Here is a 57671-nt window from a genome sequence, read left to right on the forward strand (position 1 = left end):
CGCGCACGCCGGAATGGGCCCATGACCTGCTGCGCCGCCAGCGTGCCGGCACCCTGCTGGACATGGATGACGGCATCGAGTTCGGGGACGACGGCATCGATGCCGGCCTTGTCCTGCATGATCTGCTGCGCCATCCCGGCGCCTGAACCAGCCGCCGGCCCCTGCGCTACATTCCGTCACAGGGATGGTGACGATGCTCACACTCTGTAATCGGCGCTGACAGCCATTCGGGAGTAGGCTGAATTGAGGCTTGCGACCAAACCAACAGGGAGGTTTGGCAATGGTAATGTCCGGCGGCTACCACGCCCAGTCCTCTCATACCCTGATGCGGGTAGGACTGGGCTGTATCGTCCTGCTGCTGGTTCTGGCATTCGGGGCCGCCATGGCCCTGATCGAGTTCAAGACCGGGGTGCGCGCCTACGCGACCGGAGAAAGCCTCTGGTCCAAGGGGCGACAGGCCGCCGTCTACCACCTGAACCGCTATACAGAGACCAGCGACCCGGCACACCTGAAGCATGCCCGCGAAGGCCTGGTGACGCCGCTTGCCTACCGCGAAGCACGCCGGGCGATGACAGCGACGCCCATGGAGGCCCAGCGCGCTGCCACGAAGTTCCGCGAAGGAGGCAGCCATGCCGATGACGTTCCACGCCTGATCAGCGTGTACCGCTACATGGGCTACTCCAGCCTGTTCCATTCCCCCCTGCAGATCTGGCGCGATGCGGACCCGCATATCCTGCGCCTCGAGGAAATCCTTCAGTTGCTGTCCAACAACGAGCTCGACAGCGGCGAATACCCGAACCTCCGGGAAGAGATTGACCGCATCAACCAGGAACTGGTGGCCATGGAGTCCGATTTCTCCGCGGATCTGGGCCGCATCGACCGGACCCTGAACGACCTTCTTCTGCTGACCGTAGCCACGGTTCTGGCGCTGGCCGGCGTGCTGGTGACAACGCTGTTCATCAGCGCCGCAAGACGCATGGCCCGCACCGAGGATGAACTGCGCACCACACTGGAGCATGCCGCCGTGGGCATGGCCCGGCTTTCGCTTTCCGGCATCATCCGCTCGGCCAACCAGCGCTTCGCCCAGACCCTGGGCTACCCCCGGGATGCACTGGAAGGCATGCAGCTGGACCAGCTTCTGCTGCTCAATGAAGGCGAAACCGGCCTGGATATGCCCAGCATGCGCCACAGGGTACTGCGCCACGGCACATGGACTCTGACCCGCGATGAACCCTGGACCCGGGAGGACGGGACGCCGCTCTGGCTGGAGTTCACCTTCAGCGCGGTACGCGACCACCGGGGCCGTATCGCCGATTACATCGTGGTGGTGGACGACATTTCCCACCACCGGAGCCAGGTGGAAAAGCTCAGCTATGAGGCCAGCCACGACCCACTGACAGGGGCCATCAACCGCCGGGAATTCCTCAACCGTCTGGCCATCTGCCTGGAGAACACCGGTTACGAACGCAGTCGTCATGCCCTGTGTTTTGTGGACCTGGACTATTTCAAGGAGATCAATGACACCCACGGCCACCAGGCCGGGGATGACTGTCTCGTCCAGCTGTGCCGGATCATCCGCGCCCAGCTGCGCGAAGGCGATATCCTCGCCCGCCTGGGTGGCGATGAGTTTGCCCTCATCTTCACCTACTGCCCCGTGGATGTGGCCGAACGCCTCGCCGAGGAACTGCGGCAACGGATCGCGGATCATGTCTTCAGTTCCGGCAGTATCACTTTCAGGCTGAGCGCTTCCATCGGCGTTACCGAGATCCGCAGTCATCACGGGGATCCGGAATCCGTCATGGAGGCCGCCGACCGGGCCTGCTACGGCGCCAAGGAGCACGGACGCAATCACGTCTACGTGGTCAGCCTGGATGAATCGGAGGCCGGAAGCGCACACGGCAGCACTTGAACGCCACAGACCAATCAGGGAGAGTGTGCGTCATGACTCTGGACGCACAGCTTGTAGACACAGCCCGGGCAATGAACGCCACGGGCCTCAATCAGGGCCGGTCCGGCAATGTCAGCGCCCGTTGCGGCGATGGCATGCTGATCACGGCCTCCGGATGCCATTTTGACGACATCACGCCCAAACACCTGGTGGAAACCGACCTGGATGGCCACTGGCGCGGCCCTCTCAAACCCTCCAGCGAGGCCTCCTTCCATGCCGCCATCTACCGCCAGCGCCCGGATGCCGGTGCCGTTATCCATGTGCACTCCCCCTGGGCCATGAGCCTGGCCTGTCTGCACCGCCGCATTCCCCCCTTCCATTACATGGTTGCGGTGGCCGGTGGCACGGACATCCCCTGCATCCCCTACGCCACCTTCGGCACAGAAGAGCTGGCGCAGCACGTGGCCCAGGGGCTCGCGGACCGTGATGCCTGCCTGATGGCCAACCATGGGCAGGTGGCACTGGCGGACACACCAGCCGCGGCACTGGAGTTGGCGCAGGAGGTGGAGCACCTGGCCCGCAGCTACGGGCAGCTCCTGCCCATCGGCGAACCGGTGCTTCTGGATGATGATCGGATGGCGGAGGTTCTGGGCCGGTTTAGCAGCTATCGCCGCAACGCCCAGACCACCGGAACCTAAGACGACACAATGTGCTGCAGCCCGCTGCACTCGACCATGGGGTCATCACAGTTCACCACGATGTCCGAGTGCGCCAGCACGTAGCTCTTGCCGGTGATGGTGTTCTCCACCACCTGGTGCGGGCCTTCCTGGTGGACGCCGGTGAAACTGCCGATGAAACCGGTCTCACGCAGGGAGATGGTCTCCAGCCGATCCCCGGGCTGGATGCGGCCTTCGTAGTTCATCAGTGCCAGGCGCGCGGACGTCCCGGTCCCCGTGGTGCTGCGACAGATCACTCCCGGATGCACATAGGTGGTGGAGCGGGAGCGGTAGAAATTGTCCGCCACCTGCTCCACCGGACCCATGAAGTGCAGGAACGGCAACGGTCCCACGTCCCCGAGGGTGTAATGGGAAAAGCCCCGCTCCGCCTGGATGGCCTCGACGATGCGATGGGCGCAGTCCGAGAGGTCATCCTCTTCATCCAGTGTCAGGTCAAAGCCCAGGTCGGTGGCGTCCACCAGCGCATAGAAACCGCCACTGTAGGCCACGCTGTAGGTGACGTCGCCCAGTGACGGCACATGGATGGTATGACGGTAGCTGTCGATGTAGCTGGGCAGCCCCTCACAGGTAATGGCCTCGACCACACCGTTCTCCACCCGGGCTTCCACCTGGACCAGGCCCGCCGGCGCCTCCAGCTGGAACCGCTGGGTGCCCTCCTGCTTGGGAACGATCCCCTGCTCGAGCACGGCGGTGGCGGTGCAGATGGTGTTGGAGCCGGAGTAGATGGGGTAGCCCATTACCTCCATGATGATGTAGCCGGCCGCTGCCTGCGGGTCCGTCGGCGGAACCAGCAGGTCCACGGACATCTCAGGGATCCCGTAGGGCTCGAACAGCAGCAGCTTGCGCAGGCCGTCCGCGTCCCGTTGCAGGTATTCCATCTGCTCGCGCACGGTACTGCCGGGCAGTGGCGCGATACCACCGGTCACGATCCGGCTTACGTCCCCACCGGCATGGGTGTCCATCAACCGCAGGGTCAGGTCATTGCTCATGATTGGGCCTCAATGGCGTAGGGGGCGCCGTGGTCGTCCCACTCGCTGTCGGGAACGATGACGATCTTGCCCAGGTAACCACTGCCGCGATTGACGAAGTATTCCTCCGCCTCACGCAGCGCCGAAAGCCGGAAGGCCCCGTGCAGGACGGGTTTCAGCTGCCCGGACCGGATCCAGGCCACCAGCTGCTCCGCCTCTTCGCGGGTCCCGTGGGACACCCCGAAGATCTGGACCTGGTACAGGTAGATCCGGGTCCAGAGCACCTCACTGACGTTGCCGGCGCTGGCACCGGCAATACTGAGCCGTGGGTAGGTGCTTCGGCGGGTCATGTCCGTGATCATGGTGTCGATGAACCGGTCGGTCATCGTGCCACCAGCCAGGTCCATGACCGCGTCGATGGGCTCGCCACCGGTCTCGGCCATAACCCTGTCCGTGAAGCTCTCCATGTCCGAACGGTCCAGTACCGCCTCGGCACCCAGCTCCTTCAGCACCGGAGCCTTCTCCTGCTGGCTGAGCGCATAGGGAATGGCGCCCATGATGCGACAGAGCTGGATGAGGGCCGTCCCCACACCGCCACTGGCGCCGGTCACAAGGACCCGCTCGCCCGCGGTCACGCCGGCCACGTTCAGCATATGCACCGCCGTCTGATAGGAACACATGCCCAGGGCCGCGAGTTCGGCATCCGCCAGCTCCGGGTTGTCCACCCGGTGGAACTGGTCGGAGGGCACGGCAACGTACTCGGCGAAGCCACCATCAGCACCATGGCCGTAATAGTCCGGCGTCAGGTTGATGTCGCGGCGGTCGTCCGGGTAGAGGTTGAAATCAAGAAGGCCGCGCTCTCCGACGCGGCCTTCATCAACGCCATCTCCCACGGCCACAACACGGCCCGCCACATCGGCCCCCTGGATGCGGGGAAAGGTGAGTGTGGGCTCGCCGCCCATGGCGAACGAGGCCACCTCATCCCTGTCCTTCGTGGGGTAAAGGCCCTCGCGGGCCTTGCGGTCGGTGTTGTTCTTGGCCGTGGCGCTGACCTTCACCAGCACCTCGCCCGGACCCGGGCGGGGTGTGGCCACATCGGTGCGGTACTGCAGCTGGTCCACACCCCCGTGGCCCATCAGCTGCATCGCCGCCATGGTCTCGGGGACGGACGCTTCGCTCATATCAGTCCACGAACTCGTCGATGATGGCGTTCAGCGTCTCGCTGGGCCGCATGGCCTGCTTGATCTTCTGGGCATCCGGATAATAATAGCCGCCGATGTCCACGGACTGACCCTGGATGTCGATAAGTTCCTGCAGGATCTGGTCAGCATTGTCTTCCAGCTTCTTCGACATCTTCTGGAAGTGCTCTTTCAGATCCTTGTCCTCATCCTGGTTCGCCAGTTCCTCGGCCCAGTAGCGTGCCAGCCAGACGTGGCTGCCCCGGTTGTCCAGCTCACCGGACTTGCGCGAGGGCGAGCGGTCTTCCTCCAGGAAGCGGGCCGTGGCCTGGTCCAGGGTCTTCGACAGCACCGCGGCGCGCGGATTGCCCTGCTTGTCGCCCATGTGCTCGAGCGACACCATCATGGCCATGAACTCACCCATGGAGTCCCAGCGCAGGTGATCTTCCTCCAGGAACTGCTGGACGTGGCGCGGCGCGGAACCGCCGGCGCCGGTCTCGAACAGGCCACCGCCCTTGAGCAGCGGAACCACCGAGAGCATCTTGGCGCTGGTGCCCAGCTCGATGATCGGGAACAGGTCCGTGAGGTAGTCACGCAGCACGTTGCCCGTCACAGAGATGGTGTCCTTGCCACGAACCATGCGTTCCATGGTCCAGCGGATGGCCCGGTCATAGCCCATGATGCGGATATCCAGACCCTCGGTATCATGCTCCTTGAGGTAGTGCTCCACCTTCTGGATGAGCTGGGCGTCGTGGGCCCGCTCCGGATCCAGCCAGAACACCGCCGGCATGCCACTGGCGCGGGAACGTTCAACCGCGAGGCGGACCCAGTCACGGATCGGCTCGTCCTTGGTCTGGCACATGCGCCAGATGTCGCCCTTCTCCACTTCGTGCTCAAAGACCGTGTTGCCGTCGTCGTCCACCACGCGGACGATGCCGTCTTCCGGCAGCTCAAAGGTCTTGTCGTGGGAGCCGTACTCCTCGGCCTTCTGGGCCATCAGACCCACGTTGGGCACGGTGCCGATGGTGCTGGGATCGAAGGCATCGTGGTGCTTACAGAAGTTGATCACTTCCTGGTAAATGGTGGCGTAGGTGCTCTCGGGGATGACCGCCTTGGTGTCCTTGAGCTTGCCGTCCGTACCCCACATCTTGCCGCCATCTCGGATCATGGCGGGCATGGAGGCATCCACGATCACGTCACTGGGCGTGTGCAGGTTGGAGATGCCACGGTCGGCGTCGACCATCGCCATCTCCGGGCGGTTGATGAAGCAGTCCCGGATGTCCTCCTCGATCTCCGAACGCTCGGAGAAGGAGAGATCCTGGATCTTCTGGTACAGGTGGCTCATACCGTCGTTCGGGTTCACCCCGATCTTTTCGAACAGTTCCTTGTGCTTCTCGAACACGTCCTTGAAGTAGACGGTCACGGCGTGGCCGAACACGATCGGGTGCGAAACCTTCATCATGGTCGCCTTCACGTGCAGCGAGAACAGAAGGCCGGCACGGCGCGCCCCCTCGATCTCCTCTTCCAGGAACTGGCGCAGCTGAGCCACGCTCATGAACATGCCGTCGATGACCTCACCTTCCAGAACCGGCACGCTGTCCTTGAGAACCGTGGTCTTGCCGGTTTCCTTGCCTTCCAGCTGGATGCGGACATTGCCCGCTTTCTCCATGGTGGTCGACTGTTCACTGTGGTAGAAGTCGCCCTTGCGCATGTGCGCCACGTGGGTGCGCGAGGCCTGGCTCCACTTGCCCATGCGGTGCGGATGCTTCTTGGCGTACTCCTTGACCGCGTTGGACGCACGGCGGTCGGAGTTGCCCTGGCGCAGTACGGGGTTCACGTTGCTTCCCAGCACTTTAGCGTAGCGGTCCTTGAGGGCCTTCTCGTCATCGGTCTGGGGGTTCTCCGGGTACTCCGGCAGCGGGTAGCCTTTTTCCTGCAGCTCCTTGACGGCCGCCCGAAGCTGCGGGACGGAGGCGCTGATGTTGGGCGTCTTGATGATGTTCGCATCCGGGTCCTGGGTCAGCTCCCCGAGCTGCTGCAGGTAATCCGGGACCTGCTTGTCCTTCGGAAGGTAGTCGGGAAACTGGGCAAGAATGCGGGAGGCAAGGGAGATGTCGGAGGATTCGACCTTGATGCCTGCGGGCGAGACAAAGGCCCTGACAATGGGCAGAAAGGAATAGGTGGCCAGCGCAGGTGCTTCGTCGGTCTCGGTATAGGTGATGGTTGGCTGTTTATCGGTCATGAGTGCCTCTGTCCTTCAGCGTTGTGGCGGGAGGGCCTTGCGCGCCTCCCGTTTGTAGATGACACCGGGCGGCGTTACTTCAGCCCGGTGAAGAAAGCCGTTGCGTTGTCCGCCAGCGACTCCAGGTGGTAGCCGCCTTCCTGGACCACGAGCGTGGGCAGGCCCAGCTCGCTGATCAGCCCGCCCATGCGCTCGAAGCCGCTCTGCGAGACGGCCACTTTCGCCTGCGGGTCGTCCTGATAGACGTCAAAGCCGAGCGAGACGACCAGCACGTCCGCATCAAACAGGCGGATGGCGCTGCGCGCTTCTTCCAGACGCTCAAAGAAGGTCGACTCCGGTGAGCCGTGCGGCATGGGCATGTTGATATTGTAACCGAAGCCCGCACCCTCACCGCGCTCGGTCTCATGGCCGCTGACCACCGGATAGAAATTGGTGGTATCGCCATGGATGGAGATATAGAGCACGTCGTCGCGATCGTAGAAGATCTCCTGGATACCCTGACCGTGGTGCATGTCCGGATCCAGAATGGCCACGCGCTGGAAGCGGCTGCGCAGGGCCTGGGCCGCGATGGCCGCGTTGTTCAGGTAGCAGAAGCCCCCGGCCGCGTCACGGCGGGCATGGTGACCCGGCGGGCGGGACATGGCGTAGGCACGCTGCTCGCCATCAAGCAGCTCGTCCGCGCCGGAAAGCGCACTCTGGGCCGACCAGTAGGCCGCCTCCCAGGTTCCCTCGCCGATGGGGCAGCTGCCATCCGCCTGATAGCGGGCACACTCGGCCAGAATGCCGTGCATGTGGTTGGGGGCGCGCACGAAGATGTTGGACATCACTTCCTCGCCCCAGTCTTCCGGCCAGCGCCGGTGCGCGGACTCGAGAAAACGCAGGTAACCCAGGTCATGCACCGCGCCGATGGGCGCCATACCGTGATCCACAGGCTCCGCCACCTGCATGCCCACGTTTTCCAGGCCCGTAAGCAGCTCCGGGGTACGCTCAGGAATCTCCTGCGGCGGGCGCATCTTGCCGCGCGTGAGGTACGTCAGCGGACGGTGCCGGTTCTGCGAGGGATGGAAGAATGCTTTCACGGAGGACTCCTTTGGCAGTGTGCGGTGCTCGGATCAGAACTTGCTCAGCCCCCATCATAATAGACGTCCGGCGAGTCTGCCTTTGCGGATCACCGAAAGACCCGGCTTCGCTCCGGTTTCCGGTGCCCCATTGTACGCTTCCCAGGCCCATTATGCGTCCGACCTTGGTCGAAGATGCCACTGGTGACCCTGGCCGGCAATCCATACGCTTTACATGAGAGTACAACGGAATACGCTGAACGCACACACACCCGCAGGGAGCTTCCCATGCTCAAGGCGCAATACAGCAGTCGCGGCCCCGTCCCCCAGGACGTGATCGAGGCTGTTTCCGAAGAAACCCCGAAGCCCGGCAGCGGCCAGGTGCTGCTCGAGGTGCTGGCGGCACCCATCAACCCGTCCGATGTCCTTACCCTGACCGGCGACTACGGCATCCTGCCAGAGCTGCCGGCGGTCGGCGGCAATGAGGGAGTGGGCCGCGTCGCCGAGACCGGCGAGGGCGTCTCCGGTCTCGACCACGGCCAGACGGTGCTGCTGCCAGTGGGATCCGGGACCTGGTCCACGCATGTCCTCGCGGAAGCGAAGGAGCTGGTGCCGCTGCCCAACGACGCGGACCCGAAGCAGCTCAGCATGATGACCATCAATCCGCCCACCGCCCTGCTCATGCTGCAGGAGTTCGTGGATCTGAAGGAAGGCGACTGGGTCATCCAGAACGCCGCCAATTCGGGCGTGGGCGGCTACCTGATCCGGCTGGCGGCCCAGAAGGGGCTGCACACCGTCAACGTGGTCCGGCGCGAATCCGCCGTGGCCGGTGTTGCGGCCCAGGGCGGCGACGTCACCCTGGTGGACGGACCCGACCTCCACAAACGCGTGAAGGAAGCCACGGGCGGCGCCGACATCCGTCTGGGCATCGATGCCGTGGGCGGTGACGCTACCGACCATCTGGCCAACTGCCTGACCGCCGGCTCCCCAGTAGTCAACTATGGCATGATGAGCGGCCAGCCATGCCAGATGTCTCCGGCGAACGTGGTCTTCCGTGACATCTCGCTGCGCGGCTTCTGGCTGTCACGCTGGTTCAGCCAGGCTGGCCGTGACCAGCAGATGGCCATCTACAGCGAAGTAACCCGCCAGATCGCCAGCGGCGCCCTGAAGGCACCGATCGCGGCCGAATACGATGTCAGCGACATCAAGCAGGCCGTGGCGGCCGCCGCCTCGGCTGAGCGCGACGGCAAGATCCTGGTGGTGCCCCAGCACTGACGTGCGTCACTCCGGCTTCTGGCTGCCCATGATCGCGGGCATCTCCCGGGGCCGGGGTGCACCCTGCTTGGCTGCCAGTTCGTCATTCCCATCCCAGTAGATGGTGGTGGGCGTGGCCCTGGCGCCCAGGTCCCGCATCAGGAAGTTGTTCTCCCGGACCTTGCCCTCTGCTTTCTTCACGATGGATTCGTCCGGCTCAATGCCACCACTCTCATAGGCTTTGCGGTTTTCCGCCAGCGCCGCCCCGGGGTTGTCGCTGCCGAGAATCGTGGCCGCCTTGGGCGTGCTGCTGCGCTTGATGATCCCGACCATGATGTGACGCAGCTGGACCCGGCCAGCCTCGATCCAGGGCGCGGCCTGCTCCCGGAACTGATCGCAGTAGGGGCAGTTGGGGTCGGTGAAGGTGTAGATGATCCTGTCCGCATCATCCGCTCCATCCTGGACCCAGTGACTGTCCTCCAGGGTCTGCCAGATGGCGTCTCCATCCATGCTCTGCTGCTGGGCGTGGGCCGGCAAAGCCAGGGCCAGCAGCAGGACGACGCCGGCGGCAAGCCGGAGGGCTCCGGTGTTGTTGGGACTCATCAGTTGTTGTCTCCTTTGTCGGTTCCGAACTCGGAAAGGTTGTCCGCAAGGGTCGCGCTGGAGAGCTCGCCATGATGGACGGTCACCAGCTGACCGGATGCGTCGTAGAAAAGCGTTGTGGGCAGCCCCTGGCTGCCGGTATTGGAAGCGACCTCCCGCTTGCGGTCCAGGACCACGTTGCGAAGCGTCAGGCCATGCTCATCCAGGAAGCTGTTGACGGTCGGCGGGCCTTCTCCCTGATTGACGAACACAAAGGCGATATCTCCGTGGGTTTCCTGGGCCTCTTCCAGCACCGGCATCTCACGTACACAGGGTGGGCACCAGGAAGCCCAGAGATTGACCACCATGGGGCGGCCGTCGGCCATGGCCTCCAGTGGCCGGTAATCACCATCGGGTGACTCAACGGCCACATCCGGTATCCCCTGCCCCTGGACCTGCATCAGCTTGATCAGCCCCCAGGGCAGGGCCCAGACCAGAACCCCGATGGTCACCGCAATCCCGAGCGCCTGGCGTACCGACGGATGCCGCCAGAGCTGCCATGCGGTTGCGGCCACACAGCCGACGAGGCCGGAGACCAGATGGAAGCCGCCATCGCGGATATCGATCATGCCCAGCAGGTCATCCCGGTAATGATCAAAGTACAGCACCACGAAACCAATCCGGGCACAGACCAGCGACCAGAGCAGGATATCCGTCAGCGGCCCGCCCACGCTCACCTGCTCCCGGCGCCCTGCAACGGCCCCGGCAAACAGGGCGACAGCGAAGGCCACGATCATCAGGACCTGGGCAATCGGAAGGCTCAGTGGCCCCAGAGCGATTGATGACATCCATACCTCCTTCAGAGTGACGACGCGCCCGTAGCGGACAGCCTTTCCAGAAAGGCATCGCTGCTGATCTCTCCAGTGACGCGATAGCCACGACGCTCCTGCCCATCCGGCCCGATCAGCATGATCGTCGGTGGGCCCACTACCTGCAGCTCGTCCATCAGTGCCTGGTCCGTGCGGTCGTTGGCGGTAACATCCGCCTGCAGCAGCTGCACATCCGCCAGCGCCTTCTGGACCTGAGGATCACCGAAGACCTCTTCCTCGATCACCTCGCAGGTGATGCACCAGTCCGCATAGAACTCCAGCAGGGTCCACCGCCCCTGCTCTCCGGCGCGGGCCACCGCCTGATCCAGGTCCGAGGGTGATTTGATCACCTCAAAACCGGCCATCCCGTCATCGGTTTCTCCGGTGCTGGCGGCGGGCTCACTGCTCCCCACAAAGGGTGTCAGCGGGGAGTACAGGGCACTGCCGCCGCCGGCCGCGCCAACCAGCATCAGGCCGCCCCAGAGACCCACCACCAGTGCCAGCGCTGCTGCCAGCGCCCGTGCTGGTTCAGCCAGGGTGGCATGGCGCACCGCATTCAGCGCCAGAGCCGAGACAATGACCGCCAGAATGCCCCAGAGTGCCATGACGACATGGTCAGGCAGGATTCGCTCCAGGAACCAGACAGCGGTACCCAGAAGAATCACCCCGAACACCGCCTTGACGCCGTTCATCCAGGCCCCGGGCTTAGGCAGGAAACTCGCTCCAAGGGTGCCGAATGCCACCAACGGCGCCCCCATGCCCAGCCCCAGGGCGAACAGGCCCAGACCGCCGTTGAGCGCGTCACCGGACTCGGCGATATACAACAGGGCGCCCGCCAGCGGCGCGGTCATACAGGGGCTGGCCAGCAGGGCCGAAAAGAAGCCCATCAGAGCCGCGCCTCCCAGGTGACCGCCCGTCTGGCGACCGTTCATCGCCTCAAGACGCTCCCGGATAAAGGCCGGCAACTGAAGCTCATAAACGCCGAACATCGACAGTGCCAGCAGCACGAAGAGCACCGCCAGGCCACCGATGAACAGCGGCACCTGGAACGCGGCCTGCAGATTGGCACCGATCAGCCCCGCCGCTGCCCCAAGCACCGCATAGGTTGCTGCCATGGTGACCACGAAAATCAGCGACGGCCAGAAGGCCTGGCCGCGCGCCGCCTGGCTGCCCACAATCACCGCGGACAGGATGGGAACCATTGGCAGCACACAGGGCGTGAAGACCAGAAGCAGGCCCAGCCCGAAGAACAGGGCCAGGTTCCAGGCCAGACTGCTGTCCGCGAGGCTGCTGGCCAGGTATTCATCCTCCGCTTGTGGTGCTGCCCCGCCAGCCTGTTCAGCGTTGGGATTCCCGCCATCACCGTCATCGGGACTGGCCGTTTTCCCGTCCAGCGTCACAGTGGCGCTCTGGGGCGGATAGCACAGGCCCTTGTCCGCGCAGCCCTGCCAGCTCAGCTCCAGGGTGCGGGCCTCCCCGGGGTCAATCAGCACCTCCGCCTGACCGTAATAGACCTCGGACTCCCCGAAATACTCGTCGGTGATGATCTCGCCTTCCGGGTAGCTCACGCTCGCGGGCTCAGCGTCCTGTCCGGTCACGGTCATGCGTTTGCGGTAGAGGTAGTAATCATCCGCAATATCCCACGCCAGACGGTACTGATCACCGTCAGGAACCAGCTCGTACTGGAACGCCTCCTCCGGGGATAGAAAATCCGACTGATCAATGGCCGCCTGAACCGGTATCATGCCGGCAAGCATCAGGAACAGGGCTGCCATCACCGTCGCTGCTGACCGGGTGTGTCTCATTCTGTCTCCCTGCTGTTCACGCAATTGGCAGGATTGTGCAGGGAACCGATTAAGTGGGCATTAAGATGCATGTGTTGCTGATTGAGGACGATGATCTGGTGGCCTCCGGTCTGGTCAGCGGCCTGGAGATGGATTCCTTTGTGGTCGACCGGGTCACCAGTGCCAGGAGCGCGGAACACGCCATGGCGACGGTGAACACCGATATAGTGATCCTGGATCTTGGCCTGCCGGATGGGGATGGCCTTGAACTGCTGCGCCAGTGGCGGACGCGGGGCGTCACCGTGCCGGTTCTGGTACTGACGGCCAGGGACGCCATGGATGACCGGGTGACCGGGCTGGAATCCGGAGCGGACGACTACGTTCTCAAGCCCTTTGACCTGGACGAGCTGAGCGCCCGGCTGCGGGCCCTGCTGCGCCGCGCATCCGGCCGCGCCTCGCCCGCGATCGAGCATGGCAGCCTGCGGTTCATGCCGGAACGCGGCGAAGTCACCCTGAACGGGGAGCCGGCCACCCTCCCGCGCAGGGAGCTCCTGCTGCTGGAAAAGTTCCTGCGGTCCAGTGGCAGCATCCTGACAGGGGAGCAGCTCAAGGACGCCCTGTACGGCATGGATACCGAGATCGGCAGCAATGCCCTCAATGTGCACATTCACCACCTGCGCCAGAAACTGGGCCGGGAGCTGATCCAGACGGTCCGCGGCATGGGTTACCGGCTGGGCCCTCCACCCGGCGATGACAGCAGGGAACCGCAATGACGCTGAAACGGCGACTGGTTCTGGGCGTGGGGCTGGCCCTGGGGGTTCTGTGGGCATCCGCCGCTGCCCTGCTGTTCCTCGACCTGCGCAGTCAGGTGTCCGATACCCTGGATGAGCGCCTGGCTGCCTCCGCCCGGATGGTCGCGGGTCTGGTCGCCCGTCAGCCCGGACTCCTGGAAAGCCCCCGAAGTGATACGGAGCTGGTGCAGCCGGAGTCCGAAGGCGTGGCCTGCCAGATCCAGGCCGCCGGCGGTGAGGTGCTGGTGCGCACCGAAGGCGCCAACAGCCAGGCCCTGGACGCCCGCGAGCCCGGCTACCGGAACACCATGATCAACGGAGAGCGCTGGCGTCTCTATACCCTTGAGCACAACGGGCTGCACATCACCACAGCGGACCGCATGACGGAGCGCGGTGAGCTTCGTGAAGGCATTCTCCTGGTTCTGGTTGCCCCCTTTGCGCTGGCACTTGCCGGCGGCATCGGCGTGGTCTGGTTCGGCATAAGCCGGGGTCTGGCGCCCCTTGAGCGACTCAGTCGTGAGGTCTCCCGGCGCCGCCCTTCCATGCTCACCCCCGTGGACATCGGATCAGCACCGGCGGAACTCCAACCGGTGGTCTCAACGCTGAATGATCTGCTGGCGCGGGTGAACGAGGCGATACAGCGCGAGCAGCACTTCGCCAGTCAGGCGGCCCATGAACTGCGCACGCCACTGACCGCCATCAAGACAAATCTGCAGGTAGCGGCACGCCAGGCACCCGAAGCCAGCCGGGCCCTGGACCAGGCGCAAGCCGGCATCCAACGCATGCAGCGCATCATCGAGCAGCTGCTGATGCTTGCCAGGGTTGAACGGGCGGGCGCACACGGCCATGAACGGGCAGCCGTGGAAACAGTGATCCATCAGGCCATTGCGGATCTGCCGGAGCGCGATCGAATCCGCACCGATTCGGAGCCATCACTCCCGGATCTGCCACTTCCCGCGCCACTGGCCTCAACAGCCCTGCGCAACCTGCTGGAGAATGCGCTGCGCCACGGCACCAACGGGGAAACGGTCGAATTGAGGGTCAAGTGCAGCGGCACGGACCTTGTAATGACGGTGACCAATCCAGCCGGGGAGAACGCCACGGGGGACCCCGAGCGCAGCGACGGTCTAGGGCTCACCATCGTGCGTGCGATCACGGAACGATTCGATGCCCGGTTCGAATTCCGGCATCCACGGGAAGGGATGGTGGAGGCTGTTATCACCTGGCCGACTTGACCCGGTACCCCACCCCCAACGATCATAAGCGCCCCTTTCGCAATATGGAAATGAGCGCATGAGTGATTCAGGCGTAAAAACCGACGAGAAAAAACAGCACTTTGACGATATCTACGTGGCGGAAACGCCCGTTCCCTTCAAGGAACGCATCCTCGACGAACTCGACTACGTCTCGGACAACTTCAACCGCCAGACCTTTGATCGACTGATCCTGCCCTGGGCCGAGAAGAAGGCCGCCAGTGGTACCCTCAATGTTGTTGACCTCGCCGGATGCTTCGGCAACACCACCATGGCAACCATTAACGGCATGGATTACGACGGTATCCGCGAGAACTGGAAGGACGCGGAAACCTGCAAGAAAGTGGCCCAGCCGCGCCGCTTCAACGCCAGTGTCACCGGCATCGACATCTCCGCCAATGCCCTGGCCTACGGCCAGTCCGCCGGCATCTACGACAACACCATCCAGGCGGACCTGAACACGCCGGATGCCGCGACCCAGGCGGAACTCGAAAAGACCATGAAGAACGCCAATATCCTGATCTCCACGGCGGCCCTGGTCTATCTCGAGCCCCACGCGGTGGAACGCCTGATGGACGAATTCGCCGCCGGCGATGACGAAGGCTACCTGCTGGTGAACTTCCTCAACCCCTTCGCACTGGAAGCGGCGGATGCCACCAAGCGTATCCTGCTCGAGCGCTTTGAGTTCGTCGGCAGCATGGCCTCACGCCACCGGCTCATGTCCGAGCTGGAACGCTCCAACTACCCGGGCGAGGAATGGGCCCTGCTGGAAATCTGGGCGCTCAAGCGCCGCAAGTAATCCAGGTTACGGCGCCGCCCGAAGCAGTTGCCAGGGGCGGTGCCAGACCGGCACCCAGCCGGTCTGCCCTTCCCCCGCGCGCCACTCCGGCGCCAGCCAGAGATCCGCAATCGCAACCAGCTCCCCGCCACTGAAAACCAGCGGCAGGTGTGCCCGTTCCCAGGGCGGAATGCGCTGTTCCTGCAGCCATTTGCGCAACGGGCGATGGGGCTGGCCGGGACCAGGACGGAAACGCTCACCACCGGCGCGGGGCCGGATCCGGAAACGCTCTCCCGCATTCACGGCCAGGCCGCTTCCCTCAGAGCGCTCGGCGGACAGCCGGGTTCCGAACCACTCGAGATCGTTGCCCACAGACCATTCAACCGCCGCATCCCGGCCCACCACGGGCAGATCCGGAACCAGCCAGAGCTGATCCCGGAAACGGCAGACCCGCCAGTCTTCCCCACGCAGTTCCGGTTGACCGTCATCGGGCGCGTGGAGCAGTGCCTCCAGCCCGGAAGCCAGACGCCGTTCCCCCGGCGGCTGGCAGCCATGCCGGATCAGCAGGTGGCGCAGAAGCTGCTGGCGCCGGGGCCCGCTCAGCTGCCCCAGTGCCAGGACGCTGATGCCCTGCCCGCTGGCCGCGCTCCCGGCATCGATGTCGGCCAGTTCCGAAAGCAGCTCCTCCGCTTCCCGGCAGTGCTCGGCACTGCGGCCCATCCGCCAGGCACTCCGGGGCCAGCGCGCCTCCAGACGCGGCATCACCTCGTGACGCAGGTAGTTGCGGTCAAAGCGGGTATCCCGGTTGGAACTGTCCTCGCACCAGTCCAGCGCCCAGTCACGGGCCAGAGCCTCAATGCGCCGCCGTTCCAGGCCCAGCAGGGGCCGCACCAGGCGACCGCTGCCCAGTTCCCTTTCCGCCGGCATCCCGGCCAGGCCACGCACGCCACTGCCACGCAGCAGCCGCAGCAGCACGGTCTCGGCCTGGTCGTCACCATGGTGTGCCATGAACAGCAGATCCCCGGGTTCCAGCAGGGACTCGAAGCACTCATACCGGGCATTTCTGGCCCGGGCCTCCAGATCCGGCTGTTCCGGATCAAGCGCCAGCCGCTCGCTCACCAGCGGCACACCCAGCGCCTCACAGACCCGCTCACAGTGCTGCTGCCACTGATCGGCGGATGCGTTCAGGCCATGATGGAGATGGATGGCATGCAGATGGGCATTGTGGCGTGGCGCCAGCGCGGCCAGGCAGTAGAGAAGGAAGGTGGAATCGCAGCCGCCGCTGAGGGCAATCCACCAGCGACGGCTTTCCGGCAGGTTGTGAAAGGCCCCGCTCAGATCCTGGGGCCAGGCCTCCGGCGCCGGCGGTTCACTGCTTGCTGGCATCGTAGCGGGTCAGGCGCTCGTAACGCTGCTCGACCAGCTCGGAAATGGAGAGCTGTTCCAGTGCGTCCAGCTCCTCAACCAGGGCCTCCCGCAGGCTTGCGCCCATGGTGGACTGGTCGCGGTGGGCCCCGCCCAGCGGCTCCGGGATGATCCGGTCGGATACACCGAGTGACTTGAGCCGGTCCGCTGTCACTCCCATGGCCGCGGCCGCGTCCGCGGCGTGGTCGGCGCTCTTCCACAGGATGGACGCGCAGCCCTCGGGCGAGATGACGGCATAGGTGGAATACTGGAGCATGCAGAGCCGGTCACCGACACCGATCGCCAGCGCGCCGCCAGAGCCACCCTCGCCGATCACCGTGCAGATGATGGGGGTCTGCAGCCGCGACATCAGTGCCAGGTTGTTGGCAATCGCCTCGCTCTGGCCGCGCTCCTCGGCACCAATGCCGGGATAGGCCCCGGGGGTGTCGATCAGGGTGATCAGTGGCAGCTGGAAGCGTTCGGCCATGCGCATCAGCCGCGCCGCCTTGCGATAGCCCTCGGGTTTGGGCATGCCGAAATTGCGGTGGACCTTGTCCTTGATCTCGCGCCCCTTCTGGTGACCGATGACCATCACCGGCCGGCCATCAAGCCGTGCCAGGCCACCCACAATGGCCGGGTCATCCGCAAAGCTGCGGTCACCGTGGAGTTCATCGAAATCCGTGAACACTTCATCGATGTAGTCGAGGGTGTAGGGACGCTGGGGATGGCGCGCCAGCCGCGCGATGTCCCATGCCTTGAGGTCGCCGAATATGCTCTCGGTCAGGCTGATGCTCTTGTTGCGGAGCCTGTTGATCTCCTCCGAGATGTTGACGTCGGCGTCATTGCCGACCAGACGGAGTTCCTCGATCTTGTCCTCGAGTTCGGCGATGGGCTGTTCGAAATCCAGGTATTGGGGGTTCATGGCGCTCCATCTGTTGTTTCTTGCAACCGTTTATTCATCGTATACCAAAGTCACGCGATCGTCGCCCAGGAGGTGGCGCAGGCTCAACAGCAGTTCGTCGTCCGGCTGTACCTGCCAGTCCTCACCCAGGCGGATCAGCGTGCTCGCATCCGGGCTGTAATAGGCCAGATTAACCGGGCAGCCGTTGCCGCGATAGGGCCGCAGCACTTCCTCCAGATGATCCAGGAAGCCGTTGGCGCACTGGGGGCGGTCCACCGCAAGGCGGATGCCGTGGCTGTACTGGCGGCGGGCGGCATTGATGTCCATCACACCGTCCGCGGTCATCTTGAGCGATCCGCTGTAGTCATCGTAGCTGATCCGCCCTTCCAGGATCAGCACATTGTCCGCCTGCAGAAGATCCTTGTACTCCATGAAGGCGTCCGTGAACAGGGTCGCCTCGATGCGGGCGCTGCGATCGTCCAGGGTGACGAACGCCATGGGCTGGCCACGGCGGTTCTTCATGGTGCGCACCGCCACCACCAGGCCGGCAATCCGCTGGGTGCCTTTGCCCTGCTGCAGGTTGGCGATGGGCGTGGGCACGAAATGGCGGACCTCGCTCTCATAGGCATCGAAGGGATGCCCCGTCAGGTAGAGCCCCAGGGTTTCCTTCTCCGCCTGGAGGCGCTGCTTGTCGCTCCACTCGCGCAGGTGGGCCACATCCGCGAAGGGATTCTCATCCCCGGTGGAGACCAGATCCTCACCGAACAGGTCGCCCATGCCGGCATTGGCATTGCGGCTGAGCTGGCCGGCCTGCTGGATGGCCTTGTCGATACTGGCCATCATCTTCGCCCGGCTCGGGCCCAGGTTATCCAGGGCGCCGGCGCGGATGAGTGCCTCGATGGCGCGCTTGTTGACCTTGCGCATCTCAACGCGCGCGCAGAAATCGAACATGTCACGGAAGGCGCCGTCTTCCTGGCGCGCCGCCGTGATGCTTTCAATGGGCCCTTCACCCAGGCCCTTGATCGCGCCGAGGCCGTAGACCACCTGGCCATCATCATTGACGGTGAAGCTGAACTCACTGGTGTTCACATCCGGCAGCACCAGGTCCAGCCCCATGCGGCGGCATTCCTCGACCAGCGTGACCACCTTGTCGGTGTTCTGCATGTCCGCGGTCAGCACCGCCGCCATGAACTCCGCCGGGTAATGGGCCTTGAGCCACAGGGTCTGGTAGGAGACCAGCGCGTAGGCCGCCGAGTGCGACTTGTTGAAGCCGTAGCCGGCGAATTTCTCCACCAGATCGAAGATGTTGTCCGCCAGTTCCTTGCTGATGCCGTTGTTTTCGCAGCCCTCGAGAAACGCCTTCTTCTGCTTTTCCATCTCGGAGGCTTTCTTCTTGCCCATGGCGCGACGCAGCAGGTCCGCCTGGCCGAGGGAGAAGCCCGCCATGACCTGGGCGATCTGCATCACCTGCTCCTGGTAGAGGATGATGCCATGGGTGGGCTTGAGCACCGGCTTGAGGCCGTCGTACTGGAAATCCGGGTGTGGGTAGGCCTCCGGCTGGCGGCCGTGCTTACGGTCGATGAAGTCGTCCACCATGCCGGACTGCAGCGGGCCGGGGCGGAACAGTGCCACCAGCGCGATCATGTCCTCGAGGCTGGCGGGCTCAAGACGCCGGATCAGGTCCTTCATGCCGCGTGATTCCAGCTGGAAGACCGCCGTGGTCTCGGCCTTCTTGAGCAGCTCAAAGGAGGGCTGATCGTCCAGTGGAATCTCGTCGATGTCGATATCCGCCTCGCCGCGCTCGCGCCGGCGACGGTTCACCATGGCCAGGGCCCAGTCGATGATGGTCAGGGTCCGCAGGCCGAGGAAGTCGAACTTGACCAGTCCGGCCTCCTCCACGTCGTTCTTGTCGAACTGGGTGACGACACTGCCGCCGTCTTCTTCACAGTACAGCGGGGCGAAGTCCGTGAGCTTGGTGGGCGCGATCACCACACCGCCGGCGTGCTTGCCGGCGTTACGGCAGATGCCCTCGAGCTTCTTCGCCATCTCCCAGATTTCCTGGGCTTCCTCGTCCTGCTCCAGGAACTCACGCAGCGGCTCTTCTTCCTCATGGGCCCGTTCCAGGGTCATTCCCGGGTCAAACGGGATGAGCTTGGACATGCGGTCCGCGAGGCCGTAGGACTTGCCCTGGACCCGTGCCACGTCCCGCACCACGGCCTTGGCCGCCATGGTGCCGAAGGTGATGATCTGGGAGACGGCGTTCTTGCCGTAGCGCTCGGACACGTAGTGGATGACCCGGTCGCGGCCTTCCATGCAGAAGTCCACGTCGAAGTCCGGCATGGACACACGCTCCGGATTGAGGAAGCGCTCAAACAGCAGGTCGTACTGCATCGGGTCGATGTTGGTGATCAGCAGCGCGTAGGCCACCAGCGAGCCCGCGCCGGAACCCCGCCCGGGCCCCACGGGCACGCCGTTGTCCTTGGCCCACTGGATGAAGTCCATCACGATCAGGAAGTAGCCCGGGAACCCCATCTGGTTGACGATATTGAGCTCGAAGTCCAGGCGCTCATAGTAGCGCGCCCGCTTCTCCTCATAGTTGGGGTCCGTGCGGTCCAGGATGCGCTCAAGGCGCTTCTCAAGCCCCTCTTCCGAGACCTTGCGGAAGTACTCATCCATGGTCATCCCTTCCGGGATGGGGTACTGGGGCAGCGAGATCTCGCCCAGCTTGACCGGGACCGTGCACCGGCGCGCGATCTCGATGGTATTGTCGATCGCCTCCGGGATGTCCTCGAAGAGCTCGATCATCTCCTCCTGGGAACGGAGGTACTGCTGGTCGCTGAAGCGCCGCTCACGCCGGGGGTCATCCAGGGTCTTGCTCTCGCCGATACAGACCCGGGCCTCATGGGCCTCAAAGTCATCAGCCTCCAGGAAGTGGACATCGTTGGTGGCCACCACCGGCAGTTCCAGCGTCTGGGCCAGAGCCACCTGCCCGTGCACACAGTCCTCGTCATAGGGGCGGCCGGTGCGCTGGAGCTCAAAATAGAAGGCGCCGGGGAACAGGGCGGCCCAGTAGCGGGCCCTTTCCTCGGCCAGCTCCTGCTTGCCGGCCAGTATGGCCCGGCCGATGTCCCCGTCGCGGGCGCCGGAGAGCATGAGCAGGCCCTCCGCACGCTGCTCGATCCACTCCCGCTCCACCACCGGCACCCCGGTCGCCAGGCCATCGGTATAGCCCAGGGAGATGATCTCGGTCAGGTTGCCGAAGCCGGTCTGGTTGCGTGCCAGCAGGGTAATGCGGAAGGGCTTGTGCGGGTCCTCGGGATTACGCAGCCAGATGTCCGCGCCAATGATCGGCTTGATGCCGGCGCTGGTGGTGCCCTCGTAGAACTTCACCAGCGAGCACATGTTGGACTGTTCGGTCAGCCCGATGGCGGGCATGCCCATTTCCGCCGCGCGCTCGATCAGTGGCTTGATCCGGATCAGGCCATCGACCAGCGAATACTCCGAATGGATACGAAGATGAACGAATGCGCGCGACACAGGGCTACTCCATGACCTCGACCAGTTCCTCCTCGGTCTGCTCCCCGAAGCGGGCCTCGACCACGTCCCCTTCCGGGTTGATCACAAAGGTAGCAGGAAGGGAAACCGGGTGCTCCCAGCCGTAATGTGCCTGGGGATCATCGGTGACGACGGTGAACTCGATGCCCATGTCCTCCATGAGGGTGCGAAGAGGCTGACCTTCCACCTGATCGAAGTTCACGCCCAGAACCCGGACCCCGCCGCGCTGATCCAGCGCGTTCAGTTCCGGGATCTCTTCATAGCAGGGTTTGCACCATTCAGCCCAATAGTTGACGAAGACCCACTGGCCCTCCAGCTCGCTGGTTCTGACCACGTCACCTTTGGCGGCGGCAAAATCGGCGCTGCCGCCCAGGCCGTCGGGCATACCGTCACAGCCCGCCAGCGCGAGCATCAGCACGACAACCGTCGCGCGCATGAGATGAATCACCGCCAACCTCCTGATAGAGTAACGGGCAAAGCCGGATCGAACATTGTAACGGCAAAACCGGCCTCCGTAATCCATACCCGCTGAAGTGAATCGCCCGTAATGACCGAGACCGCACGCCGCCACACCGATCTGCCACTGGCCCACTGGATCGGGCTGGCAAGCTTCTTCGCCCTCATGGCCATTCTCGCGCTGACCACTTTCTGGCCGGCCCCGGTGGAAGGCGCTTCCAAAGCCGCCATCCTGGCCATCAAACTCGTGCCTCTGGTCATTTTTGTACCCGGGCTCCTGCGGGGCCGGAACATCACCTACATCTGGGCCTGTTTCATGATGATGATCTACTTCGCGCCCCTGTCGGTCAGCTCCTACCTGTACGGCTGGCCCCTGACGAGCGTTATTCCGCTGATCCTGACGCTGGTCTTTTTCGTGGCGGCCATGTTCAAGCTGCGCCAGGACCCGCGCAATCCCGGCATCACCACGGGCTGATCATCCATGGCGAGAGCATCCTACCCCGAGCGTGACCAGCCACTGAGCCTGCCCCAGGTCTGCGATGCCCTGGTCAGGGATGGGCGTATTTCCGAGGAGGAAGCGCGCGAGGTGCGCAACGCCAACCTGGGCTCGGATGCCCAGAGGCACCCGCTGGAGATGATTGCGGACGCGCAGCTCCAGGATGCCAATACCGGCCGGCTCCTGGACCTGGATACCCTCACACAGTGGCTGGCCCACTGGTCCGGGCTGGAATACGTGCACATCGACCCGCTCAAGGTGGATGTGCCATCGGTGGCGGACGTGATGTCGTACGCCTATGCCCAGCGCAACGGCATCCTGGCCGTGAAAGTCACCCGCGATGAGGTCCAGGTGGCGACCGCCCAGCCGTTCCAGAGGGAGTGGATCAGCAACCTGGAACACATCACCCGGCGGACGGTGACGCCCGTCGTGTCCAACCCGGCGTCCATCCGCCGCTTCACCGTGGAGTTCTACCAGCTCGCCAACTCCGTCAGCAAAGCGGGTGGCGAGGATGCCAGCAAACACGTCCAGAGCTTTGAGCAGCTGCTCGACCTGGGCGAAGGCAAGGCGGACGCCAATGACCAGCACGTGGTCAGCATCGTGGACTGGCTGCTGCACTATGCCTTTGAGCAGCGCGCCAGCGATATCCACATCGAACCCCGCCGGGAAATGTCCCAGGTGCGGTTCCGGATCGACGGCGTCCTGCACACCGTCTACGAATTCCCGATCAACGTGGGCATTGCCGTGCTCAGCCGGCTCAAGATCCTGGGCCGGCTGAACGTGGCCGAAAAGCGTCGCCCCCAGGACGGTCGCATCAAGACACGCAAGCCGGATGAGAGCGAAGTGGAGCTGCGCATCGCGACCATGCCCACTGCGTTCGGGGAAAAGATGGTGCTGCGGATCTTCGACCCGGAGGTGCTGCTCAAGCCCTTCGAGCAGATGGGCTTCTCCCGCGACGACCGCGAGCGCTGGCAGCGCATCACCGAGAACCCGTACGGCATCATCCTGGTCACCGGCCCCACGGGCTCCGGCAAGACCACCACACTCTACTCCACGCTGCGGCAGATGGCATCGGACGACGTGAACATCTGCACCATCGAGGACCCCATCGAGATGGTGGAGCCGGCATTCAACCAGATGCAGGTGCAGCACGGCATCGATCTGACCTTCGCCCATGGCGTGCGTGCGCTGCTGCGACAGGACCCGGACATCATCATGATCGGCGAGATCCGCGACCAGGAGACTGCGGACATGGCGGTTCAGGCCGCGCTGACCGGCCACCTGGTGCTCTCCACCCTGCATACCAACGATGCCCCCAGTGCCCTGACCCGGCTGCTCGAACTGGGACTGCCGAGCTACCTGATCCGGGCCACGGTCATCGGGGTCATGGCCCAGCGCCTGGTAAGGACCCTGTGCACCGGGTGTAAAACGGAAGGCAGCATCGACCCGGAAGCCTGGCGAACCCTTACCCGACCCTGGAAAGCCCCCACGCCGGAACACCCCTGCGAACCGGTCGGCTGCCTGCAGTGCCGCAACACCGGGTACCTGGGCCGGTCGGGGGTCTACGAAATCATGCCCGTGGAAGGTGCGGTTGAGGAACTGATCACGCCTGAATGCGACGTGAACCAGCTGCGCCGGGAAGCCTATAAGCAGGGCATGATGTCACTGCGCCTGTCCGGCGCCCAGAAAGTCGCTGCCGGGCTGACCACCATCGAGGAAGTCATGCGGGTCACCCCGGAAAGCCAGCGGTAGGCGCGGTCACGGCCGCGCCTGCATCAGGCGGTCAGCCGAACAGCTTCACTGCCTGCTCCGCCACATGCTTACCCTGGAACCGGGCGATGGCCTTTTCGCGCTCGTCCGCCTGCCGGGAGCCGTCACCGCCTGCCAGCATGGTAGCGCCGTAGGGAGTGCCGCCTCCGGGCTGGGAGATGTCGAACAGCTCACCGGTACCGTAGCCGATCGGCACGATGGTCATGCCGTGATGCGCCAGGGTCACCCAGAAGGTCGTCAGCGTCTGTTCCTGGCCACCTCCGGTGCCGGTGGAGCCGAATACGCTGGCAAGCTTGCCGAACAGCGCGCCCTTGGCCCAGAGCCCGCCGGTCTGGTCCATGAAGGTCCGCATCTGGCCGGCCATGTTGCCGAACCGGGTGGGGGTGCCGAACAGAATGGCGTCATAATCCGCCAGCTCATTGGGCGTTGCCACCGGCGCCTTCTGGTCAGCCTTGCCGCCGGCATTGGCAAAGGCATCGGAGTCCATCGTCTCCGGAACCCGTTTGACCGTCACCTCGGCCCCATCAACGCTGCCGGCGCCCTCGGCCACGGTGTTTGCAAAGTCTTCCATGTGCCCGTACATCGAATAGTAAAGCACCAGTACTTTCGCCATTGTCCATCTCCTGTGGTGTTGCATGTGATCGGTTAGTGCTGCTCACACTAGCGCCCTGCCCGCCCCGATCAAAGCGGAACATTTCGAGCACCCTGTTCAAAATGACTGATGCCCCGATGCGGACTCCTGTCCGCACAGTAACGGGGATTTCTCAAGTATCGCCATGTGCAGCCGTTAACTGTTGTCACAGCGATATAAACAGGCGGACTCTTGATGATCCCGCCGCTATCATCTGCCGTAGTCGTTATGACCAGTCCTTAAAGAGGAAATGCCTGGATGAGTGAAGATTCCAGTAATGTCGTGGTCCTTGGTGCCCAGGTGGACATCTCCATGGCGGGCATGCTGTATCAGCAGCTCTCCAGTGCCCTGGATGCGGACGGCACTGCGATTCTGGATGGTACCGATACCGAAAGGGTCGATACCGCGGGCGTCCAGCTTCTGCTGGCATTCCGGCGACAGGCCGAAATGCAGGGGCGTGACTGGGAATGGCGTAACCGCCCGCAGTGCCTTGCCGAAGCGGAATCCCTTCTTGGCACCGAAACTGCGTGACTATTCAGAAACGCCGGAAAGCGGCAAGGAGTTGACGATGGCAAACATTCTCGCGGTGGATGATTCCGCCTCGATGCGACAGATGGTTTCCCACACGCTCAAGCAGAACGGCCATACGGTGGTGGATGCCCCCGACGGCAAGGCCGCGCTGGACAAGGCAAAGCAGCAGAAGTTCGACGCGGTCATTACCGACGTGAACATGCCGAACATGGATGGCATCACGCTGATCAAGGAGCTGCGCAAACTGCCCAACTACAAGTTCACGCCGCTTCTATTGCTGACCACCGAGTCGGCTCCGGAAAAGAAACAGGAAGGCAAGGCCGCTGGCGCAACCGGCTGGCTGGTCAAACCCTTTGATCCGGAAAAACTGATGGGCGCCGTCCGCAAGGTTGTGCGGTAAGCACCGAATTCACCGGAATCACAGGCCGGAGTGGCTATGAGCATCGACATGAACCAGTTCCTGCAGACCTTCTTCGAAGAAAGCTTCGAGGGACTGGACGACATGGAAAACGGCCTGCTCAACATGACGGCCGGCGAGCCGGACGTCGAACAGCTCAATGACATCTTCCGCGCGGCCCACTCAATCAAGGGAGGTGCGGGGACCTTCGGCCTGAACTCAGTCACCGATCTGACCCACAAGCTCGAAACCCTGCTGGACCGCCTGCGGGAAGGTGAAAGCGAGGTGACCACCGACGGGATCAACCTGCTTCTGGAGTCCGTGGACTGCCTGCGCTCCCTGCTCCAGGCGGAGCGTGATGGCACTGAAGCGGATCCCCAGCAGGCGGCCGACATCACCACCCGGCTGGCGGCAATGGTCGACGGCGGCGACGGCGACAGCAGCAGCAACGGTAAGGACGGTGATGATGCTGGCAGCACCGCCGCGGCCGACGATGGCTCCGGCCCGGGGGGCGGCTGGCGGATCGGTTTTACGCCTGAACCGCACCTGTTCATGACCGGCAACGACCCGCTGCGGCTGCTGGAGGAACTGAGCGAACTCGGTGAGATCCAGGTGAGCTGCGACAGCAGCAGCCTCCCCGCCCTGCCCGATCTTGACCCGGAACAGTGTGTGCTCAGCTGGACCATTGACCTGTATGGGGATGTCGAGCGGCAAGCCATTGAAGAGGTCTTTGAGTGGGTCGAGGATGACTGCTCCCTGACCATTGCCCCGCTGGAGCTGGCGGCCGGGGATACCACCACGGCCCCGGAAACAGCCTCGGACCCCCAGGCAGCCAGCGCCGGAGAGCCGGCGGGCGACGACACGCCACAGAAGCCGGCCCAGCAGAGCAGCGGCGGCAATGCCAGCACCAGCAGCTCCATCCGGGTGGACACGGGCAAGATCGACAACCTCATCGATATGGTCGGTGAACTGGTCATCACCCAGTCCATGCTCAATGAGCTGGGCGAGAACTTCACCATGGACAAGCTGGAGAAGCTGCAGGACGGCCTGGCGCAGCTTGAGCGCAACACCCGCGAGCTGCAGGAAAACGTCATGCGCATCCGCATGGTGCCGATCAGCTTCGCCTACTCGCGCCTGCCGCGCATGGTCCATGACCTGATGCGCCAGCTGGGCAAGAAGGTGGACCTGCAGCTTAATGGTGAGGAGACCGAGCTGGACAAGACGGTGATGGAGAAGATCATCGACCCGCTTGTTCACCTGGTCCGCAACGCCATGGACCACGGCATCGAGGCGCCGGAAAAGCGGGCCGAACTGGGTAAACAGGAGACCGGTACCCTGGAGATGAACGCCTACCACAAGGGCGGCTACATCGTCATCGAGATCAACGATGACGGTGCCGGCATCAGCCGTGACCGGCTGCTCGGCAAGGCGCGCGAGGCCAGCCTGGTGGACAACGGCGAGGAACTCTCCGACGAACAGGTGTTTGACTTCATATTCCACCCCGGCCTGTCCACCCATGATGAGGCCACCGACGTCTCCGGCCGTGGCGTGGGCATGGACGTGGTCAAGCGCAACATCAAGGCGCTGGGCGGCAACATCACCGTCAATTCAACCCCCGGCAGGGGCACGCGCTTCGCCATCCATCTGCCGCTGACCCTCTCCATTCTGGACGGGCAGCTGTTCCGGGTGGGCGACCAGGTCTATGTGGTACCGCTGATCTCAATCATGGAATCGCTGCAGATGCAGGGCGGCAAGATCAAGCGCATGGCCGGCACCTCCGAGCTCTACGAATGGCGGGACGACTATATCCCGATCATCCGCCTGCGCGAGCTGTTCAACGAGACTGGTGGGGGTGCTCTCGAGAACGAGCTGATGGTGGTGGTGGAAGAAGACGACCGCTACGTCGGGCTGCACGTGGACGAGCTCCTCGGCCAGCAGCAGGTCGTGATCAAGAGCCTCAAGAGTAATTACCGGCCGGTGACCGGCTTTGCCGGGGCAACCATCCTGGGCAATGGCACCGTGGCGCTGATCCTCGACATTGCCGGGCTCCTTGAGCTGGCCCAGGCACGCGACGAAGTGCTCACGAAGGGAGCCAATAACTGATGAGCGAATCCGCAAGCGACAAGACCAACAGCGTCGCCACCACCCAGCAGGATGCCGCACTCCAGGGCACCGTGGGCGACGGCGACCAATATCTCACCTTCACGCTGGGGGATGAGGAATACGGTGTGGACATCCTCAGGGTCCAGGAAATCCGGGCCTGGGATACCGCCACCCCCATTCCCAACACCCCGCCCTACGTGAAGGGGGTCATCAACATGCGAGGCACCATCGTCCCGGTGGTGGATCTGCGCGAGCGTTTCGGCATGGAAACGCTGGAATACACCCAGTTCACCGTGGTGGTGCTGGTCAAGGTCATCCACGGCGACCGGGAGCGGATCATGGGCCTGATCGTGGATGCACTTTCCGAGGTCTATGGCATCAACGAAGACCAGCTCCGGCCACCGCCCGAGTTCGGCACCGTGATCCGGACGGACTTCATCCGCGGCCTGGCCACCATGGAGGACAAGATGGTGATCGTACTGGACGTGGACAGCCTGCTCGGCGAGGACGCCGGGGTGGGCGGGGACGGCGACTGACCCATGCGTGCTGTCGCGGTCCTGAACCAGAAAGGTGGTGTCGGCAAGACGACCACCAGCGTTCACCTCGCCCATGGCATGGCACGGCTGGGTGAACGGGTTCTGGGCATCGACATGGACCCGCAGGGGCACATGGGCACCAGCCTGGGCGCGGACAACCGCCTGCCCGGGCTCGACCGGGTGCTCCTGAACGAGGAGCGCCTGGTGGATCACCGCCAGAACGTTCGCGAACACCTGGATCTGATCTGTGCCGGCCCCGGACTGCGCAGCTTCGAGACCCTGGACGAGGGTGGCCCGGAGCGCGGCTGGTGGCTGAACGAGGCGCTGTACGAACTGGAAACGGAGAGCGCCAGCGAGGCGCCGGAATGGGTGGTCATGGACTGCCCGCCGTCGTCCGGGCTTCTGGCCATGAACGCCCTGCTCGCCGCCGATGACCTGGTGATACCGGTGTCCTGCGATTTCCTGTCATTACAGGGGCTGTCCACGCTGATGCAGACGCTGGCAAAGGTAGAGGAACGGATGCAGGGAGCCAGCCGCAAGTGGCTTGTCCTGACCCGCTTCCAGACCCGGCGGCGACTGTCGCGCGAGGTGCAGGAAACCCTGGTGAACCACTTCCCGGGGCAGCTGCTGCAGACACCGATCCGGGAGAACGTGGCCCTGGCGGAAGCGCCAGGGTTCGGCAGAACGGTTTTTGAATACCAGGCCACCAGTAACGGCGCCGCCGACTACGCGGCCCTGGTGGAGGATCTTAGATTGGGGAGAGTGCGCTGATGGCCGAGAACAACCGCAGTAACCGCAACGGCGGCTCCGGGCGCCGTGGCGGAGGCCGGCGGCAGAAACTGGGCAATGATCCGCTGGCATGGATGGAAGACAGCGACGGAACACCCCCGGAGCCGGAACCTGAACCGGCCACCGGACCCAGAGACGAACAGAAGACACAACAGACCGAGTCACGGGAGAGCAAGACCATGGCCAGCACCAACCAGAGTAACCAGGTCACCATTGACCCGGCGGAATACGAGGCCCTCCAGCGCACGAAGCTGGCCCTGCATACCGCGACCACGGCAATGATGACAACGGACCCAGAGGGCCGTATCGACTACCTCAATGAACGCATGCAGGACCTGCTGCGCGATTACGAGCGCGACCTCGCTGAAGAGAACCGGGGCTTTCGTGCCAAGGGACTGGAGGGCGAGGATCTGGTGGATACCTTTCCCCAGCTGCGCACCATTGCCCGCCAGATGAGCAAGGTCCGCAACGACGCCATCCACGAAACCGTGGACATTGGCCGGCTGCGCTTCGCCATCGCCATCACCGGCGAGGAGAACGAACAGGGCGACTTCCTTGGCAACACCATTGAATGGTTCGATCGCACCGAGGAGCGCGAGCGCGAGGAGAACGAGGAACAGGTCCGCTCGGAACTCAAGGACATGATCAACCAGGTCCGTGAAGGCCGGCTGGACGAGCGGGTCGACACCGACGCCATGACCGAGGGGTTCATCAAGGACCTGAGCGCGGACGTGAACAAAGTGGTGGACGCTGCCCAGCGCCCTACCCAGGAAGTGATCCGCGTCATGAAGAACCTGGCGGACGGCAACCTGCACGACAAGATGCAGGGTGAGTTCGAGGGCGACTTCGGCCGGCTCCAGGAAGCGGTGAACGAAACCGTGGATGTGCTCCGCAACACGGTTGAACAGATCACCGATGCCACCGGCAACATCGACTCCGCGGCCAAGGAGATCGCCCAGGGCAACCAGGACCTCTCCCAGCGCACCGAGGAACAGGCCAGTTCCCTGGAGGAGACCGCCTCATCGATGGAGGAAATCACCTCCACCGTGAAGCAGAACGCGGACAACGCCCAGGAGTCCAACCAGCTCGCCACGGCGGCCCGCGAGAAAGCCGAGCGCGGCGGCGAAATCGCCCGTCAGGTGGTGGATGCCATGGGCGAGATCAAGAGTTCGTCCAGCGAGATCAACGACATCATCACGGTGATCGACGAAATCGCCTTCCAGACCAACCTGCTGGCCCTGAACGCGGCCGTCGAAGCGGCGCGTGCCGGCGAGCACGGGCGCGGTTTTGGCGTGGTGGCCGCCGAGGTCCGCAACCTGGCCCAGCGCAGCGCCTCCGCCGCCAAGGACATCAAGAAGCTGATCAAGGACTCCAGCGAGAAGGTCGAGCACGGCACCAAGCTGGTGGACGAATCCACCGAGACCCTTAACGAGATCATCAACTCGGTCCAGACCGTGACCGACAAGATCGCCGAGATCGCGGCGGCCAGCAACCAGCAGTCCTCCGGCATCGACGAGATCAACAAGGCCGTTTCCCAGCTGGATGAGGTCACCCAGCAGAACGCGGCCCTGGTCGAGGAAGCAGCGGCGGCCTCCGAGTCCCTGGATGAACAGACCACGTCACTGGTGGATCTGATGAGCTTCTTCGGTGACAGCGGCGCAGGCAGCCAGAAGGCGGCCAGCGGGAACCGTTCCGGCGGCGGACAGCGCCAGAACAGCGGTACGGGAAGCCGCAGCCAGGCTCAGCGTTCCACATTGGCCCAGCGCGGCAATAATGGTTCAGGCACGGGGGCCCGGTCCGCCCAGGGCAGTGCGACTGGCGGGGCCAACACCGGCGCGGCGGCCCGGGACACTGGACAGCAGGCAGAAGACGGCAATGATGACAGTGAATGGGAAGAATTCTGAGCGGGAGTAGGCAGTAGTGTCCCGGGAGCGGGAATTCCAGTTCACCCGTGGGGACTTTGAGTGGATCCGCGAGAAGGTGACCGGCGAAACCGGCATCCAGCTCAATCCCTCCAAGGACCAGATGGTGTATTCCCGGCTCGCCCGCCGCCTGAGAGCGCTGGGCCTGCCGGATTTCGCCTCCTACAGGAAGCTGCTGGAACGGGACAATGGCGAAGAAATGGGCCAGTTCGTCAACGCCCTGACCACCAACCTCACGGCCTTCTTCCGGGAATCCCACCACTTCGATCATCTGGCAGAGATCCTGCAGGAGTGGGCCGGCGAGCCCATCAACATCTGGTCCGCAGGCTGTTCCACCGGCGAGGAAGCCTACTCCATCGCCATGACAGTGCTGGAAAATCTCAGCGCACAGGATGCCGAAAGGGTGACCATCACTGCCACTGACCTGGACAGCAGCGTGGTGGAACACGGCCGCCGGGGCATCTACGACGAGGGGCGCCTTTCCGGCGTACCGGCGCTGCTGAAGAAGCGCTACTTCCTAAGGGGAACCGGTCGCAATGCCGGCAAGGCGAAGGTGAAGGAACCGCTCAGGCGCATGGTCACCTTCGACACCCAGAACCTGCTCCACGACTGGCCCTTCAGCGAACGCTTCCGGATCGTGTTCTGCCGCAATACGGTCATCTATTTCAACAAGGAACTGCAGGCGCAACTGTTCGAGCGGCTGCATCGCTACACCGCGCCCGGTGCCTGGCTCTACATCGGCCACTCCGAATCCCTGTGGAAGGTCACTGAACGCTTTGTCTCCCATGGCCGTACCATCTACGAACGAGTGGACTGACCATGGCGGAAGCAGCGATCACAACCCAATCACAACAGCCCCGCGCCCTACCCGGTTTCGAACGGATCCGGCGCTACTGGGACCCGGCAAACCGCGTCTGGGCGGCCAAGCTGCTGCCCGGCGAGTTCTATGTAAACCGGGGCGAAGAGATGATCGTCACCACCCTGGGCTCCTGTGTCGCGGCCTGCATCCGGGATCCGAAGCGCGGCGTGGGCGGCATGAACCACTTCATGCTGCCCACCCGGGGCGGTGACCCTGAAAGCTGGGTGGACGACCCGGTCAACCTGGCCACCCGCTACGGCAACAACGCCATGGAACAGCTGATCAACCGCATCCTGAAACTCGGCGCGCGCCGCCAGGACCTCGAGGTCAAGCTTTTCGGTGGGGGCCGTGTCCTGAAGGGTGTGACTACGGACATCGGGCGGCGCAATATCGAGTTCGCCATGGAATACTGCGCGACCGAGTCCCTGAGACTGATCAGCCGGGACCTGGGAGGCGCCTACCCACGCAAGGTACAGTTCTTCCCGGATACCGGGCGCGCCTTCAGCAAGAAACTCTACCGCACCCGCAACCAGACACTCATCGAACGCGAGGAGCACTACCTCCACGAACTGGAGGAAGAACCGGTGTCCGGCGGCGATGTGGATCTTTTCGAATAACCGATGAACCGGGAGTAGCAGATGATCCGCACCATTGTGGTCGACGATTCGGCGCTGATCCGCCAGATGCTGACGGAAATGCTCAACGATGCCCCGGACATCGAGGTGGTGGACACCGCGCACGATCCGTATGACGCACGCGAGAAAATCAAGGCCCACAATCCGGATGTGATCACGCTGGACGTGGAGATGCCGAAGATGGACGGCATCACCTTCCTGCGTAACATCATGCGGCTGCGGCCCATGCCCGTTCTCATGGTGTCATCACTGACCCAGGACGGCGCCGAGGTCACCCTGGAAGCCCTCGATATAGGCGCCGTCGACTATGTGGCGAAGCCCCAGGTCAACGTCGCCAGCGAATTCCAGGACTACGCGCGGGAGATTCAGGACAAGGTCCGCATGGCCGCCTCCGCCCGGGTCACCAGCAGTTCACGCCCGGCGGGAGAAAAGCGCAGTGCGGGCTCGGTTCTGCCCAAACGCCGCCCCGGTGACCTTAAGAGCACCGAGAGACTCATCGCCCTGGGCGCCTCCACCGGCGGCACCGAGGCCCTGCGCCACGTTCTGGAGCAGCTGCCGCCGGACAGCCCGGGGGTGGTCATCACCCAGCACATTCCCCAGGAGTTCAGCCGGGCCTTTGCCAACCGCATGGATGGCACCTGCGCGGTGACGGTCACCGAGGCCCAGCATGGCCAGCGGATCATTCCCGGCCACGTCTATGTAGCCCCCGGCAACCGCCACCTGACCGTCAAGCGTGACGGTGCCCGCTACACCTGCCAGCTCCATGACGGTGACCCGGTGAACCGCCACCGGCCCTCGGTGGATGTGCTGTTCCGCAGCGTGGCCAATGAGGCCGGTAAGAATGCCGTTGCCGCCCTGCTCACCGGCATGGGCGATGATGGAGCCAGGGGCATGAAGGAGCTGCACGACCTGGGCGCCTACACCGTGGCCCAGAACGAGGAGACCAGCGTGGTCTGGGGGATGCCGGGAACAGCAGTGGAGATGGAGGCGGCCAGCGACATCCTGGCACTGGACCGGATTGCCGAAGCCCTACTGGACCGGGCGCGTCAGTCCGCCTGATCGGGGGTGAGCCGTTCCACGGCGGGCACGTGGTTACCCAGCGCGTCCACCAGGATCCGCTCGATCCCACCTTCCCGCCGCATGGCTTTCAGTGCCCGGTTGAAATCCTCGATGCGCTCGGCATTGCCAGCCACCTCACGGGAGAGAAGCAGGTGAAGCCGGTCCTCACGGACCGGTTCGGGATGCCAGGTCAACGCCTTTGCCTCTTTCTCACTGAAAAGCTCACTGATCATCCGCTGGCCGACCACCCGGTCCATGGGAAACAGGTCAATACGGCCCGCCAGCAGCTTATGGAAATTCAGCTTATCCGATGACACGGTTTCCGTGGTGGCAATCCCCAGGCTCGTCACCCGGTCGATCACGTCGCCATAATCGTAACCGCGGGTCAGTCCAATACGGTAGTCGGCAAGATCGGCTGTGTTTTCCCAGTCAAACGGCATGTCCGCCCGGTGGAAGAACACGTATTCGGTGACGATCACCGGCCGACTGATGAAGAAGTCCTCGCGACGCTCACGGGAAGGCATCCAGACCGCGGTGCCGTCACGCTGGCCCCTGCGGGCAAGATAGAGGGACCGGGCCCAGGGGTGGAATTCATACTCAACCCGGTAGCCGGCGCGCTCGAACGCCCGTGTCACGATCCGGGAGGCAATGCCGTAACCGGGCTCGTCCCTGCCCAGATAGGGTGGCCACTCGCCATTGGTGATGCGCAGCGTGCGGTCCTGAGGGGCCTCTTCGGCCAGCGCTGGGGCTGGCACCATCACAGCCAGCGCCAGAAGCGCTGTTCTCAACCATGTCATGATCCCCTCCACCAGCGGACCCGCCGGACTTTCAGACAAGCACCCCGCAGGGACAAGGGTGGCAATACCCGGAACAGCTGTCCACCGAAACGGTGATTCAGCGTGTAAGCAGTACCAGGACAGGGCCACGGTGGCCGGAGGGGTCGACGGGTATGCGCCACTCATAACCGCTCCCGCTCAGCCATTCGCGGATGGCGTTCCATTCAGCCTCGCCACCATCATGGCCACGGTACACCATCAGCGACAGACAGCCGCCGGAGGCCAGCATTGCCATCGACTGTTCCAGAGCGGGGATGGTCGTGTCCGCCCCGGTGGTGCGGGTGCGGTCACTGCCGGGGAGATAGCCCAGATTGAACATCACGGCATCCAGCTGCCGCTCCCCGTGGGGACTGACCTGCTCCAGGATATTGGCATGGCTTTCACAAAGGAGGGTCACGCGCTCGCCAAGCCCGGCCTCGGCAAGCCGGTTGCGGGTGGCCTCGATGGCAGCAGGCTGGACATCCATGGCCCAGACATGGCCCGTGGCGCCCACCTGCTCCGCCAGGAACCGGGTGTCATGGCCATTCCCGGCCGTGGCGTCCAGCGCCAGGCTGCCCTCGCCCAGGACGCCGGCCACCGCTTCATGAGCCTGACGGGTCAGTCTCACACCACCCACCGCTCCAGGGTGCCGGCGGCGAAGTCCCGCAGGTTGTCGGCGCTCTGCTGCACCATGCGCTGCCGCGCTTCCTGGCTCGCCCAGGCACAGTGTGGCGTCACCAGGAGATTGGGGATATCGTCGGCAAGCAGGGGGTTGCCGTCCACCGGCGGTTCCTGTGTCAGGACGTCCACGCCGGCGCCGGCGATATCGCCCTGTCTGAGGGCATCCGCCAGCGCCTGCTCGTTAACGATACCGCCCCGGGAGGTATTCACCAGCAGTGCGGACTCCTTCATGGTCCTGAGAGCCTGCGCATCGATCAGATCCCGGGTGTCATCGCTCAGGAGGCAGTGCACGGACAGCACATCCGCGACAGGGAGCAGCCTCTCCAGCGACTGCCGGGGGAAACCATCCACTTCCCCTTCCGGCTGCCCGGGTCTGGCCGCGATCCGCACATCCATACCAAAGGCCTGCCCCAGCCGGGCCACGCCCTGCCCCAGATCGCCGTACCCGAGCACCACCAGGGTCCTGCCCTCCAGCTCAATGATGGGATGATCCATGCGACAGAACATGGGGCTCTGCTGCCAACAGCCTGCGCGTACATCCTGGACGTAATCCACCAGGCGGTTGGCCAGGGCCAGGATCAGGGAGAACGTATGCTGGACCAGTACGGGCCGGGCGTAACGGATGGCGTTGACCACGCGGATGCCCCTGGCCCCGGCCGCTTCCAGGTCGATGTTATTGACCCCTGTGGCGGTGACGACCACGACACGGAGATCCGGCGCCGCCGCGAAATGCTCATCCCTGAGAACCACTTTGTTCGTGACCACGGCTTCGGCATCCGCGATGCGCTCGGCCACCTGTTCGGGGGCACTGGTTCCATAAAGGGTCAGGTCCGCGGCGGCCTGCATCGGGCCCAGGTCCACGTCCGAGCCAAGGGTATCGGCATCCAGGAAAACGGCTTTCACGGTGATGATTCCTCCTGATCGGGTACAGCGATGACAGGGCGTTATTGTCACCGCTGGCCCCGGTTGAGGCAATCAGCCGATCACCGCAGCTCACTGGAACTCAATCCCAGAAGGCGCCGGGCAATGATCAGGTTCTGGATCTGCTGGGTGCCTTCAAAGATGTCCAGGATCTTGGAGTCCCGGGCCCATTTCTCCAGCAGCTCCTCCTCGCTGTAGCCCAGGGTGCCCGCCAGCTCGGCGCAGCGCAGGGTGATCCAGTTACCCACGCGCCCGGCCTTGGCCTTGCACATGGAGGCCTGAACCGAATTGGGCTGATGGTTGTCCGCCATCCAGGCGGCACGCACGGTCAGCCAGTAGGCGGACTCCCACTCCGCCTCCATGCGGTAGATCTCGGCCTCAACGGCGGAGCCATTGTCCACGGGCTGGTCGTAATCCAGGTTCACGTGATCGGCGAGGAGTTCCTTCAACCGTTCCAGCGCGGCACGGCCACAACCCACCGCCATGGCCGCCACCAGGGGGCGGGTGTTGTCGAAGGTCTGCATGGCACCGGCAAAGCCCTTGCTGGTGTCGATCTCGGGGCTCCCGAGCAGGTTCTCCGCCGGTACCCGACAATCCTGGAAGTGGATGGCGGCGGTGTCCGAGGCCCGGATGCCCAGCTTTTTCTCAAGCCGGGCCAGTTCCATCCCGGGCGTGCCCCACTCCACCACGAAGGACTTGATGGCCGCCTTGCCCATGGACGGATCCAGGGTGGCCCAGACCACCACGCAGTCCGCGCGTTCACCGGCGGTGACGTAGATCTTTTCGCCGTTGAGGACATACTCGTCGCCCTCGCGGCGGGCCGTGGTGCGGATGGCACCGGAATCCGAGCCACAGCCGGGTTCGGTGATCGCCATGGCCGCCCATTTGCCGTCAAAACGCTGCTTCTGCTCGTCCGTGGCCACAGCGGAAATGGCGGCGTTGCCCAGCCCCTGGCGCGGCAGCGAGAGCATCAGGGCCACATCGCCGTAGCACAGTTCCATGGCGCCCAGGCAGACGCCCATGTTGGAGCCGTTACGCACGCCTTCGGCGCCAGCCTCGCCATTGGCCCCGGTGGTCGCGGCGCCGGCCGAGTTGGAAGGATCACCCTCGTTGAACCCATCCAGGATCGAAGCCAGCATATCCAGCTCCCTCGGGCGCTCATGCTCATGCCGATCGTAATAGCGTGAAATGGGCCGGAAGGTGCCCGCAGCGACCTGGTGGGCATTGTTGACCAGTGAACGGAATTTCTTCGGGATTTCCAGGTTCATGCCATGCCCTCCCTTAAAGATGCAGGCCGCCGAAGGCGATACCGGTGGCCCGCAGGTCCCGGTACCAGCGTTCTACGGGGTATTCGTGGGTGTAACCGTGGCCGCCCAGGACCTGTACACCGTTGGTGCCGATGCCCATGGCCTTATCCTTGACCAGGGTCCGCGCCAGGTGCGCCTCACGCCGGAAGGGCAGGCCCTGCTCGGCGCGGCAGACAGCGCGCCAGGTGAGCATGCGCATGGCATCCAGCTCGATGGCCATGTCCGAGATCAGGAAGGCCACGCCCTGGCGGTGACTGATCGGCTCGCCGAAGGCGGTACGTTCATTCGCGTAGGGGATCACGTAGTCCAGCATCGCCTGACTGGTGCCGATGGCCAGGCTGCACCACGCCAGGGTGCCCAGGTCCACGAAGGCGCGGTAATCGAAGTCGCCGGCACCCAACCGGTTGTCCGCAGGCACCTTCACGCCATCCAGCACCAGGCGCCCCTGACCACTGGCGCGAATGCCCATCGCCGGGTCCGCCGCCACGCTCAGGCCCTCGCTGCCGCCTTCCACAATGAACACGCCGGGCCCGTCATCCGTCATCGCGGCCACCAGGAAGAGCTCCGCCTGCGCCGCCAGCGGCACCAGGCTCTTGGTGCCTTTGAGCACGTAGTGATCGCCCCGGCGGCTGGCGGTGCAGGCCGGGCGCAACGGATCGAACAGGGGGGCGGGTTCGGAAACTGCGATGGTGGCCACCGGCGGGTGGTCGCCGGCGAATTCCACCAGGTAGGTCCCCTGCTGGTGGGCACTCCCCCACTGGGTGAGCGCATTCGCCACGGAAACAGGCGCGAGGATGGCAATGGCCTGCCCCATGTCCCCGTGCGCCAGGTCTTCCGCCACCAGCATTGAGGTGACCGGGGAACGTTCCGTGGCCGCACCCCCCAGCGCCTCCGGCACGGCAAAGAGCGTCAGACCGAGTTCGGAGGCCTGCTCCAGGGTTCCGGCCGCTATGCCCTGCTCCGCGTCCCCGGCTTCCCCGCGCTCCCGGAGCACCTCGCGGGCGAATTCCTGCACGCTTTCACGGATCATGCGCTGCTCGTCCGTGATGTTCAGATCGAACAGGTCACGGGTCTCGCCGGGGGCCTGCAGGCGCTGGGGGCGTTTGAGGGGATTGAGGTTGCGGAACTGGCGGGCGCTGGTGCTGATCGCACTGAAGCTGGAACGACTCAGGTAATAGCTGATGTTCTCAGCAGTGCGCCGTACTCCCAGGCGGTCAAGCACCCCTGAACCAGCCAGATGGTTGAGCGCGCTCAGGGCGTATCCCATTGCATCGCGGGCCATGAGCCTCTCCTCGGATTGTGACTGATAGTCCGATTATGACGAATCTGGCGCCATTGCCATTGACCATAATGCCGGTACGGACTGCTAACGGTGCAGCTATCCAACCGGATTCATACGGTGAAATGTGGATGATTCATCAATTCCAGCCCCGAACTGGATGAGAGGATTGACCGGAAAAACAGGCATGCCATGATCCAGCCTCAATGGAAAACCAATGGGCTTCAGGGACACAACTTCAATGAAACGCATCATTATTTTGGGGGCACTGCTTCTCGTTACTTCTCCGTTTGCCGTAGCCGGGCCGCAACGCCCCATCGATCAGGGTACAACCTTTCTTGGAGCCCAGTACGCCCGCCTGACGTTCTCTTCCGACCGGCTGATCACTTCAGCAACCCCCTCGATGATCACCCTGAGGGGTGGCGTTTTCGTACTGGACTATATTGCCGTTGAAGCCCGCTACGGCACGGGTATTGAGAATGAGAGCGCACTGGCGCCGGATGGTGAGCTGGTCAACACCAAGGTGCAGCATTTTGGTAGCACGTACATGACCGCCCATGCGCCGATAGGCAGCCGATCCTCGTTCTACATCTTCGGCGGGTTCAGTGAGTTCAAGGCCCGCTTTGAGCGCCCGGATTCCACGTTGAATAAAAGCGAATTTTCCGGTTCCTATGGCGCTGGGTTCCAGATCAATTTCAGCCGCGCCGCTGGGCTGAATATCGAATACAATCGTTTTCTGGAAAAACAGGGACACCGGCTGTACGGTTTTTCCATCGGAACCCAGCTCTATTTCTGAGCCAGAGCGCATCCCCTGCTCAGGATTTGAGACGATACCCCGTGCGGAAGATCCACCAGACCAGCGTCAGGCACAGGAGCATGAAGAAGAAGGTCATGCCGAGGCTGACCAGCAACGGGACATCCGAGACTTCATAGAAGCTCCAGCGGAAGCCACTGACGAGGTAGACCACGGGGTTGAACAGCGACACGGTCTGCCAGAACTCCGGCAGCACATCGAGGGAGTAGAAGGTTCCGCCGAGGAAGGTCAGCGGGATGACCAGCAGCAGGGGGACCACCTGGAGCTGCTCAAAATCTTCCGCCCATATCCCGATGATGAAACCGAACAGGCTGAACGTGAAGGAGGTCAGCACCAGGAACGCCAGCATCAGGAAGGGGTGCGCAATGGGAACGTCCACGAACAGCTGGGCGGTGAAGAGGATGATCAGCCCCAGCACCAGGGATTTGGTCGCCGCCGCGCCCACATAGCCGACCACCACTTCCAGATAGGAAACAGGGGCGGACAGCACCTCGTAGATGGTGCCGGTGAAGCGCGGGAAGAAAATACCAAAAGAGGCGTTGGTCACGCTCTGGGTCAGCAGCATGAGCATGATCAGGCCGGGGACGATGAAGGCCCCGTAGGGAACGCCCTCCACCTCCTGCACCCGTGAGCCAATGGCCGCCCCGAACACCACGAAATAGAGCGAGGTGGTCACGATCGGGGAAATGATCGACTGCAGCCAGGTGCGCAGGGCCCGGGCCAGTTCAAAATGGTAGATGGCGTACATGCCGCGCAGATTCATGATCCGTTCACCAGGTCCAGGAAAATGTCCTCCAGCGAGCTCTGGGTCGTGTGCAGGTCCGTGAAGCGGATCCCCGCCTCCCCCAGCGCCTGCATCAGGTCGTCAATGCCGGTCCGGGCGGACTGCGTCTCATAGGTGTAGATCAGCGCGCTGCCGTCCTCGGAGAGCCCCAGATCGTAATCCGCCAGAGCCGCGGGAATGGCCTCCAGCGACTCGCGCAGCTGCAGCACCAGCTGCTTGGTCCCCAGCTTGCGCATGAGCTGCTTCTTGTCTTCCACCAGAACGATCTCGCCCTGATTGATGACGCCGATGCGGTCCGCCATCTCTTCCGCTTCCTCGATGTAATGGGTGGTGAGGATCACGGTGACGCCACTCTGGCGCAGGTACTCCACCGTCTCCCACATGCCCTGGCGCAGTTCAACGTCCACACCGGCCGTGGGCTCATCAAGGAACAGCACTGACGGCTCGTGAGCCAGTGCCTTGGCAATGAGCAGCCGCCGCTTCATGCCCCCGGAGAGCATGCGCAGCTGGCTGTTGCGCTTTTCCCACAGGGAAAGATCGCGCAGCACCTTTTCCAGATAGGCGTCATCGCGCGGCTTGCCGAACAGCATGCGGCTGAAGCTGACCTTGTCCCAGACGGTCTCGAACGCATCCCGGGTCAGCTCCTGGGGGACAAGGCCGATGCGGGAACGCGTCTGGCGATAGTCACGCTGGATGTCGTAACCGTCCACGGTGACCCGGCCGCCGGTGGCGTTGACGATGCCGCAGATGATGCTGATCAGCGTGGTCTTGCCGGCGCCATTGGGGCCAAGGAGCGCGAAAATCTCCCCTTTGTGAATCGCCAGGTTGATGTTTCTGAGTGCCTGGAATCCGTCCGGGTAGGTCTTGTCGAGATTCTCAATGGAGAGGATGGGGCTCACGGGTCACCTCAATTGCTGGCAGCGGGGCAAAGGGTATCACACCCGTGCCGGGGCTGGCCCTTCAGGCGGGTTCATGGCCATTGGTGGGCGCCGCCCAGCGGGGATCGGCCGTAAACACCACATCCAGCACCAGTGACGGAACAATACGACGCAGGCGCCCGTCCAGATCGGTGCGGATACGGTCCTGCTGGCCCAGGGTTCCGTTGTCACTCGCCGCCGGAAGCACCACGTGCACCAGCAGGTAGAGAGTCCGGCCCGGGCGCACCATCCGCAGCGAAAAATCCTGTGCCCCCCATTCCCCCACCACGGCCTCCACCACATCATGCACCGGCTGACGCACATGCTTCGGCGGCGCCCGGTTGAGCAGTTCCTTGATGGCATCCGAAGCCATCCGGAAAGGCGTACTCAGGCAGAACAGCACCACCACCGTGGCCACCATCAGAGGATCCACATAGGGGGTGATCACGGAAAAGCCCACCGCCTCCGCCAGCGGGATCAGGCAGAAGGCCAGCAGCACCGAGGCCGAGATCACCGTGTTGATCCACCAGTTGGCGAAGTCCGCCTCCACCAGTGGACTGGTGGTATGACGCCGGGCACGGCGCAGCAACACAAAGGTCATAATGCTGCTGGTGGTTGCGATCACCGAATAAAGGATGGCCAGACCAGCGACGATCTCCCGGCCACCGGAGAGCAGCACCAGCACGGAATCCCCCAGGGCCAGCAGGGAAATTCCCAGGATGAGCAGGCCTTTGGCAGCATTGACCAGGGACTCGAAGTAGGCATGGCCAAAGGGATATTTCTCATTGTCCGGCATGGCCAGCAAGCGGGCGACCCGAACACTGAGAAAGGCCATAACGCTGTAGATGAGATTGAAGAGCCCATCGAGCAGGATCACCTGGGACCCCGTGATCACGGACAGGACCAGGCCGGTCACCCCGAGAAAGAGGGCCATCCCGGCCGAAAGCATCAATGCGTCTGTCTCGGTTCGCATTCCAGAGCCATTACGGGTACTTGGTCAGTGCATTTTACCCGCTCACGGGCTATTGTAATCGCATGATGCTGAAAAAACTTGGAAATCAGTACGGCAACATCCGTAAGAGGCTGTCGGATGACTTCCGCCTGTCCATCATCATGATGTTCTGTATTCCCGCCGCACTCGCCATCGGCGGCTTCGGCGTCTACCGCTACCTTCAGGGTGACTGGCTGATGACCCTGGTGGACACCCTGCTGGTGGTGTTGCTGCTCAGTATCTCCGGTTTCGCCTGGATCACCGGCAATACAGTGCTCACCGGCATCGTGCTGGTGGTCTTTACCGGCATCGGCGTGCTCAGCGTGCTCTACCTGGCGGGGCTTGTCGGGCTTTTCTGGGCCTATGTGGACACCATTGCCACCTTTTTCCTGTCACCGCCCGCCTTTGCCATCCCCAAGGTCCTGTTCATGGTCGGTGCCAGCGTGGCTCTGGGATCCGCCAGCGGACTGGGGCCACTGGCGCTGATCTCATTCGCGACCACCGTCTTCGTGGTCTCGATATTCGCATTTTCCTTCGCCCGCCGCTCCCGCGCCCAGGCGCGACTGCTGGAGGAACAGGCCATCCGTGATCCACTGACCGGTGCCGGCAACCGGCGGGCCCTGGAAGAGGAGCTTTGCATCGCCATCGCAAGGGTCCAGCGGAGAGAATCCGGTGCTGGCCTTCTGATGCTGGACCTGGACCATTTCAAGGAGATCAACGACCGTTACGGCCATGCCAACGGCGATGAGGTGCTCCAGCGGTTCGCTGAGCTTGTACGCACCCATTCACGGCACGAGGACCGCCTGTTCCGGTTCGGAGGCGAGGAGTTCGTCCTGCTGCTCAATAATGTCCGGGATGAAAGCATGATCCTGGCCGCACGCCATATCCAGCAGACCATACGGGACCAGCTCAGTACCCATGGCCAGCCGGTGACATGCTCCATTGGCGCTGCCCTGGCCGATCCCCAGGACGACTGGGAAAGCTGGCTTCACCGGGCGGACAATGCCGTCTACCAGGCCAAGACCAGCGGTCGGGACACCATTATTGTGGCGGATCATCTACCGGCAGAAAGGCGTTGACCTCGGCCTCGTTCAGGTCCCGGTAATCCCCCGGCTCCAGGTCCGGATCCAGATCGATGGGGCCAACCCGCTCACGATGCAGCCGGACCACTCGGTTACCCACAGCGCCCATCATGCGCTTGATCTGGTGATAGCGCCCCTGGGTCAGGGTCAGCCGCAGTTCGGCCCTGCCAAGGCGCTCAATGTCATGAGCCACGGCGGCGGTATCCTCGCCCCTGAGCATGATGCCTTCTTCCAGGCTTGCCAGGGTTTCATCGTCGATGGGATCGGCAACCCAGACCCTGTAGGTCTTGGGGAACCCGTGGCGCGGCGAGGTGATGCGATGGCTCCACTCGCCGTCAGTGGTGAGCAGCAGCAGACCAGTGGTGTCCTTGTCCAGCCGCCCTACCGGGTGCAGTCCACGACGCAGTTCCGGTTCCAGAAGATCCAGAACAGTGGGGTCGTAGTCGTCCTTCGTGGCACTCACCACGCCGGTTGGCTTGTTCAGCATCAGGTACCGTTCACCGGATTCCCTTTCCAGCTGCTGATCGTCCAGGAAAATCGCTTCCTCAACGCCGATCCGGGACTGGGCTTTCAGCCCCTCGTTTTCACGGCCTTCGACCTCGATCCGACCAGCCTTGATCAGCTGCTTGGCTTCCTTACGGGTCATGCCGGTCAGCCGAGCAATCAGAAAATCGAGCCTGCGGCGCCGGCGTTTCTCAGGCTCCGTCATGGCAGCACTGCCTTCTGGGTTGATGCATGATTACGGGCGCGGAAACGTCATTCTACATGAATGCCCCATCCCCGATGAGGGTTCTGACAGCATTTAAAACACGCTTGGCTAGGGGTATTACGCTATTGTACTACCGCCTGCACACGCTACACTCAGTGTTCGGGCCCATTACCAAGGCCTTTAACGATCACAGAGTCAACAGGTGGGACAGATATGATTGTACGCGATATCAAGGACATCATCGGAACCGAGCGTGAGGTTGAGGGTCCGGGCTGGACCAGCCGCCGGATGCTGCTGAAAAAGGACGGCATGGGCTTCTCGTTCCACGAGACCATCATTCCCGCGGGTGCCGAACTCCACCTGTGGTACAAGTACCATCTGGAAGCGGTCTACTGCGTTGCCGGTAACGGCAGCATCGAGGACCTGGCGACCGGCGAGACGCATCAGATCTACGATGGCGTCATGTACGCCCTGAACAACAACGACCGCCACATCCTGCGCGGCGGCACCGAGGACATGCGCCTGATCTGTTCCTTCAACCCGCCGGTGACCGGCCGCGAAGTGCACGACAAGGATGGTGCCTACCTCCCGGACGATTCCTGAGCCCGGGATCCATCCCGGTACCCATGACCCAGACGGGTACCGGGTTTTGCAAAGATTGACACCTTGAGCTTTAATCAGAGCGCCCCAATTCACCGGCAAGGACAGCTCTGATCATGCCCAGCAGGGGAGATGAAGTTCCCAGCAGTACATCCAGCCTGCCATTCGCGAATCACCCCCTTATCCCCATTCTGCTCCTGATTGCCGTCATGGCTGCAGCAGCCTTTATCCACCATGCGGAGTATTCACCGGGGTTCCAGCACCACGCTTCTGAGAACCGGCACCCGGAATCACTCTCGCTGAGCTACAGAACAGGCTCCATCGCGGAACTCCATCAGGATGATCTGCTGCGTTCCGATAACGGCTGGCGGGCCACCACGTCCTCCCATGCAGCGGTAGGCTTCACCACTCAACCGGTCACTTTCCGGCTGGAACTGAGCAACACATCCGGACGTCCGCTCCAGCAGTGGATCTCTGTGCCAGCTCCCTATATTGACCGGATCCGTGCCGCGAGACTGAACGCCACCACTGGCCCGCTCCTGCCAATGCGAACCCAGGGCAGCCTGTGGCCATTCTCCAGCCGCCTGATTCCCCTGCCTTCTTTCCATTGGCCGGTAATCATTCCGGCCAATAGCGCCGTCATCCTGTTTTTCGAGGTTTCCGATACAGGCCCCACCGTCTTTCCGGTGTCGGTACAGGGCGATGACGGCCTGGTGCACGGCAGCGTCACACGGGCAACCGTCAACGGCATACTCCTGGGGCTTTCTCTTTTCCTGCTCGCGATCAATCTGTTCCTGACCCTGCGATTCCGCACAGTCATGCTGGCCTGGCTGACGGTTCTCACCCTTTCCGTCATACATATCCAGCTGGTTCTCAATGGTTTCGGAGCATGGATTTTCTGGCGTGGGGTACCGGCCCTTGACGCAGCCATCACCACTTCCATGCTGACCACCCTGATCGCATTCGCGCAGCATACGCTGGCCGCCCTGCGGCCACCGCGTCTTTACAGGCATCTGCTGAATGGCCTCTCGCTTGCTGCCCTCATACTCATTCTTCTTGAGTTCACCGGGACTGAGCTTCCCATACAGGCACATACAATCACCCTTGGCCTCATCGGCTGTGTGCTGTCCCTGTTCATTGCAGTCCGCTGTTTCCGGAGTTCGCTCTATGCAAGGTACTTCACGGCGGCGGTACTGGTCCTGACGGCCGGGCTCATCGCCAGCGCACTGCGAACCGTAGGGGTTGTGCCGGTCAACGTGCTGTCGGATTCAGCCTTCTCACTGGGCACCATTCTCTCAGCGGTGGTTCTTCTCGCCGCTGCCGTCCATTTCTTCTGGCGTGAACAGTGGCTGAGACGGATTGCCGCCAGCGAGAGAGCCGCGGAACAGGAGCGCCGCCTTGCTGTCCAGAACCAGCTGGAAAACAGCCTCCGGAAACACAAGGTAACCGGAAGACCCAACCGTTCCGCCCTGGAAGCCTGCCTTTCCGGTCAGACGTCCGGAAAGTTTCAGATCGTGGTTCTCAGACTCAACCGGTTTCACGAGATTGAACATGTCGTCGGCCATCAGACTGCCGAGGGATTCGTGCGGGATTATCTGACGAGCCTTGAAGACCATCTGAGGCGTTTCGGAGCGGATAGCATTCTGGATATCGACAATGCCCCCGTGGTCTCCATCGACACGATGGATGCAGCGTTCGTTCTTGCCCGGGAAATCGACAGGAAGGACCCGTTCTGGCGCAAGCTTATTGAGTTTACAGCGCCGGATTGCCGCTACCAGGGGTACACGTTCAACTGGCGCTGCTCGATTGGTGTCGCCAGCCTGCCTCATCACGGCGACAGCATCCAGGAGGTTCTATCCGCTGCAGGGTATGCCAGCCTCCAGCGGGACCCGATCAATTTCTATGACAACGCGGTTCATGAACACCAGAAACACCAGCAGTTACTGATGCTGGATCTGGAAGATGCCTTCCGATGCGACCAGATCCAGCTTGCCTACCAGGCAAAGGTGGACATCGGTTCCGGGCGCACCGAATCCGTGGAAGCACTGGTGCGCTGGTACCACCCGGAGTTCCGGGTGATACCCCCAGGTGACTGGATTCCACTTGTCGAGGAACTCGGCAGCATCACCCGGGTGACACGCTGGGTACTGGGCCGTGCGGCAACAGACCTTGGGCGGATCCGCGAGCGCTATGGGCAGCGAATCCGCACTGCCATCAACATCTCATCCAGGGATCTTGCGGTCCCGGAACTTGCGGATGATCTGGAGCGGATCGTCCGCGATCAGGGCTGCACACCGGAGGATTTCATCCTTGAAGTAACCGAGACCAGCGTTATCCGGGACCTGGAGGTCACAACCGAGCGCCTGGCTCAGCTCAGACAATGCGGTTTCGGTATTGCATTGGACGACTTCGGTACCGGCACCTCGTCACTGTCCGCCCTGACTGAATTTCCGCTGGATGAGGTTAAGATCGACCGCACTTTCCTGACAGGGATACTCCAGGATCAGAACCGCCAGAAAGTGTTCCGGGCGACGGTGGAACTGGCCCGGTCACTGAACCTGCGTACGGTTATTGAGGGAGTGGAGGATGAGCGGACCGTGCAGTGGCTCAGACAGTTCAGTGGGCTCAGGGGCCAGGGCTACTTCTGGGGATACCCGATCACACTGTCCGTGATGCCTGACGCCTGACCCGCGTATTGAGGACCCGCGCTTCAGGCGGCCTCCCTACTGGCCAGCGCCCTCAACACCACCTGACACTGGTTCTCCCCATAGGCTTTCAGGCACTGCGCAGCCCGTGCCGCATCCCTGGCCAGCACCGCCTCAATGGTTTCACGCATGCAGTCAACGGACTGCGCCAGCTCCGTGGTTTCCTCGCGCAGCGCCATGAACGAGTAACGCTGCAGAAGCGGCAGCAGATCCTCGATGGCATCCGTCAGATACCGGTTGGTGGTCAGCCTCAGTCCTTCCCGCGCCAGTTCGAATGCCAGTTCGTGTACCCGCTCCCGGTCCTGCTCTTCCGCCTGTGCCTCAAATTCCCTGCTGATCGCCAGGAAGGGCTCAAGCTGGCCGGTCTGCCAATTGTGGGCCACGTCGCTGGCCAGACGCCCCAGAAGCAGAAAAAGGAAGTCGTAGAGATCACGCACATCCGCCTCGCCCACGTCGCACACCCGGGCACCACGGCGTGGCTGGATCTCCACCAGATGCCAGCCCTGGAGAAGCCGGAACGCTTCACGCAGGGAATTAGTGCTGACCTCCAGCTCCCGCGCCAGTTCACTCTCGGGTAAGCGCTCCAATGGCTGGCGCTGCCCCCGGATGATCTCCAGTGAAAGGTGATGGGCGATGCGCTCACTGAGACTGAGCTGTTGCGGTAGGGCCATACTCGGATCGTCCTCTGGTGCTGTGCTGACGATTCTACATCAATCCGCCCCCACCCAAAACATGAGTTGTTTGACAATTCATGAGATCAAGGATTAGCCTGAATCCACAATCACACAAACCGCTTACAATAATGACAGGAGGATGCCCCGATGCTTTCCCGAGTCCCCCCGCACGTCATGGTGCGCATCAAGCGCTACGCCTACCTGCTGGTACTGGTAGTACCCGCGATCGCGGCATGGGTCACCTGGCAGTTGACCCAGGGTGGAAACACGCTTTTCTGGGCCTGGTTCCCGGCGCTCTTCATCTTCGGGTTCATTCCCATACTCGATTACATCATTGGCAAGGATCCGGCCAACCCCGACGAGGAGGTTGAGGTTCCGGACATGACGAAGGACTGGTATTACCGGGCTCTCACCCTGGTCTGCGTGCCCATACATCTGGCCGTTGTCATCTATGCCGGCTGGGCATTTGCGACGGTGGAGATGGGGCTGGCCGCCCAGATTGGCTGGTTGGTATCAATCGGGGTGGTCGGTGGCATCATGGCCATCAACATCGGCCATGAACTGATCCACAAGGATACGAAGCTGGAGACATGGACCGGCGGGCTTGCCCTTGCCAGCGTGACCTATGCGGGTTTCAAGGTGGAACACATCATGGGTCACCATGTGCACGTATCCACCCCCGACGACGCCAGCTCCTCGCGCTACAACCAGGGCGTCTACGCCTTCCTGCTGCAGGCCTTCCCACGCAACTTCATGAATGCCTGGAGGCTTGAGGCCAAGAAACTGCGCCGCAAGGGCAGGAACCCCTGGGGGCCGGCCAATGAACTGATCTGGTGGTATGCGATTTCAGCCCTGTTCGCGGTCGCGTTCACGGTGGCCCTGGGCTGGGCCGGGCTGGTGTTCTTCCTGGCGCAGAGCTTCTTCGCCGCCGCCACACTTGAGGTAATCAACTACATCGAACACTACGGGCTGCATCGCCGGGTTCAGGAGAACGGCCGTTTTGAGCGGGTCACACCGGCTCACAGCTGGAACAGCAACTACCTGCTGACCAACCTCTTCCTGTTCCACCTGCAGCGCCACTCGGATCACCACGCTTTTCCCCGCCGGCGCTACCAGGTGCTGCGCCACTACGATGAGAGCCCACAGCTGCCGGGCGGTTATGCAGCCATGTTCGTCCTGGCGTTGGTGCCACCGCTGTGGAAGAAGGTGATGAACCCGCGGGTGGAGGCCTACTACGAGGGCGAGCTGGATCAGCTGTTCCGGGAACAGAAGCCCTACAGCAAGGCCTGATCGGCTCTACAGACGCTGCCACAGGGACTGGTAGCGTGGCCACCAGGGATGGGCGGCTTCCAGCTGGGCCGCCAGCTGGAAAAGCGTGCTTTCATCCCCGTGGGGTGCCCCGAACTGGACCCCCACCGGCAGCCCTTCATCCGACCAGTGCAGCGGCACCGACATCGCCGGCGTACCAGTGAGATTGGCAAGCTGGGTGAAGGGCGTCCGCGCCAGGTTCTCCTGGGCCAGCTCCTCGACCATGCCACTCTTCAGCGCCAGACTGCCGGCGCGCAGTCCCACCAGCATCCGTGCGGCGAACTTCAGGTGCGTGGGCGTCTCAAGCTCTCCAATCCGTGCCGGTGGCTGACCGGTGGTGGGCGACAGGTAAAGATCGTAGTCGCCGAAGAACCGCCCCAGGGCCCTGGCGAAATCGTTCCAGCCACGGCGAGAGCGCACATAGTCGACAGCCCGCATACTGCGCCCCAGGGCACCCAGCAACCGGGTCTCGATCTCAAAATCGCTGTCACTGGCCCCAGTCTGCGCCCTGGCCTCTTCCATGATGGTCGAGACCTCGCCGAAATAGAGGGTCAGGTAGGCGCGAGCCATGGCCATGCCATCAAAATCAGGCATGGCCGGCTCCACGTGATGGCCCAGTGCCTCGAGCTGCCGCGCCGTCGCCTCTACCGCTTCCACGCACTCATTATCCACCTCCGAACCGTAGGGGGATTCGGTGAAGAAGCCAATGCGCAGGGGCCGGGGGGAAGACCGGATGGCGTCCGCCCAGCGTTGTTCAGGAGCCGGAATCGTAAAGGGGTCACCCTTCGGATTACCCGCGATCGCATCCAGCATGGCCGCGCTGTCGCGTACGCTGCGGCTGACCACGTGATCCACGCTCGCTCCTGTCCAGGCTTCGCCCAGATAGGGGCCGGGTGAAACACGCCCGCGCGAGGGTTTGAGGCCGAACAGCCCGTTGTAGGCAGCGGGAATACGGATTGATCCGCCGCCATCGTTGGCGCCGGCCATGGGCACAATGCCAGCCGCTACAGCTGCGCCGGAGCCGCCACTGGAGCCGCCGGGTGTGCGCTCCGTATCCCAGGGGTTGCGGGTCGGGCCCCAGAGCCGGGATTCGGTGATGGCCTTGAGCCCGAGCTCAGGCGTGGCCGTGCGCCCCATCATCAGCAGACCCGCCTGGCGCCCCCGCCGGATGTATTCGGAATCCTGGTCCGGAACATACCCCAATAGCGCCCTGCTGCCCATGGTACTGGGCATGCCCGCCATTTCCTGGGCCAGATCCTTGGCCAGGAAGGGGACACCGGCAAACGTACCCCCGGCCTCCGGCTGCTCCTGGCGGACCTTTTCAAAGCGCGGCTGGCAGATCGCGTTGAGCGCGGGGTCGATCTGTTCCGCGCGGTTGATGGCCGCATCCACTACCTCGCCCGGCCGCACCTGGCCCTCGCGGATCAGGCGCGCCAGCCCAGTGGCATCCTGCCCGGTGTATTCCTCCGGTGTCATGACCGCCCTCCGTTTGTTGTTATCAGCTCGCCGCCTCGGCGCGGGTCGGAGCATTATGGTCCCGGGCCAGCATGATGTAGAACCCTGGCAGCACAAAGAGTGTGAAGAAGGTCCCGAAGCCCAGGCCGGTGGCCACCGTCAGGCCAATGGCGAAACGGCTCACTGCGCCCGGCCCCGAGGCCAGCAGCAGCGGCACCATGGCCACGATCAGCGCCAGGGAGGTCATGATGATCGGGCGTAGCCGGATGGCGGAGGCTTCGATCGCCGCCTCGCGGACGCTCATGCCCCGGTCCTTCTGAAGCAGGTTGGCGAACTCCACGATCAGGATCCCGTTCTTGGCCACAACACCGATCAGAGTGATCAGCCCCACCTGGGTGTAGATGTTCATGGTGGCCACTCCCAGCACGATGAAGATCATGGCACCGGCCACCGACAGAGGCACCGACACCAGTATGATGAACGGATCCCGCCAGCTCTCGAACTGCGCCGCAAGCACCAGGTAGATCACCAGCAGCGACAGGAAGAAAGTCATCATGAGCGCACTGCCCTGCTGCGCCAGCTGTCGGGACTGGCCCTTGTAATCCGTACCAAAGCCCTGGGGCAGGGTCTCGCCGGCCAGATTCTCCATGTAGGCCATAACATCCCCCATGGCGGTGCCCGGCATGGGAACCCCCTGAAGTGTGATGGAATTGAGCTGATTGAACTGGGTCCGACTGGAGGGCTCCACCCGTTGCTCAAAGTCGATCACCTGGTCCAGGGACACCAGCTGACCGGACGCGGACCGGACGTAGTAGTCGCGCAGTTTCTCCTGATCACTGCGGAAGGGCCGCGAAACCTGCGGGATCACATCGTAGGCCCGCCCTTCCATGTTGAAGCGGTTCACGAAGCCCTCACCCAGCATGGTGGACAGTGTCTCGCCCACATCCGCCATGGACAGACCGAGGTCCGCCACGCGCTCACGGTCCACACTGATTCCCGTCACCGGGCGGTTATAGTCAATGCTCTTCTCCAGGAAGATGAAATTGCCGCTCTGGTTGGCCTCCTGCAGCATCTCATCGGCCACCTCGTTGAGCTGCTCAAAGTCGCTGCCGGTGGTCAGCACGAACTGGAACGGCAGCCCGCCGCCGGAAGCCGGCAGGGGCGGGCGCGGAAAAGTCGCCACACGCAGTCCGGTCACCCGGTCCATTTCCTCCTGGAGCATGGGCTGGACCTCGAACTGGGAGATCTCACGCTCACTGCTGGGCTTGAGCTTGAAACCGCCGAACACTTCATTGGGCGCCGTAGCCCCCATGAGCATGAAGGACTCCTCATACCCGGGCAGCGTCTCGAACCGTTCCTGCATCTCGGCGCCGTAACGCTCGAGATAATCCAGGTTCGCGGTCTGTGGCCCGGTGCCCTGATAGAAGACAATGCCCTGGTCTTCGTCCGGCGCCAGTTCGCTCTGGCTGAAGGTCACCATGAAATAGATCGCCACCAGTATGGCCACACCAAAGTAGGCGATCACAGGGAGGCTGCTGACCACACTGGTCAGCGCCCGGCGATAGGCATTGGACAGCCTCTCGAAGAAGGACTCGGCCATGCGTTCAAAGCGCCCGGACTCCCCGGCTGGCTTGAGAACGTTGGCAGAGAGCACCGGCGACAGCGTCAGGGCCACAACACCGGAAATGACCACGGTTGCCGCCAGCGCGAAGGCGAATTCCGTGAAAAGCGCCCCCACAAGACCGCCCATGAAGCCGATGGGGGCGAACACCGCCACCAGCGTGGTGGTCATCGCGATGATGGGCACCGCCATTTCCCTGGCGCCGTTGATGGCGGCATCAAAACGCTTCTCGCCCCGCTCAACGTGGCGGTGCACGTTCTCCACCATGATGATGGCGTCATCCACCACCAACCCGATGGCCAGCACCATTGCCAGCAGGGTCAGGAGGTTCACGGAAAAGCCCATCAGCAGCATCAGGAAAGCGCCCCCGATCATGGACAGGGGCACGGCCACGGAAGGCACAACGGCGGCACGGATACTGCCCAGGCAGAGGAAGATCACCACCAGGACAATGATCAGCGCCTCAACCAGGGTGTAGATCACTTCGTTGATGGAATCCTCGATGAACTCCGAGGCATCGTAGGGCAGGTCAACGTTCAGCCCCGAGGGCAACTGGGATTCGATGCCGGGCAGCTCACTGCGCACCCTGTCCGCCACATCGAGCGGATTGGCGCCCGGCGCCAGCTCGATCGCCAGGTAGGTCGCGGGGCTGCCCGCATAATAGGAAATCTGGTCGTTGTTCTCCGCGCCCAGTGCCACATCCGCGATGTCCTCGAGCCGGATCAGGGTGCCATCCACCTCCCGGACCACCAGCCTGCGGAACTGTTCCGGATCCGCGATGTCGGTATCCGCATCCAGGCCCACTCGGATCAGGTCACTTTCGATGGACCCTACTGCCGCCTGGTAGTTGTTGGCCCGCAGTACATCGACCACTTCACGGGGCGTGATATCAAGACTGGCGAGCCGGGTGGGATCCAGCCATACGCGCATGGCATAGGTGCGCCCGAAAAGGTCAGCCTTGCCCACACCGCTCAGTGCCTGCAGCTGGGGCTGCACGACACGTGTCAGGTAATCGGTGATCTGCGACACCGGCAGCGACTCGCTGTGGAAGGCGATGTACATCAGTGCCGTGGAATCGCCCGTTTCCGATTCAATCACCGGATCCCGGGAGGCCTCAGGCAGTTCGTTGCGCTGGCTGGCCACTTTCGCCTGGATCTCGGAGAGCGCGTCATTGGCGTCGTAGTTGAGGTCCATCTTGGCTTGAATGATGGAACTGCCCTGGCGGCTGGTCGCCGTCAGGTAATCAATGCCATCCGCCTCGGCAATGGCCTGCTGCAGCGGCGTCGTGACGAAGCCCTGCACCAGCTGCGAGCTGGCGCCGGGATAGGCGGTGGTCACGGTGACCGTAGTGCTTTCGAGCTCCGGATACTGCCGGATCTCCATTTCCATGGCCGAACGCACGCCCAGCAACAGGATCAGCAGGCTGACCACCGTCGCCAGTACCGGCCGGTGGACGAAGATATCGGTGAATCGCATCAGCCGTCTCCCTGTGCTGCACCACTGCCGCTGTCCTCAACGGTCGCTCCGGGCCTGTCATCCTCATCGGCGATCTGCACGCGCTGCCCTGCCCGCAGGCGCAGCAGGCCATTGGCAACGATCCGTTCTCCGGATTCAAGGCCGGACGCCACCTCCACCACGCCGTCGCGCTCAGCGCCCGTCTCAATGCTGCGGCGTTCGGTCACCAGCTCGCCCTCTTCGTTCTCATTGAGCACGTACACGAAATCCCCGTAGGTGTTGAAGGACACCGACGTGCGCGGAACCACCACCGCCTCGCGAGGCTCGGGCTCGAGGGTGCGGACGTCCGCGAACATCCCCGGCCGCAGGGCGCCGTCCCCGTTCTCAAGGGTCGCACGCACACGGACCGAGCGGTTTTCCGCCGTGACGGAGCTGTTGATGGCGCTGATCTCACCCTCGAACACACGATCCGGGTAGGCGGCCACCGATACGGTTACGCGGTCTCCCACCTCGACACCGCTGAGGTGTTTTTCGGGTATGGAATATTCGGCGTAGATGGGATCCACCATATTGATCTCCACCGCCGGGGTCCCAGTGGGCATGTACTCGCCCTGATCCACCAGCCGCAGGCCGGTCTTGCCATCGAAAGGCGCGCGCAGGATCTTCTTGCGCAGAAGAGCTTCCTGCTCCCTGACCCGGGCCCGGGCCGCGTCGTAGGCCGCCTCTGCTTCATCGAACTCGGCCTGGGAAACCGCATTCCGCTCAACCAGGTTCGACACCCGCTCAAAGGTCCGACGGGCACTCTCGGCTTCCGCCCTCCGGGTCTCCAGGGCCGCACGATCGGATTCCACATCCAGCTCCACCAGCACATCGCCTTTCTCGACCATGTCACCGGACTCGAAGCGGATGGTCTCAACCACACCGGGAAGCTCATTCGCGACCTTGATGCCGTTAACGGCACGGATGCTCCCCACGGAATTCAACGAGGGCACCCATTCGCGGGTTCCGGCCTGAACCGCCTCAATGACGGCGGGGGGTTTTTCCTTGCTGAGCTGCTGCTGCATCATGCGGAATTCAAAGGCTTTCCAGCCAAAGATCCCGCCAAAAACGATCACCAGTCCGATGGTGACTACGATGAATCGGCTTGAAGTAGACATAACGTCATCCTGACCCGTTGATACAGGGCTGCGACAGAGCGCCCAAAAGGACGCTCAGTCTACTCTTTCGTTACGGGCTCGTCATGGTTTCGTTGCCGCAGGGACCTGGCGCCAGGACAACTGCTGGATGCCGAAGGTATGACGGATTTTCTTGCAGTTGAGCACGGCATTGGCGGGTTCCAGCCGCATCCAGGCATCTTCTTCGTCAATCAGATGCGGACGCTGTGTCTCCGGGAGCTCCTCAAGGAGTTCCAGCCCCAGATCGTAGAGGGAAAGGGTGTCACAGCCGGCGTACTGGTAGGTTCCCCAGGCCTCCGCGCCACAGTCCAACTGCTGGACAACGGCGGTCATGACCCGGGCGCAATCCGACCAGGTGGTAGGCTGCCCCCGATAGCGGCTGCTCAGGCAGAGGGGTTCGCTCGGATCGTGGCTACGCACACGCTCCTGCAACCGCTCCAGCGACCAGCCGGTACGCAGGATCAGATGCCGCGGCAGCCGACTGCGCAGGGACTGCTCACAGTCCCACTGGCACTGGCCCAGAACGGACAGCGGATTGCCCGGATTACTGCTGATGTAGGGCTGCTGCTTGCGCCCGTCAAAAACCTGGCTGCTGGACAGGTTCATCATGGCAATGGCATGAAAAGCGGCCCTTTCCGCCAGTGCCACCGGCAGGTCATGCAGGCGGTGTCGCGTCTCTTGTGGCACCGGCTCGGCCTGCTCCGCATCCACACTGGTGATGGCGTTGATCACCAGATCGAAACAGGGCTCAACCCAGGACTGAAGCTGATCCAGTGCCACATCCGAGGGACGGCTCAACAGCAGCGGCGTGGGTTCGAGCCCAGCCGCAGCGAGCCGTGAAAGCAGCGCTTCACCGAGTTCCCCCGGTTCGTAAACCACCAGTATCTTCAAAACAGGGTCGCTTGCAGGTCCAGAATGTGACGGGTTGCACGATACGACAGCATAACCGCCATTTCAGCCAATGCCCAAGATTGATGCAATGCGTGTAATGGCGGCCATACAAAACACTTGTACACAAAGGAGTATGACCAATGCCCAAGCACCAGCACCATCTGGTAGCCCCCCTGCCGGAAGCCCAGTACCAGAAGGCCCTCGAGGTCATCAGTGACATCCGCAGCAACGGCGTGAGCAAACAGCGCCGGGACGACCTCTACAACCTGATCATGGAACTCACGGAAACCGGCACCGACTTCTTCTTTCTGGAACCACTGCGGCGGATGAATGCCGGTTCCATGCTCCAGAAGATGGCCAGCATGGGCATAAGCAGCATGCTCAAGGGCACCCGGATGGTCATCCACAACGTGCTCAAGAAGGCGGACGACGAGCACATTGAGGGCATCCTGGTCTTCCTGGAAGAGGTTCTGTTCGAACCCGAGAGCAACGCCTGATCAGCCGCCGCCCAAGTATGTCCGGGGGACTCGCGGGGAAACCCCGGTCAGCAGCTCATAACTGATGGTGCCGGCCATGCCGGCCACCTCATCAACACCCACATGGTGCCCCCAGAGCTCGACCGGTGTACCGGTTTCCGCCTCCGGGCACTGGCTCAGATCCACGGCGATCATGTCCATGGAAACCCGGCCGATAAGCCGGCACCGATGCCCAGCCACTGCCACGGGGGTCCCGCTGGGGGCGTGCCGGGGGTAACCATCGCCATACCCGATCTCCACAATCCCCATGAGGCAGTCGGCTTCCGCGACCCAGGTGGCGCCATAACCCACTGACTCACCCGCTGCCAGCTCACGCACGGCGATGATCCGGGACTCCAGGATCATAACCGGCTGCAGGCCGAGTGCTGGCCCTGTCGTGCCAATCAGGGGCGTCCCGCCGTACAGCATGATCCCTGGGCGCGTCCAGTCACAGTCCGGTGCCGGGTCATGGAAGTGAGCCGCGGAGTTGGCGAGGCTGACCTGCAGCTCCGGATGGTCATCCCGGATGCGCTGAAAGCACGCCTGCTGACGCCGGGTCATGGGATCCGAGAGATCATCCGCACAGGCATAGTGGGAAAGGAGACCGACCACCCGCAGACCCGGCTGGGTCTCAAGGCGCTGCCGAAAGGCCGCGACCTCCTGCGGCGCCACACCCAGACGGTTCATACCGGTGTTGCACTTGATCCAGACCGGCACCTCCCCGTTCAGGGCTTCAGCCCCAGCCAGCTGGTGATAGCTGTGCAGAACAGGCTGCAGCTCCAGCGCCGAAACAACCGGCCAGTCCGCCGCCTCATGCACGCCCTCAAGCAGAACAATGGCCGTGGTGATGCCGGCATCGCGCAGGCGCTGTGCCTCCCCGACAGTGGCAACGGCCAGGCAGTCAGTCTCCCCGGCCAGAACCCGGGCCACCGGCTCAAGACCGTGCCCGTAACCGTCGGCCTTGACCACCGCCATGGAGGCCGACTCGGGGGCAAGCTGCCGGGCCTTCCGGAAGTTACTCCTGAGCGCGTCCAGATCGATACGGGCCCGGGTATGGCGCGGCATTAATAGTCGCCCCCGTAATCCCCGTAGGCCAGGTCCTCGAACTTGGTGTACTGACCGAGGAATGCCAGCCGAATGCTCCCGACAGGGCCGTTCCGTTGCTTGCCGATGATGATCTCAGCGATGCCCTTGTCGGTGCTGTCCTCATTGTAGACTTCGTCGCGGTAGATGAAGGCGATCACATCGGCGTCCTGCTCGATCGCCCCGGACTCGCGCAGGTCCGAGTTGACCGGGCGCTTGTTGGGCCGCTGCTCCAGGCTCCGGTTGAGCTGGGACAGCGCGATCACGGGGCAGTTGAGCTCCTTCGCCAGGCCCTTGAGAGCCCTCGAGATCTCGGAGATCTCAGCGGTACGGCCCTCGTTATTGCCGGGCGCCCGCATCAGCTGCAGGTAGTCCACCATGATCATGCCAAGCTCGTTTCCCTGGCTGTCCATCTCCCGGGCAATACGCCGCGCACGCGAGCGCATTTCGGTCGGGCTGAGCG

General features: G+C 63.2%; 52 protein-coding genes (2 of these 52 running past the window's edge). 24 read left to right on the plus strand and 28 right to left on the minus strand.

From position 1 onward, the window contains the following. The 3 genes from CK501_RS11605 to CK501_RS11615 all read left to right on the plus strand — a co-directional run. Positions 1 to 146 carry the end of a hypothetical protein gene (locus CK501_RS11605; RefSeq protein WP_143421429.1) on the plus strand. 292 nt of this gene lie to the left of the window's left edge, so only the last 146 of its 438 coding nucleotides appear in the window; its start codon lies beyond the left edge, outside the window; its stop codon occupies positions 144 to 146. 134 nt (positions 147 to 280) lie between these two features. Next, positions 281 to 1909 carry a GGDEF domain-containing protein gene (locus CK501_RS11610; protein ID WP_095617910.1) on the plus strand — a complete coding sequence of 543 codons (1629 nt, stop codon included), beginning with the start codon at positions 281 to 283 and terminating at the stop codon, positions 1907 to 1909. A gap of 32 nt (positions 1910 to 1941) precedes the next feature. Beyond that, on the plus strand, positions 1942 to 2586 hold the full coding sequence (locus CK501_RS11615) for a class II aldolase/adducin family protein (protein ID WP_095617911.1): 645 nt from the start codon (positions 1942 to 1944) through the stop codon (positions 2584 to 2586). On the opposite strand, the gene CK501_RS11620 is transcribed toward CK501_RS11615, so the two are convergent. From CK501_RS11620 to CK501_RS11635, 4 genes are all read right to left on the minus strand, one after another. Continuing rightward, a complete protein-coding gene (locus CK501_RS11620; RefSeq protein ID WP_095617912.1) occupies positions 2583 to 3614 on the minus strand; it encodes a proline racemase family protein in 1032 nt (343 codons plus the stop codon). The two genes, CK501_RS11615 and CK501_RS11620, sit on opposite strands and share 4 nt — an antisense overlap. Next, positions 3611 to 4774, minus strand: coding sequence for an alcohol dehydrogenase catalytic domain-containing protein (locus CK501_RS11625; protein WP_095617913.1), 1164 nt, complete (start codon positions 4772 to 4774; stop codon positions 3611 to 3613). Before CK501_RS11625 ends, CK501_RS11620 begins: the two co-directional genes overlap by 4 nt. A 1-nt stretch (position 4775) precedes the next feature. After that, a complete protein-coding gene (locus tag CK501_RS11630) occupies positions 4776 to 7013 on the minus strand; it encodes an NADP-dependent isocitrate dehydrogenase (protein WP_095617914.1) in 2238 nt (745 codons plus the stop codon). Positions 7014 to 7087: 74 nt separating this feature from the next. Beyond that, positions 7088 to 8092: a histone deacetylase family protein gene (locus tag CK501_RS11635; protein WP_095617915.1), complete on the minus strand. Its 1005-nt coding sequence runs from the start codon at positions 8090 to 8092 to the stop codon at positions 7088 to 7090. Positions 8093 to 8359: 267 nt separating this feature from the next. Here CK501_RS11635 and CK501_RS11640 point away from each other — a divergent pair, with 267 nt between their 5' ends. Then, positions 8360 to 9346: a zinc-dependent alcohol dehydrogenase family protein gene (locus CK501_RS11640; protein WP_095617916.1), complete on the plus strand. Its 987-nt coding sequence runs from the start codon at positions 8360 to 8362 to the stop codon at positions 9344 to 9346. A gap of 6 nt (positions 9347 to 9352) precedes the next feature. Here the strand turns inward: CK501_RS11640 and dsbG are convergent, their stop codons facing one another. The 3 genes from dsbG to dsbD are packed head-to-tail and all read right to left on the minus strand — an operon-like array spanning position 9353 to position 12581. Next, positions 9353 to 9928 carry a thiol:disulfide interchange protein DsbG gene (gene dsbG, locus CK501_RS11645; RefSeq protein WP_095617917.1) on the minus strand — a complete coding sequence of 192 codons (576 nt, stop codon included), beginning with the start codon at positions 9926 to 9928 and terminating at the stop codon, positions 9353 to 9355. Then, on the minus strand, positions 9928 to 10755 hold the full coding sequence (locus tag CK501_RS11650; RefSeq protein WP_095617918.1) for a TlpA disulfide reductase family protein: 828 nt from the start codon (positions 10753 to 10755) through the stop codon (positions 9928 to 9930). The genes dsbG and CK501_RS11650 overlap by 1 nt, the downstream gene beginning before the upstream one ends. Before the next feature lie 11 nt (positions 10756 to 10766). Next, positions 10767 to 12581 carry a protein-disulfide reductase DsbD gene (gene dsbD, locus CK501_RS11655; protein WP_095617919.1) on the minus strand — a complete coding sequence of 605 codons (1815 nt, stop codon included), beginning with the start codon at positions 12579 to 12581 and terminating at the stop codon, positions 10767 to 10769. A 65-nt stretch (positions 12582 to 12646) separates the two neighbouring features. Here dsbD and CK501_RS11660 point away from each other — a divergent pair, with 65 nt between their 5' ends. Genes CK501_RS11660 through CK501_RS11670 form a run of 3 tightly spaced genes read left to right on the plus strand, consistent with a single transcriptional unit; the run spans position 12647 to position 15403 of the window. After that, the gene (locus tag CK501_RS11660) at positions 12647 to 13333 is read left to right on the plus strand and encodes a response regulator (RefSeq protein ID WP_095617920.1); all 687 of its coding nucleotides are present in this window, start codon (positions 12647 to 12649) and stop codon (positions 13331 to 13333) included. Next, a complete protein-coding gene (locus tag CK501_RS11665) occupies positions 13330 to 14586 on the plus strand; it encodes a histidine kinase dimerization/phospho-acceptor domain-containing protein (RefSeq protein ID WP_095617921.1) in 1257 nt (418 codons plus the stop codon). Before CK501_RS11660 ends, CK501_RS11665 begins: the two co-directional genes overlap by 4 nt. A gap of 58 nt (positions 14587 to 14644) precedes the next feature. Further along, positions 14645 to 15403 carry a class I SAM-dependent methyltransferase gene (locus tag CK501_RS11670; protein WP_095617922.1) on the plus strand — a complete coding sequence of 253 codons (759 nt, stop codon included), beginning with the start codon at positions 14645 to 14647 and terminating at the stop codon, positions 15401 to 15403. Between the two features lie 6 nt (positions 15404 to 15409). On the opposite strand, the gene tilS is transcribed toward CK501_RS11670, so the two are convergent. Genes tilS through CK501_RS11690 form a run of 4 tightly spaced genes read right to left on the minus strand, consistent with a single transcriptional unit; the run spans position 15410 to position 21678 of the window. Further along, positions 15410 to 16768 carry a tRNA lysidine(34) synthetase TilS gene (gene tilS / locus CK501_RS11675; RefSeq protein ID WP_095617923.1) on the minus strand — a complete coding sequence of 453 codons (1359 nt, stop codon included), beginning with the start codon at positions 16766 to 16768 and terminating at the stop codon, positions 15410 to 15412. Next, positions 16752 to 17708, minus strand: a complete 957-nt coding sequence (gene accA / locus CK501_RS11680; protein WP_095617924.1) for an acetyl-CoA carboxylase carboxyl transferase subunit alpha — start codon at positions 17706 to 17708, stop codon at positions 16752 to 16754. Before accA ends, tilS begins: the two co-directional genes overlap by 17 nt. A 30-nt stretch (positions 17709 to 17738) precedes the next feature. Further along, complete coding sequence (gene dnaE, locus CK501_RS11685; RefSeq protein ID WP_095617925.1) at positions 17739 to 21224, minus strand: DNA polymerase III subunit alpha; 3486 nt, start codon at positions 21222 to 21224, stop codon at positions 17739 to 17741. 4 nt (positions 21225 to 21228) lie between these two features. Then, complete coding sequence (locus CK501_RS11690; protein ID WP_095618035.1) at positions 21229 to 21678, minus strand: TlpA family protein disulfide reductase; 450 nt, start codon at positions 21676 to 21678, stop codon at positions 21229 to 21231. Between the two features lie 111 nt (positions 21679 to 21789). Here CK501_RS11690 and CK501_RS11695 point away from each other — a divergent pair, with 111 nt between their 5' ends. Together CK501_RS11695 and CK501_RS11700 are read left to right on the plus strand one after the other, a co-directional pair. Next, positions 21790 to 22173, plus strand: a complete 384-nt coding sequence (locus CK501_RS11695) for a DUF2069 domain-containing protein (RefSeq protein ID WP_095617926.1) — start codon at positions 21790 to 21792, stop codon at positions 22171 to 22173. 6 nt (positions 22174 to 22179) lie between these two features. Then, on the plus strand, positions 22180 to 23946 hold the full coding sequence (locus CK501_RS11700; protein ID WP_095617927.1) for a GspE/PulE family protein: 1767 nt from the start codon (positions 22180 to 22182) through the stop codon (positions 23944 to 23946). A 31-nt stretch (positions 23947 to 23977) separates the two neighbouring features. Here CK501_RS11700 and wrbA read toward each other — a convergent pair whose 3' ends face one another. Then, complete coding sequence (gene wrbA, locus CK501_RS11705) at positions 23978 to 24577, minus strand: NAD(P)H:quinone oxidoreductase (protein ID WP_095617928.1); 600 nt, start codon at positions 24575 to 24577, stop codon at positions 23978 to 23980. A gap of 276 nt (positions 24578 to 24853) precedes the next feature. On the opposite strand from wrbA, the gene CK501_RS11710 reads away from it, so the two are divergent. From CK501_RS11710 to CK501_RS11750, 9 genes are read left to right on the plus strand one after another with little or no spacing between them, the layout of a single operon-like run. Beyond that, positions 24854 to 25126, plus strand: coding sequence for an STAS domain-containing protein (locus CK501_RS11710; protein ID WP_095617929.1), 273 nt, complete (start codon positions 24854 to 24856; stop codon positions 25124 to 25126). 37 nt (positions 25127 to 25163) lie between these two features. Further along, positions 25164 to 25526: a response regulator gene (locus tag CK501_RS11715; RefSeq protein WP_095617930.1), complete on the plus strand. Its 363-nt coding sequence runs from the start codon at positions 25164 to 25166 to the stop codon at positions 25524 to 25526. A gap of 36 nt (positions 25527 to 25562) precedes the next feature. Then, complete coding sequence (locus CK501_RS11720; RefSeq protein WP_095617931.1) at positions 25563 to 27626, plus strand: chemotaxis protein CheA; 2064 nt, start codon at positions 25563 to 25565, stop codon at positions 27624 to 27626. Continuing rightward, positions 27626 to 28162 carry a chemotaxis protein CheW gene (locus CK501_RS11725; RefSeq protein ID WP_095617932.1) on the plus strand — a complete coding sequence of 179 codons (537 nt, stop codon included), beginning with the start codon at positions 27626 to 27628 and terminating at the stop codon, positions 28160 to 28162. Before CK501_RS11720 ends, CK501_RS11725 begins: the two co-directional genes overlap by 1 nt. A 3-nt stretch (positions 28163 to 28165) precedes the next feature. Then, the gene (locus tag CK501_RS11730; RefSeq protein ID WP_095617933.1) at positions 28166 to 28933 is read left to right on the plus strand and encodes a ParA family protein; all 768 of its coding nucleotides are present in this window, start codon (positions 28166 to 28168) and stop codon (positions 28931 to 28933) included. Continuing rightward, a complete protein-coding gene (locus CK501_RS11735; RefSeq protein WP_095617934.1) occupies positions 28933 to 30855 on the plus strand; it encodes a methyl-accepting chemotaxis protein in 1923 nt (640 codons plus the stop codon). Before CK501_RS11730 ends, CK501_RS11735 begins: the two co-directional genes overlap by 1 nt. Before the next feature lie 16 nt (positions 30856 to 30871). Continuing rightward, the gene (locus tag CK501_RS11740) at positions 30872 to 31690 is read left to right on the plus strand and encodes a CheR family methyltransferase (RefSeq protein WP_095617935.1); all 819 of its coding nucleotides are present in this window, start codon (positions 30872 to 30874) and stop codon (positions 31688 to 31690) included. Between the two features lie 2 nt (positions 31691 to 31692). After that, a complete protein-coding gene (gene cheD, locus CK501_RS11745; protein WP_095617936.1) occupies positions 31693 to 32349 on the plus strand; it encodes a chemoreceptor glutamine deamidase CheD in 657 nt (218 codons plus the stop codon). 21 nt (positions 32350 to 32370) lie between these two features. Next, positions 32371 to 33426 carry a protein-glutamate methylesterase/protein-glutamine glutaminase gene (locus tag CK501_RS11750; RefSeq protein WP_095617937.1) on the plus strand — a complete coding sequence of 352 codons (1056 nt, stop codon included), beginning with the start codon at positions 32371 to 32373 and terminating at the stop codon, positions 33424 to 33426. Here CK501_RS11750 and CK501_RS11755 read toward each other — a convergent pair. The 5 genes from CK501_RS11755 to CK501_RS11775 form a co-directional block, all read right to left on the minus strand. After that, positions 33414 to 34223, minus strand: coding sequence for a substrate-binding periplasmic protein (locus CK501_RS11755; RefSeq protein ID WP_198949499.1), 810 nt, complete (start codon positions 34221 to 34223; stop codon positions 33414 to 33416). The two genes, CK501_RS11750 and CK501_RS11755, sit on opposite strands and share 13 nt — an antisense overlap. A gap of 97 nt (positions 34224 to 34320) precedes the next feature. Next, positions 34321 to 34869 carry a class I SAM-dependent methyltransferase gene (locus tag CK501_RS11760; RefSeq protein WP_198949500.1) on the minus strand — a complete coding sequence of 183 codons (549 nt, stop codon included), beginning with the start codon at positions 34867 to 34869 and terminating at the stop codon, positions 34321 to 34323. Next, positions 34866 to 35825, minus strand: coding sequence for a D-2-hydroxyacid dehydrogenase (locus tag CK501_RS11765; protein ID WP_095617938.1), 960 nt, complete (start codon positions 35823 to 35825; stop codon positions 34866 to 34868). Before CK501_RS11765 ends, CK501_RS11760 begins: the two co-directional genes overlap by 4 nt. An 80-nt stretch (positions 35826 to 35905) precedes the next feature. Further along, positions 35906 to 37111, minus strand: coding sequence for an acyl-CoA dehydrogenase family protein (locus CK501_RS11770; protein ID WP_095617939.1), 1206 nt, complete (start codon positions 37109 to 37111; stop codon positions 35906 to 35908). 13 nt (positions 37112 to 37124) lie between these two features. Beyond that, a complete protein-coding gene (locus CK501_RS11775; RefSeq protein ID WP_095617940.1) occupies positions 37125 to 38432 on the minus strand; it encodes an acyl-CoA dehydrogenase family protein in 1308 nt (435 codons plus the stop codon). A 238-nt stretch (positions 38433 to 38670) separates the two neighbouring features. Between CK501_RS11775 and CK501_RS11780 the strand changes: the two genes are divergently transcribed. After that, positions 38671 to 39225: an outer membrane beta-barrel protein gene (locus CK501_RS11780; protein WP_158223107.1), complete on the plus strand. Its 555-nt coding sequence runs from the start codon at positions 38671 to 38673 to the stop codon at positions 39223 to 39225. 19 nt (positions 39226 to 39244) lie between these two features. Here the strand turns inward: CK501_RS11780 and CK501_RS11785 are convergent, their stop codons facing one another. From CK501_RS11785 to CK501_RS11795, 3 genes are all read right to left on the minus strand, one after another. Beyond that, a complete protein-coding gene (locus CK501_RS11785; protein ID WP_095617942.1) occupies positions 39245 to 40006 on the minus strand; it encodes an ABC transporter permease in 762 nt (253 codons plus the stop codon). After that, a complete protein-coding gene (locus CK501_RS11790; protein ID WP_095617943.1) occupies positions 40003 to 40926 on the minus strand; it encodes an ABC transporter ATP-binding protein in 924 nt (307 codons plus the stop codon). Before CK501_RS11790 ends, CK501_RS11785 begins: the two co-directional genes overlap by 4 nt. Positions 40927 to 40987: 61 nt before the next feature. Then, entirely contained in the window at positions 40988 to 41917 is a 930-nt protein-coding gene (locus CK501_RS11795) for a cation diffusion facilitator family transporter (RefSeq protein WP_095617944.1), read from the minus strand. Between the two features lie 62 nt (positions 41918 to 41979). Here CK501_RS11795 and CK501_RS11800 point away from each other — a divergent pair, with 62 nt between their 5' ends. Further along, the gene (locus tag CK501_RS11800; RefSeq protein WP_158223108.1) at positions 41980 to 43014 is read left to right on the plus strand and encodes a GGDEF domain-containing protein; all 1035 of its coding nucleotides are present in this window, start codon (positions 41980 to 41982) and stop codon (positions 43012 to 43014) included. Here CK501_RS11800 and CK501_RS11805 read toward each other — a convergent pair. Continuing rightward, positions 42977 to 43726, minus strand: coding sequence for a pseudouridine synthase (locus CK501_RS11805; RefSeq protein ID WP_095617946.1), 750 nt, complete (start codon positions 43724 to 43726; stop codon positions 42977 to 42979). The genes CK501_RS11800 and CK501_RS11805 overlap by 38 nt on opposite strands. A 213-nt stretch (positions 43727 to 43939) precedes the next feature. On the opposite strand from CK501_RS11805, the gene CK501_RS11810 reads away from it, so the two are divergent. Both CK501_RS11810 and CK501_RS11815 read left to right on the plus strand, forming a co-directional pair. Continuing rightward, positions 43940 to 44329 (plus strand): ectoine synthase, encoded by a 390-nt coding sequence (locus tag CK501_RS11810; RefSeq protein WP_095617947.1) that lies wholly within the window; start codon positions 43940 to 43942, stop codon positions 44327 to 44329. Between the two features lie 206 nt (positions 44330 to 44535). Continuing rightward, positions 44536 to 47013, plus strand: coding sequence for an EAL domain-containing protein (locus CK501_RS11815; RefSeq protein WP_158223109.1), 2478 nt, complete (start codon positions 44536 to 44538; stop codon positions 47011 to 47013). A gap of 23 nt (positions 47014 to 47036) precedes the next feature. Here the strand turns inward: CK501_RS11815 and CK501_RS11820 are convergent, their stop codons facing one another. Further along, the gene (locus CK501_RS11820) at positions 47037 to 47702 is read right to left on the minus strand and encodes a GntR family transcriptional regulator (RefSeq protein ID WP_095617949.1); all 666 of its coding nucleotides are present in this window, start codon (positions 47700 to 47702) and stop codon (positions 47037 to 47039) included. A gap of 150 nt (positions 47703 to 47852) precedes the next feature. On the opposite strand from CK501_RS11820, the gene CK501_RS11825 reads away from it, so the two are divergent. Then, positions 47853 to 48995, plus strand: coding sequence for an alkane 1-monooxygenase (locus CK501_RS11825; RefSeq protein ID WP_095617950.1), 1143 nt, complete (start codon positions 47853 to 47855; stop codon positions 48993 to 48995). Positions 48996 to 49001: 6 nt separating this feature from the next. On the opposite strand, the gene CK501_RS11830 is transcribed toward CK501_RS11825, so the two are convergent. The 4 genes from CK501_RS11830 to CK501_RS11845 all read right to left on the minus strand — a co-directional run bounded on the left by CK501_RS11830 (position 49002) and on the right by CK501_RS11845 (position 55598). Next, the gene (locus CK501_RS11830; protein WP_095617951.1) at positions 49002 to 50489 is read right to left on the minus strand and encodes an amidase; all 1488 of its coding nucleotides are present in this window, start codon (positions 50487 to 50489) and stop codon (positions 49002 to 49004) included. A 22-nt stretch (positions 50490 to 50511) separates the two neighbouring features. Next, positions 50512 to 53565, minus strand: coding sequence for an efflux RND transporter permease subunit (locus CK501_RS11835; RefSeq protein WP_095617952.1), 3054 nt, complete (start codon positions 53563 to 53565; stop codon positions 50512 to 50514). After that, entirely contained in the window at positions 53565 to 54701 is a 1137-nt protein-coding gene (locus CK501_RS11840) for an efflux RND transporter periplasmic adaptor subunit (protein ID WP_095617953.1), read from the minus strand. The genes CK501_RS11835 and CK501_RS11840 overlap by 1 nt, the downstream gene beginning before the upstream one ends. An 81-nt stretch (positions 54702 to 54782) precedes the next feature. Further along, complete coding sequence (locus CK501_RS11845) at positions 54783 to 55598, minus strand: sugar nucleotide-binding protein (RefSeq protein ID WP_158223110.1); 816 nt, start codon at positions 55596 to 55598, stop codon at positions 54783 to 54785. A 152-nt stretch (positions 55599 to 55750) separates the two neighbouring features. Here CK501_RS11845 and CK501_RS11850 point away from each other — a divergent pair, with 152 nt between their 5' ends. Next, positions 55751 to 56107 carry a hypothetical protein gene (locus tag CK501_RS11850; protein ID WP_095617955.1) on the plus strand — a complete coding sequence of 119 codons (357 nt, stop codon included), beginning with the start codon at positions 55751 to 55753 and terminating at the stop codon, positions 56105 to 56107. On the opposite strand, the gene alr is transcribed toward CK501_RS11850, so the two are convergent. Beyond that, entirely contained in the window at positions 56108 to 57190 is a 1083-nt protein-coding gene (gene alr, locus CK501_RS11855) for an alanine racemase (protein WP_095617956.1), read from the minus strand. Then, positions 57190 to 57671, minus strand: the final stretch of a protein-coding gene (gene dnaB, locus CK501_RS11860; RefSeq protein WP_095617957.1) for a replicative DNA helicase. Its footprint extends 913 nt past the window's final position; only the last 482 of its 1395 coding nucleotides appear in the window; the start codon falls outside the window, past its right edge — the gene reads right to left on this strand; the stop codon is at positions 57190 to 57192. Before dnaB ends, alr begins: the two co-directional genes overlap by 1 nt.

Origin of the sequence: Halovibrio salipaludis (assembly GCF_002286965.1) — a bacterium.
GTDB classification, from domain to species: Bacteria; Pseudomonadota; Gammaproteobacteria; order Pseudomonadales; family Oleiphilaceae; genus Halospina; species Halospina salipaludis.

Excerpts from the sequence above, each read along its gene's own strand:
- CK501_RS11610 (WP_095617910.1), top strand. The coding sequence starts at position 281 with ATGGTAATGTCCGGCGGCTACCACGCCCAGTCCTCTCATACCCTGATG.
- CK501_RS11615 (WP_095617911.1), top strand. The coding sequence starts at position 1,942 with ATGACTCTGGACGCACAGCTTGTAGACACAGCCCGGGCAATGAACGCC.
- CK501_RS11620 (WP_095617912.1), bottom strand. The coding sequence starts at position 3,614 with ATGAGCAATGACCTGACCCTGCGGTTGATGGACACCCATGCCGGTGGG.
- CK501_RS11625 (WP_095617913.1), bottom strand. The coding sequence starts at position 4,774 with ATGAGCGAAGCGTCCGTCCCCGAGACCATGGCGGCGATGCAGCTGATG.
- CK501_RS11630 (WP_095617914.1), bottom strand. The coding sequence starts at position 7,013 with ATGACCGATAAACAGCCAACCATCACCTATACCGAGACCGACGAAGCA.
- CK501_RS11640 (WP_095617916.1), top strand. The coding sequence starts at position 8,360 with ATGCTCAAGGCGCAATACAGCAGTCGCGGCCCCGTCCCCCAGGACGTG.
- dsbG (WP_095617917.1), bottom strand. The coding sequence starts at position 9,928 with ATGAGTCCCAACAACACCGGAGCCCTCCGGCTTGCCGCCGGCGTCGTC.
- CK501_RS11650 (WP_095617918.1), bottom strand. The coding sequence starts at position 10,755 with ATGTCATCAATCGCTCTGGGGCCACTGAGCCTTCCGATTGCCCAGGTC.
- dsbD (WP_095617919.1), bottom strand. The coding sequence starts at position 12,581 with ATGAGACACACCCGGTCAGCAGCGACGGTGATGGCAGCCCTGTTCCTG.
- CK501_RS11660 (WP_095617920.1), top strand. The coding sequence starts at position 12,647 with ATGCATGTGTTGCTGATTGAGGACGATGATCTGGTGGCCTCCGGTCTG.
- CK501_RS11665 (WP_095617921.1), top strand. The coding sequence starts at position 13,330 with ATGACGCTGAAACGGCGACTGGTTCTGGGCGTGGGGCTGGCCCTGGGG.
- CK501_RS11670 (WP_095617922.1), top strand. The coding sequence starts at position 14,645 with ATGAGTGATTCAGGCGTAAAAACCGACGAGAAAAAACAGCACTTTGAC.
- tilS (WP_095617923.1), bottom strand. The coding sequence starts at position 16,768 with ATGCCAGCAAGCAGTGAACCGCCGGCGCCGGAGGCCTGGCCCCAGGAT.
- accA (WP_095617924.1), bottom strand. The coding sequence starts at position 17,708 with ATGAACCCCCAATACCTGGATTTCGAACAGCCCATCGCCGAACTCGAG.
- CK501_RS11690 (WP_095618035.1), bottom strand. The coding sequence starts at position 21,678 with ATGCGCGCGACGGTTGTCGTGCTGATGCTCGCGCTGGCGGGCTGTGAC.
- CK501_RS11695 (WP_095617926.1), top strand. The coding sequence starts at position 21,790 with ATGACCGAGACCGCACGCCGCCACACCGATCTGCCACTGGCCCACTGG.
- CK501_RS11700 (WP_095617927.1), top strand. The coding sequence starts at position 22,180 with ATGGCGAGAGCATCCTACCCCGAGCGTGACCAGCCACTGAGCCTGCCC.
- wrbA (WP_095617928.1), bottom strand. The coding sequence starts at position 24,577 with ATGGCGAAAGTACTGGTGCTTTACTATTCGATGTACGGGCACATGGAA.
- CK501_RS11710 (WP_095617929.1), top strand. The coding sequence starts at position 24,854 with ATGAGTGAAGATTCCAGTAATGTCGTGGTCCTTGGTGCCCAGGTGGAC.
- CK501_RS11715 (WP_095617930.1), top strand. The coding sequence starts at position 25,164 with ATGGCAAACATTCTCGCGGTGGATGATTCCGCCTCGATGCGACAGATG.
- CK501_RS11720 (WP_095617931.1), top strand. The coding sequence starts at position 25,563 with ATGAGCATCGACATGAACCAGTTCCTGCAGACCTTCTTCGAAGAAAGC.
- CK501_RS11725 (WP_095617932.1), top strand. The coding sequence starts at position 27,626 with ATGAGCGAATCCGCAAGCGACAAGACCAACAGCGTCGCCACCACCCAG.
- CK501_RS11730 (WP_095617933.1), top strand. The coding sequence starts at position 28,166 with ATGCGTGCTGTCGCGGTCCTGAACCAGAAAGGTGGTGTCGGCAAGACG.
- CK501_RS11735 (WP_095617934.1), top strand. The coding sequence starts at position 28,933 with ATGGCCGAGAACAACCGCAGTAACCGCAACGGCGGCTCCGGGCGCCGT.
- cheD (WP_095617936.1), top strand. The coding sequence starts at position 31,693 with ATGGCGGAAGCAGCGATCACAACCCAATCACAACAGCCCCGCGCCCTA.
- CK501_RS11750 (WP_095617937.1), top strand. The coding sequence starts at position 32,371 with ATGATCCGCACCATTGTGGTCGACGATTCGGCGCTGATCCGCCAGATG.
- CK501_RS11755 (WP_198949499.1), bottom strand. The coding sequence starts at position 34,223 with ATGACATGGTTGAGAACAGCGCTTCTGGCGCTGGCTGTGATGGTGCCA.
- CK501_RS11770 (WP_095617939.1), bottom strand. The coding sequence starts at position 37,111 with ATGAACCTGGAAATCCCGAAGAAATTCCGTTCACTGGTCAACAATGCC.
- CK501_RS11775 (WP_095617940.1), bottom strand. The coding sequence starts at position 38,432 with ATGGCCCGCGATGCAATGGGATACGCCCTGAGCGCGCTCAACCATCTG.
- CK501_RS11780 (WP_158223107.1), top strand. The coding sequence starts at position 38,671 with ATGAAACGCATCATTATTTTGGGGGCACTGCTTCTCGTTACTTCTCCG.
- CK501_RS11785 (WP_095617942.1), bottom strand. The coding sequence starts at position 40,006 with ATGAATCTGCGCGGCATGTACGCCATCTACCATTTTGAACTGGCCCGG.
- CK501_RS11795 (WP_095617944.1), bottom strand. The coding sequence starts at position 41,917 with ATGCGAACCGAGACAGACGCATTGATGCTTTCGGCCGGGATGGCCCTC.
- CK501_RS11800 (WP_158223108.1), top strand. The coding sequence starts at position 41,980 with ATGATGCTGAAAAAACTTGGAAATCAGTACGGCAACATCCGTAAGAGG.
- CK501_RS11805 (WP_095617946.1), bottom strand. The coding sequence starts at position 43,726 with ATGACGGAGCCTGAGAAACGCCGGCGCCGCAGGCTCGATTTTCTGATT.
- CK501_RS11810 (WP_095617947.1), top strand. The coding sequence starts at position 43,940 with ATGATTGTACGCGATATCAAGGACATCATCGGAACCGAGCGTGAGGTT.
- CK501_RS11815 (WP_158223109.1), top strand. The coding sequence starts at position 44,536 with ATGGCTGCAGCAGCCTTTATCCACCATGCGGAGTATTCACCGGGGTTC.
- CK501_RS11820 (WP_095617949.1), bottom strand. The coding sequence starts at position 47,702 with ATGGCCCTACCGCAACAGCTCAGTCTCAGTGAGCGCATCGCCCATCAC.
- CK501_RS11825 (WP_095617950.1), top strand. The coding sequence starts at position 47,853 with ATGCTTTCCCGAGTCCCCCCGCACGTCATGGTGCGCATCAAGCGCTAC.
- CK501_RS11830 (WP_095617951.1), bottom strand. The coding sequence starts at position 50,489 with ATGACACCGGAGGAATACACCGGGCAGGATGCCACTGGGCTGGCGCGC.
- CK501_RS11835 (WP_095617952.1), bottom strand. The coding sequence starts at position 53,565 with ATGCGATTCACCGATATCTTCGTCCACCGGCCGGTACTGGCGACGGTG.
- CK501_RS11840 (WP_095617953.1), bottom strand. The coding sequence starts at position 54,701 with ATGTCTACTTCAAGCCGATTCATCGTAGTCACCATCGGACTGGTGATC.
- CK501_RS11850 (WP_095617955.1), top strand. The coding sequence starts at position 55,751 with ATGCCCAAGCACCAGCACCATCTGGTAGCCCCCCTGCCGGAAGCCCAG.
- alr (WP_095617956.1), bottom strand. The coding sequence starts at position 57,190 with ATGCCGCGCCATACCCGGGCCCGTATCGATCTGGACGCGCTCAGGAGT.